The sequence below is a fragment of the Acidiphilium sp. MT5 genome, from assembly GCF_054767495.1.
Window position 1 is genome coordinate 170938 of record NZ_BAABMR010000002.1, and the last position, 56379, is coordinate 227316.

At 59.9% G+C, this 56379-nt stretch carries 54 protein-coding genes and 1 tRNA gene (2 of these 55 cut by a window edge); 31 read left to right on the top strand and 24 right to left on the bottom strand.

Annotated features, from left to right (window positions below; translation table 11 throughout):
• Together ACYUCQ_RS02880 and acnA are read right to left on the bottom strand one after the other, a co-directional pair.
• Positions 1–238, bottom strand: partial view of a hydroxymethylglutaryl-CoA lyase gene (locus ACYUCQ_RS02880; RefSeq protein WP_460252995.1) — the start only. The gene continues 683 nt to the left of window position 1, outside the view; 238 of the gene's 921 nt are visible here — the first part of the coding sequence; it begins with the start codon at positions 236–238; its stop codon lies beyond the left edge, outside the window.
• A 182-nt stretch (positions 239–420) separates the two neighbouring features.
• On the bottom strand, positions 421–3108 hold the full coding sequence (acnA, locus tag ACYUCQ_RS02885; RefSeq protein ID WP_460252996.1) for an aconitate hydratase AcnA: 2688 nt from the start codon (positions 3106–3108) through the stop codon (positions 421–423).
• A gap of 112 nt (positions 3109–3220) precedes the next feature.
• Here acnA and ccmA point away from each other — a divergent pair, with 112 nt between their 5' ends.
• Together ccmA and ccmB are read left to right on the top strand one after the other, a co-directional pair.
• A complete protein-coding gene (gene ccmA, locus ACYUCQ_RS02890) occupies positions 3221–3868 on the top strand; it encodes a cytochrome c biogenesis heme-transporting ATPase CcmA (RefSeq protein WP_460252997.1) in 648 nt (215 codons plus the stop codon).
• On the top strand, positions 3865–4518 hold the full coding sequence (gene ccmB, locus ACYUCQ_RS02895) for a heme exporter protein CcmB (RefSeq protein WP_460252998.1): 654 nt from the start codon (positions 3865–3867) through the stop codon (positions 4516–4518). The genes ccmA and ccmB overlap by 4 nt, the downstream gene beginning before the upstream one ends.
• A gap of 78 nt (positions 4519–4596) precedes the next feature.
• Here the strand turns inward: ccmB and ACYUCQ_RS02900 are convergent, their stop codons facing one another.
• Positions 4597–4980 (bottom strand): VOC family protein, encoded by a 384-nt coding sequence (locus ACYUCQ_RS02900; protein WP_460252999.1) that lies wholly within the window; start codon positions 4978–4980, stop codon positions 4597–4599.
• A gap of 157 nt (positions 4981–5137) precedes the next feature.
• On the opposite strand from ACYUCQ_RS02900, the gene ACYUCQ_RS02905 reads away from it, so the two are divergent.
• From ACYUCQ_RS02905 to ACYUCQ_RS02920, 4 genes are all read left to right on the top strand, one after another.
• Positions 5138–5779 carry a hypothetical protein gene (locus ACYUCQ_RS02905; protein ID WP_460253000.1) on the top strand — a complete coding sequence of 214 codons (642 nt, stop codon included), beginning with the start codon at positions 5138–5140 and terminating at the stop codon, positions 5777–5779.
• The gene (locus tag ACYUCQ_RS02910) at positions 5697–7202 is read left to right on the top strand and encodes a Y-family DNA polymerase (RefSeq protein ID WP_460253001.1); all 1506 of its coding nucleotides are present in this window, start codon (positions 5697–5699) and stop codon (positions 7200–7202) included. The genes ACYUCQ_RS02905 and ACYUCQ_RS02910 overlap by 83 nt, the downstream gene beginning before the upstream one ends.
• Positions 7199–10381 carry an error-prone DNA polymerase gene (locus ACYUCQ_RS02915; RefSeq protein WP_460253002.1) on the top strand — a complete coding sequence of 1061 codons (3183 nt, stop codon included), beginning with the start codon at positions 7199–7201 and terminating at the stop codon, positions 10379–10381. The genes ACYUCQ_RS02910 and ACYUCQ_RS02915 overlap by 4 nt, the downstream gene beginning before the upstream one ends.
• A 127-nt stretch (positions 10382–10508) precedes the next feature.
• Positions 10509–11120 (top strand): YcxB family protein, encoded by a 612-nt coding sequence (locus ACYUCQ_RS02920; RefSeq protein ID WP_460253003.1) that lies wholly within the window; start codon positions 10509–10511, stop codon positions 11118–11120.
• Positions 11121–11251: 131 nt separating this feature from the next.
• Here the strand turns inward: ACYUCQ_RS02920 and ACYUCQ_RS02925 are convergent, their stop codons facing one another.
• Positions 11252–12409, bottom strand: coding sequence for a GNAT family N-acetyltransferase (locus tag ACYUCQ_RS02925; RefSeq protein WP_460253004.1), 1158 nt, complete (start codon positions 12407–12409; stop codon positions 11252–11254).
• A gap of 193 nt (positions 12410–12602) precedes the next feature.
• Between ACYUCQ_RS02925 and pepN the strand changes: the two genes are divergently transcribed.
• A complete protein-coding gene (pepN, locus tag ACYUCQ_RS02930) occupies positions 12603–15260 on the top strand; it encodes an aminopeptidase N (RefSeq protein WP_460253005.1) in 2658 nt (885 codons plus the stop codon).
• A gap of 115 nt (positions 15261–15375) precedes the next feature.
• Here pepN and ACYUCQ_RS02935 read toward each other — a convergent pair whose 3' ends face one another.
• Both ACYUCQ_RS02935 and ACYUCQ_RS02940 read right to left on the bottom strand, forming a co-directional pair.
• Positions 15376–17643, bottom strand: coding sequence for an NADP-dependent malic enzyme (locus ACYUCQ_RS02935; RefSeq protein ID WP_460253006.1), 2268 nt, complete (start codon positions 17641–17643; stop codon positions 15376–15378).
• Between the two features lie 206 nt (positions 17644–17849).
• Positions 17850–17932 (bottom strand) — tRNA-Leu (locus ACYUCQ_RS02940).
• A gap of 24 nt (positions 17933–17956) precedes the next feature.
• Here ACYUCQ_RS02940 and lipB point away from each other — a divergent pair.
• From lipB to ACYUCQ_RS02965, 5 genes are all read left to right on the top strand, one after another.
• A complete protein-coding gene (gene lipB, locus ACYUCQ_RS02945) occupies positions 17957–18646 on the top strand; it encodes a lipoyl(octanoyl) transferase LipB (protein ID WP_460253007.1) in 690 nt (229 codons plus the stop codon).
• 96 nt (positions 18647–18742) lie between these two features.
• Positions 18743–19363, top strand: coding sequence for a MarR family winged helix-turn-helix transcriptional regulator (locus ACYUCQ_RS02950; RefSeq protein WP_460253008.1), 621 nt, complete (start codon positions 18743–18745; stop codon positions 19361–19363).
• Positions 19342–20439 (top strand): HlyD family secretion protein, encoded by a 1098-nt coding sequence (locus ACYUCQ_RS02955; RefSeq protein ID WP_460253009.1) that lies wholly within the window; start codon positions 19342–19344, stop codon positions 20437–20439. The genes ACYUCQ_RS02950 and ACYUCQ_RS02955 overlap by 22 nt, the downstream gene beginning before the upstream one ends.
• Before the next feature lie 9 nt (positions 20440–20448).
• Entirely contained in the window at positions 20449–22026 is a 1578-nt protein-coding gene (locus ACYUCQ_RS02960) for a DHA2 family efflux MFS transporter permease subunit (RefSeq protein WP_460253010.1), read from the top strand.
• On the top strand, positions 22023–22520 hold the full coding sequence (locus ACYUCQ_RS02965; RefSeq protein WP_460253011.1) for a MaoC family dehydratase: 498 nt from the start codon (positions 22023–22025) through the stop codon (positions 22518–22520). The genes ACYUCQ_RS02960 and ACYUCQ_RS02965 overlap by 4 nt, the downstream gene beginning before the upstream one ends.
• Before the next feature lie 50 nt (positions 22521–22570).
• Here the strand turns inward: ACYUCQ_RS02965 and ACYUCQ_RS02970 are convergent, their stop codons facing one another.
• Positions 22571–23557, bottom strand: a complete 987-nt coding sequence (locus ACYUCQ_RS02970; protein WP_460253012.1) for a FliM/FliN family flagellar motor switch protein — start codon at positions 23555–23557, stop codon at positions 22571–22573.
• Positions 23554–24045 carry a flagellar basal body-associated FliL family protein gene (locus ACYUCQ_RS02975; protein WP_460253013.1) on the bottom strand — a complete coding sequence of 164 codons (492 nt, stop codon included), beginning with the start codon at positions 24043–24045 and terminating at the stop codon, positions 23554–23556. The genes ACYUCQ_RS02970 and ACYUCQ_RS02975 overlap by 4 nt, the downstream gene beginning before the upstream one ends.
• A 222-nt stretch (positions 24046–24267) precedes the next feature.
• Between ACYUCQ_RS02975 and ACYUCQ_RS02980 the strand changes: the two genes are divergently transcribed.
• From ACYUCQ_RS02980 to flgH, 4 genes are all read left to right on the top strand, one after another.
• Positions 24268–25011 carry a flagellar hook-basal body complex protein gene (locus ACYUCQ_RS02980; RefSeq protein ID WP_460253014.1) on the top strand — a complete coding sequence of 248 codons (744 nt, stop codon included), beginning with the start codon at positions 24268–24270 and terminating at the stop codon, positions 25009–25011.
• 20 nt (positions 25012–25031) lie between these two features.
• Complete coding sequence (gene flgG, locus ACYUCQ_RS02985) at positions 25032–25814, top strand: flagellar basal-body rod protein FlgG (RefSeq protein WP_460253015.1); 783 nt, start codon at positions 25032–25034, stop codon at positions 25812–25814.
• Between the two features lie 121 nt (positions 25815–25935).
• Positions 25936–26808 (top strand): flagellar basal body P-ring formation chaperone FlgA, encoded by an 873-nt coding sequence (gene flgA / locus ACYUCQ_RS02990; protein ID WP_460253016.1) that lies wholly within the window; start codon positions 25936–25938, stop codon positions 26806–26808.
• The gene (flgH, locus tag ACYUCQ_RS02995; RefSeq protein ID WP_460253017.1) at positions 26808–27563 is read left to right on the top strand and encodes a flagellar basal body L-ring protein FlgH; all 756 of its coding nucleotides are present in this window, start codon (positions 26808–26810) and stop codon (positions 27561–27563) included. The genes flgA and flgH overlap by 1 nt, the downstream gene beginning before the upstream one ends.
• Before the next feature lie 19 nt (positions 27564–27582).
• Here the strand turns inward: flgH and ACYUCQ_RS03000 are convergent, their stop codons facing one another.
• Positions 27583–27813, bottom strand: coding sequence for a hypothetical protein (locus tag ACYUCQ_RS03000; protein WP_460253018.1), 231 nt, complete (start codon positions 27811–27813; stop codon positions 27583–27585).
• 299 nt (positions 27814–28112) lie between these two features.
• On the opposite strand from ACYUCQ_RS03000, the gene ACYUCQ_RS03005 reads away from it, so the two are divergent.
• The 6 genes from ACYUCQ_RS03005 to topA all read left to right on the top strand — a co-directional run bounded on the left by ACYUCQ_RS03005 (position 28113) and on the right by topA (position 35437).
• On the top strand, positions 28113–28760 hold the full coding sequence (locus tag ACYUCQ_RS03005; protein WP_460253019.1) for a S24 family peptidase: 648 nt from the start codon (positions 28113–28115) through the stop codon (positions 28758–28760).
• Between the two features lie 39 nt (positions 28761–28799).
• A complete protein-coding gene (locus ACYUCQ_RS03010; RefSeq protein WP_460253020.1) occupies positions 28800–29750 on the top strand; it encodes an aspartate carbamoyltransferase catalytic subunit in 951 nt (316 codons plus the stop codon).
• Positions 29743–31032 carry a dihydroorotase gene (locus ACYUCQ_RS03015; RefSeq protein WP_460253021.1) on the top strand — a complete coding sequence of 430 codons (1290 nt, stop codon included), beginning with the start codon at positions 29743–29745 and terminating at the stop codon, positions 31030–31032. Before ACYUCQ_RS03010 ends, ACYUCQ_RS03015 begins: the two co-directional genes overlap by 8 nt.
• Entirely contained in the window at positions 31029–31616 is a 588-nt protein-coding gene (gene plsY / locus ACYUCQ_RS03020; RefSeq protein ID WP_460253022.1) for a glycerol-3-phosphate 1-O-acyltransferase PlsY, read from the top strand. Before ACYUCQ_RS03015 ends, plsY begins: the two co-directional genes overlap by 4 nt.
• A complete protein-coding gene (dprA, locus tag ACYUCQ_RS03025; protein WP_460253023.1) occupies positions 31616–32716 on the top strand; it encodes a DNA-processing protein DprA in 1101 nt (366 codons plus the stop codon). Before plsY ends, dprA begins: the two co-directional genes overlap by 1 nt.
• Positions 32717–32785: 69 nt before the next feature.
• Entirely contained in the window at positions 32786–35437 is a 2652-nt protein-coding gene (topA, locus tag ACYUCQ_RS03030) for a type I DNA topoisomerase (RefSeq protein WP_460253024.1), read from the top strand.
• 6 nt (positions 35438–35443) lie between these two features.
• Here topA and folK read toward each other — a convergent pair whose 3' ends face one another.
• The gene (gene folK, locus ACYUCQ_RS03035; RefSeq protein ID WP_460253025.1) at positions 35444–35953 is read right to left on the bottom strand and encodes a 2-amino-4-hydroxy-6-hydroxymethyldihydropteridine diphosphokinase; all 510 of its coding nucleotides are present in this window, start codon (positions 35951–35953) and stop codon (positions 35444–35446) included.
• A gap of 100 nt (positions 35954–36053) precedes the next feature.
• Here folK and ACYUCQ_RS03040 point away from each other — a divergent pair, with 100 nt between their 5' ends.
• On the top strand, positions 36054–36626 hold the full coding sequence (locus ACYUCQ_RS03040; protein ID WP_460253026.1) for a LabA-like NYN domain-containing protein: 573 nt from the start codon (positions 36054–36056) through the stop codon (positions 36624–36626).
• Positions 36627–36644: 18 nt separating this feature from the next.
• The gene (locus tag ACYUCQ_RS03045) at positions 36645–37322 is read left to right on the top strand and encodes a uracil-DNA glycosylase (protein ID WP_460253027.1); all 678 of its coding nucleotides are present in this window, start codon (positions 36645–36647) and stop codon (positions 37320–37322) included.
• A 97-nt stretch (positions 37323–37419) separates the two neighbouring features.
• Here the strand turns inward: ACYUCQ_RS03045 and ACYUCQ_RS03050 are convergent, their stop codons facing one another.
• Genes ACYUCQ_RS03050 through dapA form a run of 3 tightly spaced genes read right to left on the bottom strand, consistent with a single transcriptional unit; the run spans position 37420 to position 39487 of the window.
• Complete coding sequence (locus ACYUCQ_RS03050) at positions 37420–38088, bottom strand: sulfite oxidase-like oxidoreductase (protein ID WP_460253028.1); 669 nt, start codon at positions 38086–38088, stop codon at positions 37420–37422.
• Positions 38089–38094: 6 nt separating this feature from the next.
• The gene (gene smpB, locus ACYUCQ_RS03055; RefSeq protein ID WP_460253029.1) at positions 38095–38592 is read right to left on the bottom strand and encodes an SsrA-binding protein SmpB; all 498 of its coding nucleotides are present in this window, start codon (positions 38590–38592) and stop codon (positions 38095–38097) included.
• Between the two features lie 4 nt (positions 38593–38596).
• Complete coding sequence (gene dapA / locus ACYUCQ_RS03060; RefSeq protein ID WP_460253030.1) at positions 38597–39487, bottom strand: 4-hydroxy-tetrahydrodipicolinate synthase; 891 nt, start codon at positions 39485–39487, stop codon at positions 38597–38599.
• Between the two features lie 157 nt (positions 39488–39644).
• Between dapA and ACYUCQ_RS03065 the strand changes: the two genes are divergently transcribed.
• From ACYUCQ_RS03065 to ACYUCQ_RS03075, 3 genes are read left to right on the top strand one after another with little or no spacing between them, the layout of a single operon-like run.
• Positions 39645–41606 (top strand): transglycosylase SLT domain-containing protein, encoded by a 1962-nt coding sequence (locus ACYUCQ_RS03065; RefSeq protein WP_460253031.1) that lies wholly within the window; start codon positions 39645–39647, stop codon positions 41604–41606.
• Positions 41603–42049: a phosphatidylglycerophosphatase A family protein gene (locus ACYUCQ_RS03070; RefSeq protein ID WP_460253032.1), complete on the top strand. Its 447-nt coding sequence runs from the start codon at positions 41603–41605 to the stop codon at positions 42047–42049. Before ACYUCQ_RS03065 ends, ACYUCQ_RS03070 begins: the two co-directional genes overlap by 4 nt.
• A complete protein-coding gene (locus ACYUCQ_RS03075; RefSeq protein ID WP_460253033.1) occupies positions 42037–42516 on the top strand; it encodes a CinA family protein in 480 nt (159 codons plus the stop codon). The genes ACYUCQ_RS03070 and ACYUCQ_RS03075 overlap by 13 nt, the downstream gene beginning before the upstream one ends.
• A gap of 24 nt (positions 42517–42540) precedes the next feature.
• Here ACYUCQ_RS03075 and ACYUCQ_RS03080 read toward each other — a convergent pair whose 3' ends face one another.
• Both ACYUCQ_RS03080 and ACYUCQ_RS03085 read right to left on the bottom strand, forming a co-directional pair.
• Positions 42541–43059 (bottom strand): chromate transporter, encoded by a 519-nt coding sequence (locus ACYUCQ_RS03080; RefSeq protein WP_460253034.1) that lies wholly within the window; start codon positions 43057–43059, stop codon positions 42541–42543.
• A 43-nt stretch (positions 43060–43102) separates the two neighbouring features.
• Positions 43103–43717, bottom strand: a complete 615-nt coding sequence (locus ACYUCQ_RS03085; protein ID WP_460253035.1) for a chromate transporter — start codon at positions 43715–43717, stop codon at positions 43103–43105.
• On the opposite strand from ACYUCQ_RS03085, the gene ACYUCQ_RS03090 reads away from it, so the two are divergent.
• Positions 43716–44228, top strand: a complete 513-nt coding sequence (locus tag ACYUCQ_RS03090; RefSeq protein WP_460253036.1) for a hypothetical protein — start codon at positions 43716–43718, stop codon at positions 44226–44228. The two genes, ACYUCQ_RS03085 and ACYUCQ_RS03090, sit on opposite strands and share 2 nt — an antisense overlap.
• Before the next feature lie 82 nt (positions 44229–44310).
• On the opposite strand, the gene pstA is transcribed toward ACYUCQ_RS03090, so the two are convergent.
• The 9 genes from pstA to ACYUCQ_RS03135 all read right to left on the bottom strand — a co-directional run bounded on the left by pstA (position 44311) and on the right by ACYUCQ_RS03135 (position 53692).
• Positions 44311–45222, bottom strand: a complete 912-nt coding sequence (pstA, locus tag ACYUCQ_RS03095) for a phosphate ABC transporter permease PstA (protein WP_460253037.1) — start codon at positions 45220–45222, stop codon at positions 44311–44313.
• Positions 45167–46015 (bottom strand): phosphate ABC transporter permease subunit PstC, encoded by an 849-nt coding sequence (gene pstC, locus ACYUCQ_RS03100; RefSeq protein WP_460253038.1) that lies wholly within the window; start codon positions 46013–46015, stop codon positions 45167–45169. The genes pstA and pstC overlap by 56 nt, the downstream gene beginning before the upstream one ends.
• Positions 46016–46197: 182 nt before the next feature.
• Positions 46198–47244 (bottom strand): phosphate ABC transporter substrate-binding protein PstS, encoded by a 1047-nt coding sequence (gene pstS / locus ACYUCQ_RS03105; protein WP_460253039.1) that lies wholly within the window; start codon positions 47242–47244, stop codon positions 46198–46200.
• A 180-nt stretch (positions 47245–47424) separates the two neighbouring features.
• Positions 47425–48342 carry an energy transducer TonB gene (locus ACYUCQ_RS03110; protein WP_460253040.1) on the bottom strand — a complete coding sequence of 306 codons (918 nt, stop codon included), beginning with the start codon at positions 48340–48342 and terminating at the stop codon, positions 47425–47427.
• A 15-nt stretch (positions 48343–48357) separates the two neighbouring features.
• A complete protein-coding gene (locus ACYUCQ_RS03115) occupies positions 48358–48867 on the bottom strand; it encodes a glycine zipper family protein (protein ID WP_460253041.1) in 510 nt (169 codons plus the stop codon).
• Between the two features lie 127 nt (positions 48868–48994).
• Entirely contained in the window at positions 48995–50143 is a 1149-nt protein-coding gene (gene dnaJ, locus ACYUCQ_RS03120; RefSeq protein WP_460253042.1) for a molecular chaperone DnaJ, read from the bottom strand.
• A 94-nt stretch (positions 50144–50237) separates the two neighbouring features.
• On the bottom strand, positions 50238–52145 hold the full coding sequence (dnaK, locus tag ACYUCQ_RS03125) for a molecular chaperone DnaK (RefSeq protein WP_460253043.1): 1908 nt from the start codon (positions 52143–52145) through the stop codon (positions 50238–50240).
• 135 nt (positions 52146–52280) lie between these two features.
• Positions 52281–52862, bottom strand: a complete 582-nt coding sequence (locus tag ACYUCQ_RS03130; RefSeq protein ID WP_460253044.1) for a nucleotide exchange factor GrpE — start codon at positions 52860–52862, stop codon at positions 52281–52283.
• Positions 52859–53692, bottom strand: a complete 834-nt coding sequence (locus ACYUCQ_RS03135; RefSeq protein WP_460253045.1) for an alpha/beta fold hydrolase — start codon at positions 53690–53692, stop codon at positions 52859–52861. Before ACYUCQ_RS03135 ends, ACYUCQ_RS03130 begins: the two co-directional genes overlap by 4 nt.
• Positions 53693–53740: 48 nt before the next feature.
• Here ACYUCQ_RS03135 and ACYUCQ_RS03140 point away from each other — a divergent pair, with 48 nt between their 5' ends.
• The 3 genes in view from ACYUCQ_RS03140 to ACYUCQ_RS03150 are tightly spaced (at most 41 nt apart) and all read left to right on the top strand, a layout consistent with a single transcriptional unit that may run on beyond the window.
• Positions 53741–54322 carry a class I SAM-dependent methyltransferase gene (locus ACYUCQ_RS03140; RefSeq protein ID WP_460253046.1) on the top strand — a complete coding sequence of 194 codons (582 nt, stop codon included), beginning with the start codon at positions 53741–53743 and terminating at the stop codon, positions 54320–54322.
• A 41-nt stretch (positions 54323–54363) separates the two neighbouring features.
• Positions 54364–55677 (top strand): O-antigen ligase family protein, encoded by a 1314-nt coding sequence (locus ACYUCQ_RS03145; protein WP_460253047.1) that lies wholly within the window; start codon positions 54364–54366, stop codon positions 55675–55677.
• 18 nt (positions 55678–55695) lie between these two features.
• Positions 55696–56379: the 5' portion of a YncE family protein gene (locus tag ACYUCQ_RS03150; RefSeq protein WP_460253048.1), read on the top strand. 366 nt of this gene lie beyond the right edge of the window; 684 of the gene's 1050 nt are visible here — the first part of the coding sequence; it begins with the start codon at positions 55696–55698; its stop codon lies beyond the right edge, outside the window.

The window sequence follows — 56379 nt, forward strand, 5'->3', positions numbered from 1 at the left end:
GCGCGAGGGCGACGATGGTGAGATTGGGGATGGTGACCGTGGCGCGGACGACGGCGTCGGTATCGGCCATTTGCGGGAGGAGTTTGGCGGGCACAAAGCTACCGACCTCGATTTCGCGTAGACCCGATGCGGCGAGGGCTTCGATCCATGCGATTTTGGTCGGGGTGGCCATGACGGTTTTGGCCATTTGCAGCCCATCGCGAGGGCCGACTTCGCAAATCGTGACGAATTCAGTCATGGCGCATCTCCCTGAGATCAATATTGGTTTAACTCAAATCGACAGATTTGCGCTAAACCAATAAAATTGATCGGCAAACAAAGGCTAAACCGTGATGGATGATCAGCAATCACGCTTTAGGAAGAAATTTGCGACCGGACCTTGCTTGAGGCAAGGCCCGGTGGCGCAATTCCGATGATTAATCAGGCGGCTTTGGCCATATGGCGGAGCACATACTGCAAAATCCCGCCATTTTCGTAATAGGCGACTTCGTCCTGGGTATCGATCCGGCAGAGGAGCGAAACCTTGTCGGTGCTGCCGTTGGCGCGATGGATCAGCATCTCGAGATCCATGCGCGGGGTGATGTTGTCGAGACCAAGAATATCGATGGTCTCATCGCCCCGGAGCGAGAGGGTTTTGCGGCTCATGCCGTCTTTGAACAGCAAGGGCAGCACGCCCATGCCGACCAGGTTCGAGCGGTGGATGCGCTCGAAGCTTTCGGCGATGACGGCTTTGATGCCGAGCAGCATGGTGCCTTTGGCCGCCCAATCGCGCGAGGAGCCGGTGCCGTATTCGCGGCCGGCGAAGGCGACCAAGGGCACGCCCTCGCGCTGATAGCGCATCGCCGCGTCATAGATCGAGAGTTGATCGCCGGAGGGGAAATGCTTGGTGTAGCCGCCTTCGACATTCTCCAGCATTTCGTTTTTGATGCGGATATTGGCGAAGGTGCCGCGCATCATGATTTCATGATTGCCACGCCGCGAGCCGTAGGAGTTGAAATCCTTGGGCAGAATTTGCCGCTCGCCGAGATATTCGCCGGCGGGGGTGGTTTTTTTGAAGCTGCCCGCAGGGGAGATATGGTCGGTGGTGATCGAGTCACCGAGCAGGGCCAGGATGCGGGCGCCCTTGATGTCGGTGACCGGGGCCGGGTCCATGGTCATACCCTCGAAATAAGGCGGGTTTTTAACGTAGGTGGAGCTGTCCGACCAGCGATAGGTTTCCTGCTCACCTTCGACCGCGATGGCCTGCCATTGGGCGGGGCCTTTGAACACATCGGCATAGCGTTCGCGGAACATGGCGCGGGTGAGGGTTTTGCCGACGATTTCGGCGATTTCGGCGGTGCTCGGCCAGATATCCTTGAGATAGACCTTCTTGCCATCCGGACTGGTGCCGAGGGCCACGGTGGTGATGTCGGCGCGCATGGTGCCGAGCAAGGCATAGGCCACCACCAGCGGTGGTGAGGCGAGATAATTGGCGCGCACATTCGGATGCACGCGGCCTTCGAAATTGCGGTTGCCGGACAGCACCGAGACGGCGACCAGCTTGTTGCTTTCGATGGCATCGACGATGGCGTCATCGAGCGGGCCGGAATTGCCGATGCAGGTTGTGCAGCCATAGCCCACAGTTTCAAAGCCGAGGGCGTCGAGATCAGCGCTGAGGCCGGATTTGTCGAGATATTCGGTGACCACTTGCGAGCCGGGGGCGAGCGAGGTTTTCACCCAGGGTTTCGGGGTCAGGCCCAGGGCGCGGGCTTTGCGGGCCACCAGACCCGCCGCGATCAGCACCGAGGGGTTGGAGGTATTGGTGCAGGAGGTGATGGCCGCGATCACCACGTCGCCATGGGTGATTTCGTAATTCGTATCGGCAACCGGGGCTTTTTTATGGATCTCGGTGGGGGCGACGCCGAGGCTCTTGGTCAGTTCGACCTCGAAGGCCGGGGCGGCACCAGACAGGGCCACCCGGTCTTGCGGGCGCTTGGGCCCGGCGAGCGAGGGTTCGACCGTGGAGAGATCGAGTTCCAGCGTGTCGGAGAAGACCGGGTCGGTTCCATCGCGCCAGAGGCCTTGGGCTTTGGCGTAGGCTTCGGTCAAGGCGATGCGATGTTCATCGCGCCCGGAGAGATGCAAGTAATCGATGGCGATTTGATCGAGCGGGAAGAAGCCGCAGGTGGCGCCGTATTCTGGGGCCATGTTGGCGATGGTGGCGCGATCGGCGAGCGGCAGATGATCGAGGCCGGCACCGTAAAATTCGACGAATTTGCCGACCACGCCGCGCTTGCGCAGCATTTGGGTGACGGTGAGCACCAGATCGGTCGCGGTGATGCCTTCGCGCAGGCTGCCGGTGAGTTTGAAGCCGATCACATCGGGGATCAGCATGGCGATTGGCTGGCCGAGCATCGCGGCTTCGGCTTCGATGCCGCCGACGCCCCAGCCGAGCACGCCCAGGCCATTGACCATGGTGGTGTGGCTATCGGTGCCGAACAGCGTATCGGGGTAGGCGTAGGTTTCGCCTTTGGCTTTGCCGGTCCAGACCGCTTGGGCGAGATATTCGAGATTGACCTGATGGCAAATGCCGGTGCCGGGCGGAACCACACGGAAATTATCGAACGCTTCCTGGCCCCAGCGCAGGAAGGCATAGCGCTCGCCATTGCGCTCAAACTCAATGGCGACATTGCGCTCTAGCGCGTCGGCGCGACCGGCGACATCGACCATCACCGAGTGATCGATCACCAGATCGACCGGCACCAGCGGGTTGACCCGTTCTGCGTTGCCGCCGAGCTTGACGATGCCATCGCGCATCGCCGCCAGATCGACCACGGCGGGGACGCCGGTGAAATCCTGCATCAGGATGCGTGCGGGGCGGAATGGTACATCGGTTTCGGAATGTTTTTCGCCGACCCAATCGACGATGGCTTTGGCGTGCTCGATGGTGGTGCTTTTGCCGTCTTCAAAGCGCAACACGTTTTCCAGCAAAATTTTCAGGGTGCGCGGCAAGCGGCTAATATCGCCGAGCTTGGCAGCCGCCTCGGGGAGCGAAAAATAACGGTAGGTGCTCGACCCTACCTGCAAATTCCGTTCTGTTTTCAAACTATCCTGACCGATCATGCTCATTCTGGTAATCCTTTTTCGCGTGGATCGACGCAGCATCCCGACGGCTGCACTTGACGGCGCGGTTTAATCACGCGAACGCGGAGACGTCCATGCACAATTTTCTCTCCTAGCCATGCGTAATATTGCACCGCACCAGCCGATATCGGGCGTTCCGTTGCTACAAGCACGCGGTTTGGCCGCCATCAGGGGCGAGCGCGTGGTGTTTCGCGATGTGTCCTTTACCCTGGATGCGGGCGGGGCGCTGTTGTTGGTGGGGCCGAACGGGGCGGGAAAATCATCCTTGATCCGGCTGTTGGCGGGGCTGACCGCACCAGCGGCCGGGCAATTATTGTGGCGGAGCGAGAATGCGCTGGACGACCCGCCGCTGCATGCGACCCGGCTCTGTTTTGTTGGCCATCATGATGCGATCAAGCCGGGATTGAGTGTGGCTGAGAATTTGGGATTATCCGGGCGGGTTGGCGCTGATGCGATCATGGCGGCGTTGACGCGGGTGGATTTGCAGCGATTCGCGGAATTGCCGGCGCGGCTGCTTTCCTCAGGGCAGCGGCGGCGATTGGCCTTGGCGCGGTTGGCCTTGTCGGACGCGCCGCTTTGGCTGCTCGATGAGCCGACGACCGGGCTGGATGCGGCCTCGGTCGCGCGCTTGGAGCAGTTTTTTGCCGACCATCGCAAGGCCGGGGGGATGATTATCGCGGCGACGCATTTGCCGCTGGATATGCCCGGATCGGTGCCGTTTGATTTGAGCCGAGGCGTGCGATGAGTCGGTTTTGGGCGCTGATCCGGCGGGAATTGGTGCTGGCTTTGCATCAGGCCGGCGATAGTGTGGCGGCTTTGCTGTTTTTTGTGATCGCGGCGAGCTTGTTTCCGTTCGCGCTCGGGCCAAGTGGCACGATTTTGGCGCGGATTGCGCCGGGGATTGTTTGGGTGGTGGCGCTGCTCGCGGCTTTATTGCCGCTGAACCGGCTGTTCGGCGCGGATTTTGAGGATGGTTCGCTCGATCAATTAATGGTGTCGGGGCTGCCGGCGAGTGCGGTGGCGCTGGGCAAGATTATCGGACATTGGCTAACCACCGGGCTGCCGCTGCTGCTGATTGCCGGGCCGGTGGCGATTATGCTGCGAATGGATGCGGCTTCGGTGCCGCAGCTTCTGGCAAGCCTGGTGCCGGGGACGATGCTGTTTTCGCTGGTGGGCGGCATGGCGGCGGCGATTACGCTGGGGGCGCGCGGCGGGACGGTGCTGTTGCCGTTGATTGCGCTGCCTTTGATGATCCCGGCGGTGATTTTTGGCGCTGCGGGGGCGGTTTCGGCGCATCCGGTGGGCGAATTTGCGATGTTATTTGGCTTGCTGTCGTTATTTTTGCCGCTGGCGCCGCTGGCGGCGGCGGGAGCGTTGCGGGCGGCAGTGTCGTAAGGGCAAAAAAAGCTTCATCAACCCCGGAGGGATTGATGAAGCTGGCCGGGTTGTTTCGGCATTATTATCGTGGCGTTATTACTTCGGCATGCGGTGCAGCGCGCAGAGCTTGTTGCCGTCAGGATCGCGCAGATAGGCCAGATAGAGGCCGCCAAAGCTGGTCTCGCGCAGGCCGGGCGGATTTTCAATGGCGGTGCCGCCATGGGTGACGCCGGCCTGATGCCAGGCCTCGGCCTGTTCGGGGCTGTCCATGGCAAAGCCGATTGTGCCGCCATTGGCATGGGTGGCCGGCTCGCCATTGATCGGCGGGGTGATCAGAAAACGCCCGCCATTATGGACGTAGATCAGGCGGCCTTTATCATCTTGAATGCAGGGGCTGGCACCCATGGCCGCGAAAATAGCGTCGTAAAATTTTTTTGAGCGTTCGATATCGTTGCTGCCGATCATGATGTGGCTGAACATAGAGATTGCTTCCTTGATGCGTTGAAGAGAGAACGAACGCTTTATGTTACAGAAATCGGCGGGAAATCCAAGCTTACGGGGTGGCGATCGGCGCTTGACGGTGGGCGCTTGACGGTGGGCGCTTGACGGTGGGGAAAAACTAGAACAAAATAAGAACATGTCATCCCAGCCCCTGCTTGCGCCCGCCCAGCGCGCTGCTTTTCCGCCGCCGGTTTTAGGGCCGGGGGCGGTGCATGAGCTGGGCTGTGGGGAGGATCATGGGTTGGATGCGGCGGGGCTGATCGGGTTTGCCGCTTTGCTGCTCGGGGTGATCGCGCCGCAGGGCCCGGTTGTTTGGGTGGCGGAGCGGAGCGATTTATATCCGCCGGGACTGATGCGCCTTGGGCTTGATCCGGCGCGGATCATTCTGGCCCATGCTAAAGACGCGCCTGCACGCCTCGCTTCGATGGAGACCGCCTTGCGCGGCGGACTGCATGCGATCGGTCAGGAGCGGCTGAACCGGCTCGCCGCACGGCGTTTGGCGCTGGCGGCCCGGCAGGGTGGCGGTGTTGGGTTGATTTTGGCGGGTGCAATTCTGAGCGATTCCACTGCCTGCGCCAGCCGCTGGCGGATCACCCCTGCCCTATCGCGACAGCCAGACACGCCGCGCTGGCATGCTGAGCTGGTTTATGCCCGCAATACCCCGCCCACCTCGTTCCTGCTTGAAGCCGATTATCATGGATCGTCGCCTGCTTTCACTGTGGTTGCCGGAATGGTCGATCTTGCGCCAATCCCGGTTTTGCGCCGCCAAGCCGGGTGACGGCGCGGATCAGCCGATTGCCGTGATCGCCACGGAACGCGGCGTGCGGCGGGTTCATACTGTGAACGCCGCCGCCCGGGCGCGCGGGGTGCGGGTGGATTTATCGCTCGCGGATGCCAAAGCGATCTGCCCGGATTTGCTGACAAGACCACATGATCCGCAAGGCGATCAGGAAGCCTTGGAGCGGCTGGCTTTATGGGCGCAGGCTTTTACCCCGCTCACCGCCGCCGATCCGCCCGATGGGTTATGGCTCGATATTACCGGCTGCGCGCTTTTATGGGGCGGCGAAGACAGGCTAACAGCGCGCTTGCAGGCACGCTTGCCCGGTGCGCGCATTGCCATTGCGAATAATGCTTCAGCCGCCTGGGCGTTTGCCCGCTATGGTGAGCCCCGCTATGGTGAGTCCCGCTATGGTGAGCCAGGCGCGCATGATTTGGCGGCGCTACCGATAGCGGCGTTAGGGATTGATGCCGCCACCCAGCGCCGGTTACGCCGGTTAGGGCTGCGCCGGATTGGTGATTTGGCGGCGCTCTCGCGGGGTGAATTATTAGCAGGCTGTGGTGCGGAAACCCTCGCCCGCTATGATCGCGTCCGGGGCATTGCCCCCGACATCGTGCATTTTTTGCCGACACCGAGCGATCAAACCGTGCGTGAGCAGCATGCCGAGCCTTTGTTGACCGCTGCCCAGCTTGGCGGCGCGCTGAGCCGCTTATGCCACAAATTATGCGCCCAACTTGCCGTTGCGCGCGCCGGCATGACCGCCCTCACCGCGCAATTTTACCGGGTTGATCGGCGGCTTGAAACGATGCGGCTGGGCTTTTCGCACCCGACGCGTGATGAGGCGCATATCAGAAAATTGCTGCAGAATGGGCTGAACCAAATCGATCCAGGATTTGGTATCGAGGCTATTTTGTTAGAACCGGTGCTCGCCGATATGCCGGATTCCCAGCATGATTGGCTGGACCCTGCGGCGATTGACGAAGCCCATACGCTTGACCTGCTGCTCGCCCGCGCTGACCTGCAGCGTTTTGTGCCGCGCGATAGCCATATTCCCGAACGCAGCGCGCAGCGCACGGGAATTTCGGTTTCGCCCTCGGCATTTCCGCAAACCGCACAGCCACGCCCGGCAGTGTTGTTTGCACGCCCGATCCCGATCCAGGTGATTGCCGAATGGCCGGATGATCCACCACGGATGATCCTGTGGCGGCATCAGCGTTATCGGGTGTTTTATGCGAATGGCCCTGAGCGCATCGCCCGGGATTGGTGGCGTTTTGCGCCTGACCCTTCAGAAAATGAAACTGAGCGGATTCGTGATTATTATTATATAGAAACGACTGAAGGGCTGCGTTTATGGGTGTTCCGGGCTGGGATTTATGCGGCTGAACGAAAGGCTGGTTGGTTTATTCACGGAATTTTTGCATGAGCTACGCCGAATTTGCCGCGATCAGCGCGTTCAGCTTTCTGGAAGGCGCCTCGCTGCCTGAAGAGTTAGTGGCGCAGGCGGCAAGCTTGGGCTATTCGGCCCTCGGGATTGCCGATCATAACAGCCTCGCCGGGGTGGTGCGCGCGCATGTGGCGGCGAAGGCGGCGGGATTGCGCTTGTTGGTTGGGGCGCGCTTAGGTTTTGCCGATGCGCCGGAGGTGATTTGCTATCCGACCGACCGTGCCGCTTGGGGCCGTCTTTGCCGCCTGCTCAGCCTGGGCAAGACGCGGGCCGCCAAAGGGGCGTGCGATTTGCGCATCGCCGATCTGGCGGATCAGGCGGCGGGGCAAATTCTGATCATCATGCCGCCTGCCAGGGTGGATGAGGCTTTCAGTGATTTTTTGGATCAGGCGCAGCACTGGCGCTGTGATCGGCTTTATCTTGCCGCGGCACGGCGGTTTGCGCCTGATGATGCGCACCGTCTCGCCGCACTTGAGCGGCTTGGCGGTCAATATCGGCTGAAACTGATCGCGGTGAATGATGTGCTCTATCATGAGCCGGAGCGGCGCATGCTCCAGGATGTGCTGCGCTGTATTCGTATCGGGTCCACGCTTGAGCAGGCCGGCACCGCGCTTGAGCCCCATGGCGAGCGTTATTTGAAACCCCCTGCAGAAATGGCGCGCTTATTGGCCGCCCATCCTGATGCGCTGTGCCATCAGGATGAGATTTTGCGGCGCGTGACATTTTCGCTTGATGAGCTGCGCTATGAATATCCGCATGAGCCGGTGCCTGAGGGCACCACACCGGATGAGCATCTTGCGGCACTCACCTGGCAGGGTGCGATGCGGCGCTATCCCAAAGCGATTCCTGCGGCGGTGCGTGCGACTATTGAACGTGAGCTGGCATTGATCGCGGAACTTGAGTATGCGCGTTATTTTCTAACCGTGAATGATATTGTGTGCCATGCGCGCCACCTTGGGATTCTCTGCCAGGGCCGTGGTTCGGCGGCGAATTCGGCGGTATGTTATGCGCTGGGGATTACGGCGGTTGATCCGGCGGAAATTGATTTGTTATTTGCTCGCTTTATTTCGGCCGAGCGGCGTGAACCCCCGGATATTGATGTTGATTTCGAGCATGAGCGGCGCGAAGAGATTATTCAGTATTTGTACCAGCGCTATGGGCGCACCCGGGCGGCGCTGGCGGCCACGGTAATTCATTTTCGTCCGCGCAGCGCCATTCGCGCGGTTGGCAGCGTGCTGGGGCTGGCTCAAGACGCCACGGCGGCATTGGCCGCGCAAAGCTGGAATCCCGGCGATGCGCTTTGGTCCGATGCGCAATTGCGCGAAGCAGGATTAGACCCGAGCGCGCCGGTGATCAGACGGGTTGTTGATTTGGCGCGCCTTTTAATTGGCCTGCCCCGGCATTTGTCGCAGCATGTGGGCGGTTTTGTGCTCACCAGCGGGCGCCTCGATGAAACCGTGCCGATTGGCCCGGCTGCCATGGCCGGGCGCAGCTTCATTGAATGGGACAAGGACGATATCAACGCGCTGGGGATGATGAAGGTTGATATTCTTGCCCTTGGGATGCTCACCGCTATTCGCAAATGTTTTGCGCTGCTCGGCATTGATGATTTGGCTTCAGTTCCACGCGAAGACAAGCATGTTTATGCGATGCTGACCCGTGGTGATTCGATTGGGGTGTTTCAGGTGGAAAGCCGCGCGCAAATGAATATGCTGCCGCGCTTAGCACCGCGCTGTTTTTATGATCTGGTGATTGAAGTGGCGATTGTGCGGCCGGGGCCGATCCAGGGTGATATGGTGCATCCTTATTTGCGCCGCCGCCAGGGTCATGAACCAATCGAATTTCCTGCACCCGATCCGGCGCATGGCCCGCCTGATGAATTGCGGCGCGTGTTAGGACGCACGCTGGGTGTGCCGTTATTTCAAGAGCAGGCCATGCGCATTGCCATTGAGGCGGCGCAATTCACCCCTGATGAAGCCAACGCGCTGCGCCGGGCGATGGCGACGTTTCGCAATATCGGCACGATCCAGCATTTTCGCACCAAGCTGGTTGGCGGCATGGTGCAGCGTGGCTATCCGGCTGATTTTGCCGAGGCCTGTTTCCGGCAGATCGAAGGGTTTGGCACTTATGGTTTTCCTGAGAGCCATGCAGCAAGTTTTGCGCATTTGGTTTATGTGTCGGCTTGGTTGAAATGCCATCATCCGGCAGCTTTTACTGCCGCTTTGCTCAATGCTCAGCCGATGGGGTTTTATGCGCCGGCGCAACTGATCAGCGATGCGCGCAGTCATGGGGTTCGTGTCCACCCGATCGATGTCACGCGCAGTGACTGGGATTGCACGGTGGTAAATGGGGCGTTGCAATTAGGGCTGCGCCTAGTTGCGGGTTTTCGCGAGGCCTGGGCCGTGCGGATTATGCAGGCGCACCGAGCGCATGATCTGGCCAGCCTTGCCGCACTCGCCCTGCCGCGCAGTGCGCTGATGCTGCTCGCAGAGGCAGATGCGTTGCGCGGGATCGGCCTTGATCGGCGGCGCGCCCTTTGGCAAATCGGCCAGCTCGACATGGCACCGAGCTTGCCGCTGTTTGGCCCGATAGAGCCTTCGGCGAAAAGCCCGGCTCTGCCGGTGATGCGGACTGGTGAGCAGGTATTGAGCGATTATCAAACCACCGGATTTTCGCTCCGCGCCCACCCGCTTGCATTGCTGCGGGGCGCTTCGGCGCTGGCGGGAACCAGGCCTTGTGCGTCCCTTGCCACCGTGCGGGACGGCTCACGCATCAGCCTTGCCGGGCTGGTGACCGTGCGGCAGCGCCCGGGCAGTGCGAAGGGCACTATGTTTATCACCATCGAGGATGAAACCGGCATTGCCAATCTGATTTTGTGGCCGGCCAATGTTGCGGCGTTTCGCGCGGTTATCATTGCCGCGACGCTGCTGCGCGCGACCGGGCAGGTGCAGCGCAGCGCCGAGGGGGTGGTTCATGTGATCATTGAGGATTTGCAGGATTGTTCGGCATTGATCAGCACTCTTGATGTGCCGATGGCGCGGGCGGATGAAGGCCCAACGCCGCACCGCTCTTCACCCCGCAATCCCTCGCCCCATCACCCCTCGCCCCGTCACCCCCGGAATGAGCGACCTTTGCCGCGCAGCCGGGATTTTCGTTAGAGCGTGATGAGTGATCGGCCATCATGCTCTAACCCTTGCTTGCCGATCCATTTCATTGGGGTCGGTTGAGGCTGTTGATTGAACCGGGTAGGCACGCCTCATTCCAAACAGCTATTTAATTGCGCCCATGAATATGATCGAGGTAAAGAACGTGAACATGCTCGAGGACACCATGATGAAACGCGAGATTGCCTACAAAAACACACAGCGGGACACGATCCTCGCCAACCGGCTGCATTTGCGCGGGAGGCTTTTGAAATTGATCTTCATATTGCCGCTCGCAATCATCGGCTTAGAAGAGATATTCGCGTATATCTTTCTGACAAAGCCAATGATCCATCAAGTGCGTTCGATGATCTCAGGACCGATCCAGGCCGGATGGGCAATCGGCTTTAGCTTGGTTTGGGTCGCGATGATCTCTTATGTCTTCATCCCCATACAGGCTTGGCGGGATTGGCAGCGCACTAAAAACCTCATGAAAGATGTCACGATGCGGTGGGATAAGGACTTTTTGACGATCCAAACCGCAAATGGGACATACCCGAAACCGACCAAAGAGTTCTTAGATATCAAAGTTTCAAAGGATATGATTTTGCTTTATAGTATGCCGAGACTATATTTTGTTGTTCCAACCAGAGCATTTGAAAGCGCAGATCAGAGAATGGATCTTGTTAGAATGATAAGGGCAGCCATTCTGAGCGCGGAGAGCGTACCGACGACGGCTGACGAGAAAACCTAATATCTTCGCACTAAAAAATGTCTATCGCCGCCTTAATACGAATCGCCCGCCCCAATTATCGAGCGATACTAATTTTATTGAGGGTCTGGCCTACGCGGATAGGCACGGATTGAACCGAACCCAATATTGATCTAATCGGCTGCGGATTCTGCGCGATAGGGCGATTGTTCGCCGAGCATGGCCATTTCATCGGCGATGGCTGGGCGTTCTTGCTCCAAAAACGCAGCCACCGCGCGCGCCAAGCCGTGATGGGCAATCCAGTGCGCCGAATAGGTCTGGCTGGGCAGGTAGCCGCGTTGGATTTTATGCTGACCCTGCGCGCCGGCTTCGACGCGTGACAGGCCATGAGCGATGGCAAACTCGATGGCTTGGTAATAGCATAATTCAAAATGCAAAAATGGCACATCCTCGGTGGCGCCCCAATTGCGGCCATAGAGCGCATCGCCGCCGAGCAAATTGAGCGCCCCGGCAATTGGCTTGCCAGCACGATAGGCCAGCATCATCACCACCTGCTCGCCCAAATACGCGCCGAGCAGCGGGAAAAATTTATCGGTCAAATACGCACCACCCCATTTACGATCGACGGTGGAGAGATAAAATTGGTAAAAAGCCTGCCAATCGCGCTTGGTTAGTTCGGGACCGCGCAAGGTGCGAATTTCAAGACCCGCCGCCGCTTCGCGCCGTTCGCGCCGGACTGATTTACGCTTGCGCGACGCGAGGGCGGCGAGAAACCCTTCGAAATCGGCATAGCCGCGATTATGCCAGTGATATTGCACGCCGACGCGCTGCATCCAACCTGCTTCCCCTAATGCGCGCCACTCGGCCTCGGTGCAGAAGGTGATATGCGCGGAGGAACAATGCATGCGCGTGGCCGCCTGCCGCAGCGCATCGGCCAAGGCGCTGAGTGGCACACCCGGTGCGCACAGCAAACGCGGGCCGGGAACCGGGCTGAACGGGGCCGCGATTTGCAGCTTTGGGTAATAGCGCCCGCCTGCCCGCTCTAACGCTTGGGCCCAGCCATGATCGAACACATACTCGCCATAGGAATGCGCCTTGGCATAGCACGGTGCAGCCGCGAGCAACGCCCCTGCCCCATCGCGCAGTGCGGCATGATACGGATACCAACCGCTATCGCCGCCCACCGAGCCGCTCTCTTCCAGGGCGGCAAGAAACCCATGGCTGATGAACGGGTTTTTCGCTCCCGCCGCCAACCGGCCCCAATCGGCGGCATCGATCTCGTGGATGTCCTGGTGCAGACGCAAGGTCAGGTCGGGTGCGGATTGATCCATGGCCCTAATATGCGGCGGATGGCCGCACTGCAAAGCCTGATTGCGTGGATGCTCATAAAATAATCGCGCTGAGCGCTATGGCGCATGATAAAACCATAATAATCCATTGATTTGGCATAATTTTATTCTCGCCGCCGGATATTGCATGCGACCGACCCGTGCGCCACAAACACTGATCGTCAGGAGATAAACAATGCAGCATGATTTGGTCAGCGCCCCCGTCGCGATCACCGAGCAACGCCTTGCCGATTATCGGCCACCCGCCTTTCTGATCGATAATGTCGATCTGATTTTCGATCTGGACCCTGATGCTACGCGGGTTCGCGCGACCTTGTCGTTGCGGCGCAATCCTGCGCATGGCGATGATCGTGCGCCTTTGGTGCTTGATGGTGAACAGCTCCATCTGGAGGCGCTGCGGATTGATGGTGAAGCGCTCGGCGGCAATCAATATAGCTGCACCGAACATCATTTAACCGTGTTTGATCCGCCGGATGCCTTCACCCTTGATACGGAAGTGACCATCGCGCCGGCGCGCAACACCGAACTGGCCGGGCTCTATGTGTCGGGCGGTGATTTTTTTACCCAATGCGAGGCTGAGGGCTTTCGCCGGATTACTTTTTTCCCGGATCGGCCCGATGTGATGGCGCGGTTTAGCGCCACGCTGATCGGCGATCCGGCGCGCTGCAACGTGATGCTCTCCAATGGCAATCCGGTGGATCGCGGCACCACGGCGGACGGACGCGCTTGGGTTAAATGGGTCGATCCGCATCCCAAGCCGAGCTATTTGTTCGCGTTGGTGGCGGGTAATCTGGTGAGCGTGCATGATCAGTTCATCACGGCGTCAGGCCGCGTGGTCACGCTGGGGATTTATGTTCGCCCCGGTGATGAGGACAAAATTGACCATGCGATGGCGTGCGTCAAGAAATCGATGCGCTGGGACGAGATAAGGTTCGGCCTTGAATATGATCTTGATATTTTCAATATCGCCGCCGTTAGTGATTTCAATATGGGGGCGATGGAAAATAAGGGCCTCAATATTTTCAATACCAGCCTAGTGCTCGCTCGGCCAGAAACGGCGACCGATCTTGATTACGAGCGGATTGATCGGGTGATCGGCCATGAATATTTTCATAATTGGACCGGCGATCGGGTCACGTGCCGCGACTGGTTTCAGCTTTCGCTGAAAGAGGGGCTGACGGTGTTCCGCGATCAGGAATATGGCAGCGACACTAATGATGCGAGCCTGTCGCGGATTGCCGATGTTGAAGATTTGCGCGCCCGGCAATTTCGTGAAGATGGCGGGCCGCTCGCACATCCGGTGCGCCCGGCCACCTATCGCAAGATTGATAATTTCTATACCGCAACCATTTATAATAAGGGCGCGGAAGTGGTGCGAATGATCCAGACCTTGATCGGCTGGCCGGCCTTTCGCCGTGGGTTTGACCTCTATATTGCCAAAAACGATAACAAGGCCGCGACGATTGAGGATTTCGTCGGCGCCATGCAGGAGGCCTCCGGCTATGATTTTACCCAATTCATGCGCTGGTATGAGCAGGCGGGCACACCGGAGGTCCGGTTTTCCCAGCGTTATGATAAAAAAACGCAGCGTTATGAATTGACCTTGCAGCAAACGACCCGGGCGACCCCTGGCCAGGCGGATAAGGCGCCGTTCGTGATCCCGGTGGCGTTCGGCTTGATCGGGCCGGATGGCGGGGCGCTGATGATCCAGCGCGCGGGAGAGATTGCGCCGCAAAGTGGCACCGCGCTGCTGGTGCTCAATGCGCCTGAGCAAACATTTGTCTTTGAAAATGTCCCCGCTGAGCCTGTGCCTTCGCTGTTTCGGAATTTTTCCGCCCCGATCAAACTGAGCGGCTATACAAGCGATCAACTCCGGCATCTCGCATCCCACGACCCCGATGGGTTCAACCGGTGGGATGCTGGTCATCGGTACGCCGCTGATATTTTGCTTGACGCGATCGCGGCAGGAACCCCGCAGCATATTGAGGATGCCGGATTGCTGGCCGCGATGGCCGCCTCACTCGATCACGCCGCCACATCGCCCGGTCTTTCGGCGAAATTGCTGGAATTACCATCCATGGTGACGTTGGCTGACCGGATGGCGGTGATCGATCCGGTGGCAGTCCACACCGCACGCGAGGCGGCGCGCCGGGTGATTGGGCAGCATTTGCAATCCAAGCTGCTCACCACCTATCACGCAATGGCGGATCATGGCGATTTCAACACCGATCCGGTCAGCGTTGGCCGGCGTGCGTTGCGCAATGCCTGTCTTTCACTGCTGATCGCAGCAGACAAGGCGCAGGGGCTAGCGCTGGCCGAGGCGCAACTGGCCGAGGGCAAAACGATGACCGCGACGCTTGCGGCCTTATGGTTGCTGGCGAATAACCCTGGTCCGGCGCGCGACCAGGCGCTTGCCGCGTTCTATCATCAATGGCGGCATGATCCGCTGGTCTTGAATAAATGGTTCTCGCTCCAAGCGCGCAGCACCGCAGCTGATACGTTGGAGCGGGTAATTGCCCTCACGCTTCATGCTGATTTCGACATGAAAAATCCCAACCGGTTCCGCGCGCTGGTGGGCGCGTTTGGCTCGGGCAATATGCTGCATTTCCATGCGGCTGATGGCGCGGGCTATCAATTTTTCGCCCGCATGACCCTCGCACTTGATCCGATCAATCGCAGCATCGCGGCGCGCGGCATTGAGGTATTTGCCGATTGGCGCCGCTATGATCTGGCGCGCCAGGAAAAAATCGGCGCAGCACTCGATATGATCCTCGCAGAGCCAACGCTTTCGGCAAATACGCGAGAAATGGCTGAGCGCGCCCGCGCCGGATAGGCGCGGGTTGGTTAGATCAATATTGGTTGAGGTCAAACCGACAGATTTGATCTAAACGAATGAAATTGATCGGCAAACAAATGTTAGAGCGTGATTGATCATCAGCCATCACGCTCTAACGCGAGGCCGCCTCCATGGCGGCCACCGCACTCATATTGACCAAGCCGCGCGCGGTAACACTCGGCACCGCGATATGCAGGGGCTTGGCCAAGCCTAACAAGAGCGGCCCCACGGTAACCGCTTCACCGGCGGCTTTCAGCAGGTTGAAGGAGATATTGGCCGAATCGATATTGGGCATGATCAGCAAATTGGCCGAGCCGGTGAGGCTGCTATCGCATACCGAACGATCGCGGATCGGCTCGAACAAGGCGGCATCGGCGTGCATTTCACCATCAACCTCCAAATCCGGGTCTTGCGCGCGGATCATCGCGAGGGCGCTGCGCATTTTACGCGCCGAGGGCAGGTTTGAGGCGCCAAAATTCGAATGCGACAGCAGAGCGACTTTGGGGGCAATGCCGAATTTGCTGACCATTGATGCGGCCAGATGGGTCATTTCGGCAATTTCTTCGGCGCTGGGGTCTGGATTGACGTGGGTATCGCAAAAAAACAGATTGCCGCTTTGCAAAATCAGCGCGGTCAGGGCGGAGACCCGCTTGATGCCGGGCCGGCGCTGGATGATCGGCATGGCGTAGCGGAATTGCCGTTGCCAATCGCCCAAGCCACCACAAATCGCGGCATCGACCTCGCCAGCGGCGAGCAACATGCCGGCGGCAACGGTTGGCCGGCGCATTAATTGCCGCGCCGCCGCATCCGGTGGCACGCCGCGCCGACCGACGAGGCGCTGATAATCATCGAGGAGGCGACGAAACAGGCCGGATTCGCGCTCGAAATCGATGATCCGAAAATCCTGCTCCGGCTTCATCCGCAAGCCAAGCGCGGCAACCCGTTGCAAGATGCGCTCCGTGCGCCCTACCAGATGCGGCACGCCGAGCCGGTCATCGATCACGCTTTGCACCGCCCGCAAGGTGCGCTCATCCTCCCCCTCGCTATAAACGATGCGGGTTTTAGCGGCGCGCGCCACTTCAATCACGGGGCGGAGCAACTGGCCGGAGCGAAACACGAAACGCTCCAGATCGGTCATATAGGCGTCGAAATCAGCGATCGGCCGACGGGCCACGCCTTCGGCCATCGCGGCACGCGCGACCGCCGGGGCGATGTGCAGGATCAGGCGCGAATCGAAGGGTTTGGGGATGATATAGTCGCGCCCAAACATCGGCGCGTGGCCGCCATAGGCGGCGGAAACCGTGTCCGACGCCTCGATTTGCGCAAGATTGGCAATCGCGTGGACTGCGGCGAGTTTCATCCCCTCGGTGATCGCGCTCGCGCCGACATCAAGGGCGCCGCGAAAAATGAACGGGAAGCAGAGGACATTATTAACTTGGTTGGGAAAATCGCTGCGCCCCGTACACATGATCGCATCGGGGCGATGGGTGGCCACCAGATTGGGCAGAATTTCAGGCTCTGGGTTGGCCAGAGCGAGAATCAACGGATTGGGCGCGAATTTACCGAGCCATTCGGGCTTCAGCACACCGGGGGCGGACAGGCCGAGGAAAATATCAGCACCATCCAGCACATCGACCAGATGGCGCGCCTCGGTATCGCGGGCGACGCTGGCCAGTGTTGGGTCGAGCTTGGGGCGACCTTGATAAATCACCCCCTCAATATCAGTCATGGTGATCCGTTCCGGCGCGGCCCCCAAGGCAATCAGGGTTCGCACGCATGACAGAGCCGCGGCACCGGCGCCGGAGGTGACAATATTGACCTCACAAATCGATTTTCCCTGCACTTTCAACGCATTGAGCACAGCGGCGCCGACGATGATGGCGGTGCCGTGCTGATCGTCATGAAAGACCGGGATCGTCATCCGATCGCGCAAGGTCTGCTCAATGCGAAAACATTCCGGTGCTTTGATGTCTTCGAGATTGATCCCGCCGAAGCTTGGTTCCAAGGAGGCGACGATGTCGATGAATTTATCGGGGTCAGGCTCATTGACTTCGATATCGAACGTATCGATGCCGGCGAATTTTTTGAATAAAACCGCCTTGCCTTCCATCACCGGTTTGGAGGCGAGCGCGCCGATATTGCCAAGGCCGAGCACGGCGGTGCCATTGGTGATGACGGCGACCAGATTGCCGCGAATGGTGTAATCATAAGAGGTGTCGGGATCGTCCTTGATCGCAAGGCATGCTGCGGCGACGCCGGGGGAATAGGCCAGCGAGAGATCGCGCGAGGTTTCCATGCGCTTGGTCGGGGTGATGGTGAGTTTGCCGGGCCGGGGGTACCGATGATACTCTAAGGCCGCCTTACGGAGCGCGTCATCCATGTTTGTTACTCCCTTAAACCAGGCACCATCAGCCGGACCAGCCGATAGGCTATCTCGATCGGGCGATTATGCGCAATTATGGTGCGCCGCGCCATCGCGCCCATGCGGTGCTGCTGCGCTAATTCGCCAGGGTTCGATCAAAAATGACGGTTCGATCAAAAATTACGGATTATCGGCACTGGGGCCAAGCTCGCGAGGAGCAAATATGCGGTCGAGAAGACTCGAACTTCCACAGGGTTTCCCCCACAAGCACCTCAAGCTTGCGCGTCTACCATTTCGCCACGACCGCATCGTGTCCGACGCCCTATAGCCGATGGATCAGCGCGCATCAATCAGGGGGGCATCCATCGGTGATATCGGGTGGGAGGTGACGTCCGGCCTCACCGATTACGCGATGGCGGTTGAGGTGATGCAAGCACGCGCCGCCGCGATTCGGGCTGGCAGCGCGGGCGAGCAAGTGTGGCTGGTTGAGCATCCGCCGATCTATACTGGGGGCACATCGGCGCGCGAGAGCGATGTGCTGGGGAGCGGGACCATCCCAACGCTGCGCACCGGACGCGGCGGGCAATGGACCTATCACGGGCCTGGCCAACGGATTGCTTATATCATGCTCGACCTGACCAGGGCGCATGGCATGGTGCCGGCGCGCGATGTGCGCGGCTTCGTCGCTTCGTTGGAACGCTGGCTGATCCTTACCCTGGCGGTGTTTGGCATTCATGGCGAAACCCGCGATGGACGGGTTGGGATTTGGGTGGTTGATCCCATGACGCAGCGCGAGTCAAAGATTGCGGCCATTGGTGTTCGGGTTTCGCGCTGGGTCAGCTTCCATGGTGTGGCGCTGAATGTCGCGCCTAATCTTGATCATTATCAAGGCATTATCCCCTGCGGGATCCGCCAGCATGGGGTGACCTCGATGGCAGCGCTCGGCGTGCGGGCCGACATGGCGGAGATTGACGCGGCGTTGCGCACGCAATTTGATCACGTCTTCGGGTCAGACATCTAAAAATCAAGCCACGCGCTGCGGCGTGCGACCCTTGCGAAAAACGCAGAACTAGGACAGTGGCACTTACTCGTAACGCTGCTTATTATCTCGCGTGCTATGAGTGTTTCAAACCGATCACACACCAATATTCAAGATACCGAGCGCGGCGGTGACGCGGATCGTGCCGATTTGCTGCTGTTGCTGCATGATGTGGCGCGGCTGACCCGGATCGAGACGGACCGCCGGGCGCGGGCGCAGGGCATGACGCGAGCGCAATGGGTGATGGTGCTCAAATTGGCTCGGCATCCTGGCCTGTCGCAAAAAGATTTGGCGGAGTTGCTGGAGGTCGAGCCGATGACGGTAGCGCGCCTGACCGATCGCTTGGCCGAGCGCGGGCTGGTTGAGCGGCGGGCCGACCCGGCGGACCGGCGGATTTGGCGGCTTCATTTGCGCGATCAAGCGGCGCCGCTGATCCAGCAAATCCAAACCGAGCGAGCGGCGATTGCGGCTTTAATCACCCGCGATTTGCCCGCGCCGATGCGCGAGACAACCGAGCAGGCCTTGCTCACCATCAAACGCAGCCTCGCCGAGACGATGCAGTCCGACGAGCATCGCCAGGGCGAGACGCCGGACGCCGCAAACGATCCATCAGACCGATTCGGTAACAACTCTTTTCCAGCACGACCGCTTCATTCAGCTTCATCGGAGATTGACGAATGTCACAATCATCGCCCCTGAGCACCGCCGCCGCCCGCGAAGCGTCCGTCGATACGTCGAAAACTCAGCGCAGCGCCCGTAGCCTGCGCCCGGCGCTGATGATTGGCGGGGTTGCAGTTATTCTGCTCGCCGTGCTGCTCTATTGGTTGTTCAGCGGCGGCTCGGTTTCGGTGACTGATAGCTACGTCAAAGCCCGGCGTGTGGCGCTTTCGACCGACGTCTCTGGCCTGGTGACCAAGGTGGCGGTGCGTGACCACCAGCAGGTGAGCAAGGGGCAGGAGTTGTTTGAGCTTGATCCCGCGCAATTTGCCATCGCGGTGGCGCAAGCGCGGGCGAATTTGGCGGAAGCGGTGCAGAAGATTGACGGGGCAAAACAGAGTTATGCCGCGCAGATAGCCAAAATTAACGCGCAAAAGGCTGTTGTTGCGAATGACCGGATCAATTTTCGCAGCTATCAAGCGTTGATCGGCAATGGTGGGGTGACCCGCACCGCCTATAACAATGCTAAATATAAGTTAGAGATGGATGAAGCCTCGCTCGAAGCGATGACGGCGCAGGCCGGTGTTGATCTGGCGCAGCTTTCGGGCGACCCGCACATTGCGGTCGCCAAAACGCCGCAATATCAACGCGCCCGGGCGGCGCTTGATCTCGCGGAGCTGAATGCTCGCCACGCCATTGTGCGCGCCCCGTTCGCTGGTGTTGTCACTGAAACGGCGAAGCTTCAGCCGGGCATGTTTTTGCCCGCCGGCACCGCTGCCTTCGCGTTGGTTTCCAGCACCGATATTTGGGTGCGCACGCAACCCAAGGAAACCCAACTGACCTGGGTTCGACCGGGCGATAAGGTGCGCATCCATGTCGATACCTATCCGGGCCGAGTGTGGCACGGTGTGGTTGGCAGCATTTCGCCGGCCAGCGGCTCGAGCTTTTCGATCCTGCCGGCACAAAATTCTTCGGGCAATTGGGTGAAAGTGGTGCAGCGCATCCCGGTGCATATCAAAATCATCAGCGGGCCGAAAAACCTGCCGTTGCGCAATGGGATGAGTGCGGAAATTACCATTCTGACCGGGCATCAGCGCTCGCTCAGCCAGCTTTTTTGAGCCCGATCCATGGCGGGTGAACAAGCCGGGTCGGGGCCCGAAGTCATGCGGGTCGAGGGGCTGCCGCGCGTCGTCATTACTATTGGCTGCATGATCGGCACGCTGATGCAGGCGCTTGACGCAACAATCGCCAACGTCTCGCTGCCCTATATGCAAGGGTCGCTCTCAGCCTCCTATGATGAAATAACCTGGGTGCTCACCTCCTACGTGATTGCCGCTGCAATTATGACGGCACCGGTTGGCTGGCTTGCGGCGCGGTTCGGGCGCAAGAATATTTTTCTGGTGTCGCTGATTGGCTTCACGATCTCCTCCATGATGTGCGGGATCGCGACGTCTTTGGGCGAAATGGTCGCTGATCGGCTGTTGCAGGGCGTGTTCGGCGCGGCCTTGGTGCCGCTCAGCCAATCGACCATGTTGGATATTTATCCGATTGAAAGACGCGGTTCGGCGATGGCGATTTGGGGTATCGGCGTGATGATCGGCCCGATCCTCGGCCCCACATTGGGTGGTTATCTGACCTATTTTTACAATTGGCGCTACGTGTTTTTTGTTAATCTGCCCTTTGGCATCGCGGCGACATTGGCACTGGCGTTTTTCATGCCCAAGCGCGCCAAGCGCCCGGCTTCCGGCAATTTTGACTGGATTGGCTTTGCAGTGCTGTCGCTGTTTCTGGCCGGGCTGCAGATTATGCTGGATCGCGGCCAAGAGAAGGATTGGTTTGCGTCGCCGGAAATAATTGCCTACGCGGTGTTGGCCACCATTGGGCTGTATTTGTTCATTGTGCACATGTTTACTGCGAAAAATCCGTTCATTCCACGGGCGATTTTTCGTGATCGCAATTTGAACGCGTCGCTGATCACCATGTTTGCGGTCGGCTCGGTGCTGCTGTCCTCGGCCACCTTGATGCCACCGTTCCTGGAGCAGCTTGGTAATTATCCGGTTGAGGCGGCTGGATTGGTGATGGCGCCGCGCGGTCTTGGCACCATGGCCGCGATGATGATCGCGGGCCGGCTGTCTAACCGGGTCGATCCGCGCTGGCTGATGTTTTTGGGGTTCATGATGTTGCTGGTCTCGTTCGATATGATGACCAACTGGTTGCCCAGTTCGCCACGATCCTACATTTTGGAAACCATTATTGTGCAAGGTGCGGGGCTTGGCTTTGTGTTTACGCCGCTGCAAGTGGTGGCATTCTACACGCTCGATCCGGCGCTGCGCACGCAAGGCACGTCGATCCTGAGCCTGATGCGCAATGTCGGGATGGCGGTGGGCATTGCGATTACCGAGGCATTTCAGGTGCAAATGGCGCAAATATCGCACGCCAGCCTGTCCAGCTTGATCACGCCGTTCAACCGGGCGCTGCAAGTCGGCGGTGCGGTCCAGCGTTATCTTGACCCAACCACGCCGCACGGCGCCGCGTTGCTCGGCGCGATGATCAATCAGCAATCGCAAATCATCTCTTATATCGACGCGTTCAAATTCATGATGTTCATCAGCGTGCCGGCAGCCTTCTGCCTGCTCTTGATGCGCCGCCCGCCACGGTATAACGCAATACCGGCAGAAAAACATGAGATGGCGGTGATGGAATGACGATTCATAATCACAAAAATGACGACGCATCAGGGTTATTGCCCGTTTTCTATTTCGAGGATTTCCAGCCGGGCCAAATTGCGACGAGTGGCTCGATTACCGTTACGGAAGCTGACATCATTCGTTTTGCCGCCGAGTTCGACCCGCAACCGATGCATACGGACCCAAAAGCCGCAGAAGCGATCACCGGCGGGCTGATCGCGAGCGGGTGGCATACCGCGAGCTTGACGATGCGCTTGCTGATCTCCGGCCGCGGTTATCGCCCGGCACCTGGCACACTCGGCCTCGGTTTTGAAAATCTGCGCTGGCATAAGCCAGTGCGGCCTGGTGATACGTTGCATTTACAAATCGAACTCCTATCGACACGCGCGAGCGAAAGCCGGCCAGATCGTGGTATCATTTCTTCCCGCTTCACCACCTTCAATCAGCATAACGAGGTGGTGCAATCGATGACGAGCAGTGCCATCGTTCCGCGTCGCCCGGTATCGTCTTAGGCAAGCTCGGCACCTTTGTGGTTCTTGGTGCGTTTTTTGACGAGCATGACTTAGATTGCGTCGATGGGGCCATCGGCCAAACGGCCAAGGCCCGCATCAATCACCGCCGCCATTTGTCCTCCGGTTAATCGCGGCGTTGCCGAAAACAAGGATACATCGCCACTCCGCAACACGATGCGCGCATCCGGCCCGCGACTAATTTCCAGCGTATCGCCAACGCTGAGGTGCAAAATTCGATCGAGTTGCACCACCTGCTCATCGAGCACCGCTTCAATATTCATCTCGGTTTGGCGTAATTCTTCCGCGAGATGGGTCTCCCAAATGCGGTCACGGCCAAATTTCTCGCCCATGAATTGCTGCAAGAGCAAATCACGGATTGGCTCCAGCGTGGCAAAGGGCAAAATTATTCGCACGTGACCAACCCGTTCTTCAATGCGAACCTGCATAACGATATTGAGTCCAGAGCCGGTCACCGGCCCGATTGTTGCGAACCGAGGATCGTTTTCGATCCGATCCACCTTAAACCGCGCTTCGGCCAACGGCGCAAAACTCGAAGTCAAATCTCGTAAAATCAGCTTCGCGATACGATCTGCGATATTGGATTCGATTGAGGTGAAGCCGCCTGCTTTCGGCACCCTATTCGCGCCCGCATGCCGGCCGCCCAGCATCACCTCGACCAGATGCTGCACGAACGCCGCGTCAAATGCGATCAAGCCGAGATTATCCCAATCCAACGCCCGGAACACAATCAATAAATGCTGCCGTGCCACCTGCTCCAAGCACACAGAGAGACGCACTGATTGCAGCGCCACCAATTCGACATCGGCAGTCACCTGCATCAAATTCCGTAAATCATTGGCAAAAATTCGCGTCAGCCGATCAAACACAATTTCCGCCATCGGCAGGCGCTCATACGAAACCTTGTTTTGATCCGCGAGCGCCTCGATCGTGATCGGCACCGGCGCGGTGTGCGCCGGGTCTTGCGCCGATATAGTGGCTGCGCCGGACTCGTAATCTGATTGGAGTTCGTCGCTCATTGGACAATCAGCTCCTCAAACAGAACCTTATGCAGCTTCGTCGGCATAAACAAAACGTCGAGCCGCTTCTCGATTCCAGCGCGCAACGCGGCGGTGCCCGCCTTGCCGCGCAATGTCTCACGCGTTTGTGCCCGCAAATAGGTTTGCACCACGTCCACCACTTCGGGCATCCGCGCTTTAATCGGCTTGAGGGGGGTATGGGCGGGAAAAGCGAGACTGATTTTCAGCTTGATATATGAGGTTGAACCGCCATTGCTATCCAGATTGGCAACAATCTGTGGAACACTCACAAAAATATCCATCTGTGGCGCGACCTTATGGACAATCTTGGTGGATCGATGCAGCACGCCTGCATAAATCAATCCCGCACCGGCGAGAGCGCCGATGATCAGAACCGCCCCCACGATCATAATCAGCTTTTTGCCACGCCCGGTTTTGCTCGGTGGCACCAGGGAAGCTGCCGCATCCGCCGTTGGAGATTTCGCCATATCCTGTCCTAACGCTTGATGATCATATCAGTACTCGGCGATCAGATCGTGAGCGCTTTGATCGCGATAGCGGAGCATGCCGGAGATATCTAAATATTCTCTTACCAATCACTCCAAAAAAATTTTTGTATTTCGCTGAAAATATTCGGCTGATAGAAATCAAATATTAAGAATTGCTGTTGATATTGTCCGGACGATCACTCCAAGGGCGCTCGGAATTTTATGCAAAACACCACATCGATAATTCTGTCCCGGATGACGACTGCATCGCGTCAGATTGATGTGATCGCCAATAATATCGCGAATGTTTCAACACCAGGCTATCAGGCGTTGCACGTGCAATCGGCGAGTTGGACTGATCAAATGCGCCGGGTTAGTGCGCCTCCGGGTGCCAGCTCACTCGCTTATACCTATTCACCGGGCACCTGGCGAAGCACCCAAGCGGGTGCCCTTAAAGTGACGGGCAACCCTCTTGATCTGGCAGTCACGGGCGACGGCTATTTCACGGTGCAAACGAGCCAAGGGGGCCGACTAACCCGCGATGGGTCTTTTACCCTGTTGGCCGATGGCACAATCGGCACGATGTCGGGTGACCCGGTTTTAGACACGAGCGGTTCGCCGATTCAGGTGCCGCCGTCCGGCGGCCCATTGACGGTTGCAGCGGATGGCACGATCAGCGATCGGACCGGCATTCTGGGGCAAATTGGCGTGGTGAAAGTTTCTCAACCATCCAATTTGGTTTCGGCTGGAGGTGGATTGTTGCAGGCGACCGCACCGACGCAAAGCGTGACCAATCCAGCAATTGTACAAGGCGCAATCGAAGGTTCAAACGTACAACCCGTTGTTGAAATTACTAAAATGATGCGCGCGAGCCAAAATTTTCAAATGCTTGCGCAATTTATCAGCGCCGAGCAATCGCGCAGCCAAACCGCTATCAGCCAGTTGCTCGGCCCCGCCAACAGTTAACAGCCTAAGGATCATTCATCATGCGCGCTCTCGACGTTGCGGCCACCGGCATGCAGGCTCAGCAAACCAATGTGCAAGTGATTGCCAATAACATCGCCAATATGACGACCACGGGCTTTAAGCGCAGCCGCGTGGAATTTCAGGATTTGCTCTACCAGGATTTATCGCGCCCCGGTTCAAACAGTTCAGCCTCGGGCACGATCATCCCCACGGGCACGCAAATTGGCCTTGGTGTTCGCACGGCGGGGGTCTATCGGATCGATCAGCAGGGCAATTTGCAACAAACCTCTAATTCGCTCGATCTGGCGATATCGGGCAATGGGTGGTTTCAGGTGACATTGCCCTCCGGCCAGACGGCCTATACCCGCGATGGCACGTTTGCGTTGGCGCCCGATGGCACCATTGTTACCAGCGATGGCTATGTCGTGCAGCCTGGCATTCAAATTCCGACCAATGCGACGAATGTTACCATCAATAGCGCGGGTCAGGTGCAAGTTTCGATTTCTGGGCAAACCGCGCCACAAACCGTCGGCCAATTGCAGCTCGCGACTTTCCCCAATGATGCCGGACTTGCGGCCCAAGGGGGCAATTTATTTGTGCAAACCGCAGCCTCTGGCGATCCGGTAACGGGGGTGCCGAGCGCGCCTGGATTTGGCCAAGTCATGCAAGGATTCGTTGAAAATTCGAACGTCAATGTTGTGAGCGAAATTACGGATCTGATCACAGCGCAGCGCGCCTATGAAATGAACAGCCAAGTGATCACCACGGCTAATCAAATGATGTCTACGCTCACTCATTTGTAATATTATGATACGCTCCTTATTCAAATTTGGGCTGCTTTGCGTGGTCATTTTGGGCCAAATACCTTGCCACGCGGAGGCTGGCACGGCGCCTGTTGGTTTTGTGCTGATTAATCGGGCCAACGTGAAGCTTAGCGATTTGTTTCGCCATCTCGGTCCAGCGGGGGATCAGTCGGTTGGTCCGGCACCGTTACCCGGCCAGCAAATCATCGTGCCTGCGGCACAGCGCGCCGTTATTGCCGCGCGGTTCCATCTTACACTCAAAAATCCGCCGCATAATGCCGTGGTGATCAGGCGCTCAGGGCAGGCGGTGCCGATTGCGCGGCTGCAGGCCGCTCTCGCCCCGGCCCTGGCCGCCGCTGGTGCGCCCAGCCGCCCCGTGGTCAGTTTGATTAACACGCAAAGCCCGATGATCCCGCCAGACACCCAACCGACGATCACCACGACCGACCTGCAATTTAACCCGAGCAATGATCATTTCTCGGCAACCCTGGTCATCACCGCGCCCGGCATGGGCCTTGAGCCGATCTCGGTCGATGGGTCAGCGCTGCCAGGCATTGCAGTGGTCATCGCAACGCATACGCTGCAGCCTGGCGAAATTATTAACGGCGCTGACATTGCCGATGCCTTGGTGCCCCGTGCAAGCGTTCCAGCCCGCCCGGTGCGCAGCATCGCCTCCGTGCTCGGGATGCAGGTGCAACGGGCAATCAATGCCCATGAACCATTATCAAGCCGTGCGCTCGCCAGTCCTTTGCTGGTGCGAAAAGGCGCCTTGGTCGAATTGGTATTGCACATGCCCGGCATTACCATCTCTGCGCATGGCATAGCACTCGCGTCTGGCAGTGCCGGTGATGTGATCGAAATTCTGAACCCCAACTCGCAGGCGGTGCTGCAGGCGATTATCCGTGGTCCGGATCGGGCTGATGTGGTGCCGGGGAGTGTTGCGACACACCAACAGCACCCCACCCCCTATTATCGCGCTGCGGAGGTTCAGTGATGAACCGGTTGGCGCGCTGGCTCAAATGGGTTGCTGTTCTGCTGATCAGCGCACCGCTCGGCGGGTGCGGGATGTTTGCCAATCTTGCGGATGTTGGGCACCCGCCGCCCATGACCCGGATTACCAACCCGACGACGCTGCCGAGTTGGCGCCCGGTGAGCATGCCTATGCCGCCGAGTTATCCGGTGCCGGCTGCACCCGATAGCCTCTGGCGGCGCGGCGCTCGTGCGTTTTTCAAGGATCAGCGGGCGTCGCGCGTCGGTGATATTATCACGGTTCTGGTCAATATTAATGATGGTGCCACGCTCAAAGATCAAACCACCTTGGCGCGGACCGGCTCGGAGTCTCTCGGCGTGCCGAATTTGTTTGGCTTGGAGGCGATGATACCGCGTGTGCTGGGCAAGGCGGTGAGCCCATCAAGCCTCGTTTCGGTTTCTGGTGCTGGCAATTCAACGGGCAATGGGCAAATCCAGCGCAATGAATCGGTCACGCTGTCATTGGCTGGCGAGATTACCCAAGTGCTGCCCAATGGCAATCTGGTCGTGGTCGCCCGCCAAGAAATGCGGGTGAATAGCGAGTTGCAAGTGCTCACTGTGCAGGGCATTTGCCGCCCGCAAGACATTGCGAGCGGCAATACAATTGCCGCCGATCAGTTGGCCGAAGCCCGCATTTCGTACGGCGGACGCGGCCAACTGATTAATGAACAATCGCCACGAGTGGGTCAGCAGGTGCTTGATGACATCATCCCGTTCTGATCGTGGCGCAGCGCACGGCTTAAAGTGCCGCGAGCGAGAGGCCGGTCTCGGACCGCGATATTGTCGCGATCCGCGCGCCACCCGCGCTCGAGGCCATGACGATGTCGCCGGGGGCCATCAAATCGCCCGCGTCGGCAAAATATCCGGCTTGATCGAGCGTATCGAGTGCGTCGGTCTCGACCCGATAATGCCAGAGGGTGAAGCCGTTGGCATACGCCAAGACCGAAAGGTTGCGCAGAGTAAAAGCCATGACGAAACTCCTGTTAGAAAACAATTATTTAAGGTTGCGCCCAATGCGTATCTTTTATAGGATTATTATCCTATTTATAGCGAAATTAAAAGGCGGTCCGGTGCTCTGCGCCGACGAGGCTCCCCCGATCATTGCCTTACGATTTGGTTCTGGTTTCATCGCCGCGTCTCCGTCAAAAGGAACATAACAAGAACATTTATACCAGAGGTTGTGCGTTTGGCAAGCGAAATCGGAACATTTTCCTATATTTTTTTATGCCAACCCTAGAAAACATTCAAAATTACTGTAGAAACAAAACCATGCGGCACGAAGAACTCTGGCGGGCGATCGACACTCTGGCCGCTGAGCGCGGTTTATCGACGTCCGGGCTTGCCCGTGCGGCGGGGCTTGATCCCACGAGTTTCAATCCATCCAAACGGCGGGCGCGCAATGGCTTGCCGCGCTGGCCATCCACCGAAAGCATCGCCAAAATCCTGGCTGCGACCTCGATCTCCCTCGATAATTTTGCCGCTTTGGTTGCGGGTGCGCGCGCGCTTGGCCCGCGCATGGCAGAGGCGCGACCTCGCAAAATCCCGGTGATCGGCGTCGCCCAGGCCGGGCAAGACGGGTATTTTGATGATGCCGGTTACCCGGTGGGTGGCAGTTGGGAGCAGGTCGATTTGCCGCAAAACACCGATGCGAACGCCTATGGGCTGCGCATCAGCGGCAATTCGATGGAACCGGTGTATCGCGCCGGGGATATTGTGATCGTTGCGCCGCATGCCACGGCGCGCATTGGTGATCGGGTGATCGCGCGCACCCGCGCGGGCGAGGTGATGGCCAAAATCCTCACCCGCCGCACAGCGACTGACATTGACCTCGCCAGCTTCAATCCTGAGCATCCAACCCGGCGCATCGCTCTGGCCGATCTCGCGGCCTTGCACCGGATTATGTGGGCAAGCCAATAGCCCCTTCCACCCGGACGCGAGCCAAGCTAAGACGCCTGCATGCAACTGCCCGGACGGCATCTTCTTGGAATCGAAGGGCTTCATCCGGCCATTATTTCCAATTTGCTCGACCTCGCCGAAAGCTATGCTTTGCTCAATCGCTCCGGCAAAACCCGGCGCGATGTGTTGCGCGGGCGCACCCTGATTAATCTGTTTTTCGAGGACAGCACCCGCACCCGCACGAGTTTTGAATTGGCCGGCAAGCGCCTCGGCGCCGACGTGATCAATATGTCCGTCTCCAGCTCGTCGGTCAGTAAGGGCGAGACCCTGCTCGATACGGCGGCAACCCTCAATGCGATGAATTGCGACCTGCTGGTGGTGCGCCATAAATCCTCCGGCGCCCCTGCCCTGCTCGCCCAGAAGGTCGATGCGGCGGTGATCAATGCCGGCGATGGCATGCATGAGCACCCGACCCAGGCCCTGCTCGATGCCTTGACCATCCGCCGCCATAAAGGCCGCCTCGAGGGCCTAACCATCGCGATTTGCGGCGACATTGCGCATTCGCGCGTGGCCCGCTCCAATATTTTGCTGCTCACCACCATGGGCTGCACCGTCCGGCTGGTCGGCCCACCGGTGCTGATCCCCACCGGCATCGAACAATTCGGCGTCACCATCCATCATAGTCTGGAAACTGGCCTGCGCGATGCGGACATTGTGATGGCGCTGCGGCTGCAAACCGAGCGCATGAACGGCACCGGCCCCGGCGGCGGGTTGATCCCCAGCGCCCGCGAGTTTTTCACGTTTTATGGTCTGGATGCCGACAAGCTGGCCCTGGCCAAACCGGACGCGCTGGTGATGCATCCCGGCCCGATGAATCGTGGCGTCGAGATCGCGAGCCAACTCGCGGATGACCCGGCCCGCTCGGTGATTCGCGAACAGGTTGAAATGGGCGTCGCGGTTCGGATGGCCGTGCTCGATACGCTTTCGCGCAGGGCGATTCGCAATGTCTGACACCACCCTAATCGCCAACGCCCGCATCATCGATCCTGCCAGCAATTATGACGCGATTGGTAATTTGCTGATCCAAGGCCAAAACATCACCGATTTTGGTGCCGATATTACCGCACCGGACGGGGCAGCCCGGATTGACGCGACCGGCCTGATCCTTTGCCCGGGCTTGGTTGATATTCGCGCATCATTCGGCGAGCCGGGCTTTGAATATCGGGAAACCATCGCCTCCGCCGCACTTGCCGCCTCAGCCAGTGGCATCACCACCATCGCCGCCCTGCCCGACAATACCCCGCCCAGCGATGATGCTACCATTGTTCGCGCCCTCGCTGGCGCTGGCGCGGCGACCCAGCGTATCACCATTCACCCGTACGGCGCAGCGACCCGGGGCTGCCGTGGCGAGACCATCGCTGAATATGGGCTGCTCGCTCGGGCCGGTGCCATCGCCTTTACCGATGGCGCACGCGCCATCGGGCCAGCGGCCTTGATGCGCCGGGCTTTGGCCTACGCCCACGGGTTTGACATGATCATCGTTCAACATCCTGAAGAGCCTTCGCTCGCCGGTGGTGCCGCAACCGAGGGCGCACGCGCGACCTTGATGGGGCTGCCGGGGATTCCGGCCTGCGCCGAATCGCTGATGGTGGCGCGTGATCTGCGCCTGGTTGAACTCACCGGCGGTGCGATCCATTTCGCCCATATTTCGACGGCGGAATCGCTCGATTTGATCCGTCGCGCCAAGCAAGCGGGGCTGCGCGTGACCTGCGATACCGCACCGCCTTATTTCGATTTGAACGAAACCGCGATTGGCGATTTTCGCACCTACGCCAAACTCTCGCCGCCGCTCCGCCCGGAGGCAGACCGGCGCGCCGTGTGCGATGCCTTAGCCGACGGCACGATTGATGCCATCGCCTCCGACCATCAACCGCGTGACGCCGATGATAAGCGCCTGCCCTTCGCCGAAGCCGCACCGGGCGGGGCCGGGCTTGCAACCTTGCTCGCGATTACGCTGGCGCAGGTCCATAATCAGTCGCTCCCGCTGATGGCCGCGTTGTCGCTGCTCACCAACCGGCCAGCGGCACTGTTTGGCCTTGATCGGGGTGCGGACGGTGCCGGACGGATTGCGCGCGGGCGGCGTGCTGATCTCTGCCTGTTCGCGCTGGACCGCTCATGGCGCATCGAAGCCGGGCGTTTGCCTGGTAAGGCGCAAAATACGCCGTTCGATGGCCGCGCGGTCGAAGGGGTGGTGGTTGGCACCTGGAAAGCCGGGCTCAGGGTGTTCGGATGAGCTTTCTCGCCGCCGCTGTGCTAGGCTACGCGCTGGGTTCGGTCCCGTTTGGGCTTTTGCTCACACGCTGGGCGGGTCTTGGTGATATTCGGGCGATTGGCTCAGGGAATATCGGCGCGACCAATGTGCTACGCACCGGCAAAAAAGGTCTCGCCGCGCTAACCTTACTGCTCGATGGTGGCAAAGGTGCCGCCGCCGTTTTGATCATGACATTCGCCGCCCACGGCCCGACGCCTGCGGCGATTGCCGGGCTGTTCGCCGTGCTTGGCCATTTATTCCCGGTTTGGCTGCGCTTTAAAGGCGGCAAAGGGGTCGCGACTGGCCTAGCGGTGCTGCTCGCTTTTTCATTCCCGGTGGGCCTCGCCGCCTGCGCGCTGTGGCTGATTTATGCGGTGTGGAAAAAAATTTCCTCGCTCGCCGCGTTGATGGCCTTCGCGATGGCGCCGATTTTGGCCCTGATTATCGGCATCGCGCCCAGCAAAACACTGGTTATCCTGCTGATATCGGCGCTGATTTTTTTCAAACATCGCGCAAATATTGCCCGGTTGCGCGCCGGCACGGAACCGCGCATAAACCTCAGGTAGTGTCCGATCCGATTGCACAACTGCGCTTAATCCGCACCGATGGCGTGGGCCCGCAAACCTATCGCCGATTGATCGCACGGTTTCGCACTGCGGCCGCGGCTTTGGATGCGCTGCCCGGCATCGCCCGCAACGCGGGGCGCGCGGCAGCGCCGGTGATCCCGAGCGCAGCACAGGCACGGGCCGAGCTGGATCGTCATGCCGAATTGGGCGCCACGCCGATTTTCCTGGGTGATACGCTCTATCCGCCGCTGCTCGCCGAATTGCCGGATGCGCCGCCGATGATCGCGGTGCGTGGGGATGCCGCGTTGCTCACCCGCCCGACCGTCGCAATTGTCGGCGCGCGCAATGCCTCGGTCAATGGGCAACGGATTGCGGAAACGCTGGCTGAGGATTTGGCGCGTGCGGGCTATGGCGTTGTGTCCGGCTTGGCGCGCGGCATTGATGGTGCCGCCCATCGCGGCGCCCTGCGCGCTGGCGTGACGTTCGCGGCAATCCCCGGCGGGTTGGATAAAATCTATCCGCCCGAACATGCCAATTTGCAGGCGCGGATCGCCGAGGCCGGCGCGGTGATCGCGGAATCGCCCCCCGGCACCGCGCCGATGGCCCGGCATTTTCCCAAGCGCAACCGGATTATCGCGGGTTTGGCGCTCGGGGTGGTGGTGATTGAGGCGGCGCACCGCTCCGGCAGCCTGATCACCGCCCGCATGGCGCTCGATTATCACCGGGAATTGTTCGCCGTGCCCGGCTCGCCGCTCGATGCGCGTTGCCAGGGCAGCAATGATCTGCTCCGCCAAGGCGCGCATTTCACCGAAAATCTTGCGGATATTTTGAATAATCTGCCCCATTACCGCGTCAGGCCGGGCCTCGCGGCGCCCGCGCCATCGCCCATTTCGGCGCCGGATGTGCCCGAAACCGACCCGCAAGCCGCGCGCAGCCAATTGACCGAGCTGCTCAGCGCCAGCCCGATGCCGGTTGACGAGATCGCTCGGCGCTGTCACTTGTCCCCCGCCGCCCTGTCAGCCGCGCTGATGGAGTTGGAACTCATCGGCCGGATCGAAGCCCTGCCAGGCAATCGTGTCGGTCTGATTGCCCCGGTCTGACAGTTTCTGACCACGGCGACCGGACCCGCATTTGACCCGGACGGGAAGAGCGCAGAACATACAGGTCTCATGAACGCCATCGTTGTCGTCGAATCTCCCGCGAAAGCGAAGACCATCAACAAATATCTGGGTGCCGGTTATACGGTTCTGGCCTCGTTCGGCCATGTCCGTGATTTACCGGCCAAGGATGGCTCGGTGGTGCCCGAACAGGATTTCGCGATGTCTTGGGAGGCCGATGATCGCGGCGAAAAACAGGTCTCGGCCATCGCTAAGGCGCTCAAAGGTGCCGATACGCTGTATCTCGCGACCGACCCGGATCGCGAGGGCGAAGCGATCTCTTGGCATGTGCGCGCCATGCTCGATCAGCGCCACGCCCTGAAGGGCGTCAATGTTCGGCGCATCACCTTCAATGAGATCACCAAATCCGCGATCCAGGCGGCGCTCAAAGCCCCGCGCGACCTCGACACGCCGCTGATCGAAGCCTATCTGGCGCGCCGTGCGCTCGATTATTTGGTCGGTTTTACCCTCTCGCCGGTGCTGTGGCGCAAATTGCCGGGCAGCCGCAGTGCCGGGCGGGTGCAATCGGTAGCGCTGCGCTTGATTTGCGAGCGCGAGGCGGAAATCGAGATTTTCCGAGCCCGCGAATATTGGACCGTCGGGGCTGAATTTCTGACCCCGACCGGTGCGACATTTGCCGCACGACTGACCCATCTGGCCGGCAAAAAGCTCGATCAGTTCGATCTGCCCAACGCCCAAGCCGCGCATGAGGCGGAAGCGGCGGTGGCACGGGGCCAATTTTCGGTCGCCAATGTCGAGAAAAAACGCACCCGCCGCCACCCCAACCCCCCTTTTACCACCTCGACGCTGCAACAGGACGCATCACGCAAGCTCGGCCTGTCCGCCCAGCAAATCATGCGCCTCGCCCAGCAGCTCTATGAGGGGGTGGAAATTGGCGGCGAAAATGTTGGCTTGATCACCTATATGCGCACCGATGGCGTGCAAATGGCGGGCGAAGCCATCGCCGCCGCCCGCAACCAGGTTAAATCCGCGTTCGGCCCGGATTACCTGCCCGCCGCACCGCGCCTCTATCAAACCAAAGCCAAAAACGCCCAGGAAGCCCACGAGGCGATCCGCCCGACCGATTTTTCCCGCACGCCCGAGCAGGTGGCCCGTACGCTCAGCAGCGAGCAGGCACGGCTCTATGAGCTGATTTACAAGCGCGCCCTCGCCTCGCAGATGCAATCGGCGGAGCTTGATCAAACCAGCGTCGATCTCACCGATGGCGCCGGCACCACGCTGCGCGCAACCGGCTCGATTCTCGCTTTTGATGGATTTTTGAAATTATACCGCGAAGGCATCGATGATGGTGCCGAGGATGATGAGAGCAAATTGCTGCCGCCGATGGCCAAGGGCGATCCGCTGCGCACTGGTGCTGTAACCGCTGAGCAGCATTTCACCCAGCCGCCGCCGCGCTATTCGGAAGCGACTTTGGTGAAAAAAATGGAAGAGCTGGGCATTGGCCGGCCTTCCACCTATGCTTCGATTTTGTCGGTGCTGCGTGATCGCAATTATGTGCGCATGGATGCGCGGCGCTTCATCCCCGAAGATCGCGGCCGACTGGTCACAGCCTTTCTCACCTCGTTTTTTGGCCGCTATGTCGATACCGGCTTCACCGCCGGGCTTGAGCAAAAACTCGACGAAATTTCGGCGGGCTCTGCGGATTGGCGCGCGGTGATGCGCGATTTTTGGACCGATTTTTCCGGCGCGGTGGAGCAAACCCGCGAACTCAAAGTGTCCGACGTGATCGATGCGTTGGATGAGGATTTGGGCCCGCATTTCTTTCCGCCCCGCGCCGACGGCACCGATCCGCGCGCCTGCCAGGCCTGTGGCCATGGGCGGCTGGGGCTGAAACTGGGCCGGCATGGCGCGTTTATCGGCTGCTCGAATTATCCCGAATGCCGCTATACCGCGCGTCTCGCGATAGATGGCGGCGGCGATGAGGGTGACACGCTGCGCGATGGGATGCGGGTGCTCGGCGAAGACCCGAATGGCATTCCGGTTACGTTGCGGCGCGGGCCGTACGGGCTTTATGTGCAGCTCGGCGAGCCTGATCCTGAGGATAAAAAATCCAAGCCCCGGCGCACCTCGCTGCCCAAAGGGCTGGACGGCGAAACCTTATCGCTCGAACAGGCGCTGGGCTTGCTCTCGCTGCCGCGTGTGGTTGGGCTGCACCCGGTGACCGGCCAGGAAATCGAGGCCGGGATTGGCCGGTTCGGACCTTTTGTCAAAATGGGGCCGCTATTCGCCTCGCTCGATAAAGATGATGACGTGCTGACCATCGGCATTAATCGTGCGGTCGATGCGATAGCGAAAAAGCAGGAAGGCATTCGCGATCTAGGGCCTCACCCCAAGGATCAGACGCCGGTGTTGATCCGCAAGGGCCGGTTCGGCCCTTACGCGCAGCACGGCAAGCTGATTGCGAATTTGCCACGCGGGGCGACGTTGGAGACTTTTTCGCTCGACGAGGCGGTTTCGCTCCTCGCTGAAAAGGGCAAGCCGCTCGCACCGCGTGGCGGCAAGGGCAAGGCGGGAGGCAAGGCAGCAGGTAAAGCAGCAGCCAAGCCGAAAGTGGCCAGCAAGCCCAAGGCAGCGGCCAAACCAAAAGCAGCGGCAAAACCCAAAGCCACCGCCAAAAAACCGCTCAAGGCGGCGCGCGGATAATCCAGCTTACCAGAGCGTGATGCGCTGCGGATCGGTCGCGATCAGCCGTGCGCGCAGCGCGGACGCGGGCGCGTGCAACAGCGGATGGACCCAATCGGGCGCAATGTCGCAAATCGGATCGAGCACGAATCGTCGCAAATGAGCGCGTGGATGCGGCAGGATCGGCGCGCTGCTGCGAATATGCTGATCGATGGCGATCAAATCCAAATCAAGCGGCCGGGCCGCGTTGGCGATGGTGCGGTGGCGGCCAAATCGCGCCTCGATCGCGTGCAGCGACGCCAGCAGATTTTCCGGGTCGAGATCGGGGCCGCCCTGCATTAAGAGTGCGCCATTGCAAAAATCAGGCTGGTCCGGCGCACGAGGGATCGGCTCGGTTCGGTACCAGCGAGAAATCAATCTTAAGTTGAGGTGCGGTAGATCGCGCAAGGCCGTCACCGAGGCCAAGCACGTCGCATAGGGGTCAGTCAAGCCGGGACTTGGCAGGTTTGCACCAATTGCAATAAGGATTGCAGTCATGTCTGAATTCCTGGCCTGTTCATCGCGATTGGTTTAGCGTATCTGGATGGCGGTCGAGTTTCACTATATTTGTCCATTTTCCGCGACGAGGATCATTACTATGCGGCTTCTGCCCCAAGACAAAACGGCCCTTTTCATCGATGGCGCTAACCTTTATGCCGCGTCCCGAGCGATGGGATTTGATGTTGATTACCGACGATTGCTGGAGTTTTTTGGACGGGTCAATCTGATCCGCGCCTATTACTACTCCGCGCTGTTGGAGACTGAGGAATACTCACCGCTCAAGCCGCTGACCGATTGGCTAGCCTATAATGGCTATACCTTGGTCACCAAGCCGGCCAAGGAATTTACCGATGCGACGGGACGGCGGCGCGTTAAGGGCAATATGGATATCGAGTTGGCCATCGATATGCTGGAAATGGCCGATCATCTGGATCACGTCGTGCTGTTTTCAGGTGATTCCGATTTCCGCCGGCTGGTCGAGGCCGTGCAGCGCCGTGGTGTGCGCGTGACCGTGGTTTCCACTGTGAAAAGCACGCCGCCGATGATCGCTGATGAATTGCGCCGCCAGGCCGATCATTTCGTCGATCTCGCGGATATTGCCGGTGAATTCACCCGCCGGATCGCCGAGCCGCGCAATCGTCCGGGGCGCGATGAGGACGAGCTGGAATAATTGCCGCAGCCGCGCAGGGTGACCCCGGATCAGCCCACTCCCATGGCGCTGTCCGGTTCAACACCAACGCCTGATTGCCCGCTCTGCCCGCGACTCGCGGCGTTCCGTGCTGCGAATCGGCTGGCGTTCAGCGATTGGCATAATGCGCCGGTGCCGTGCTTTGGACCGCTTGATGCTTCGTTGCTGATCGTTGGATTGGCACCCGGATTGCGGGGGGCGAATCGCACAGGGCGGCCCTTTACCGGCGATTATGCCGGGCAACTTCTTTATGAAACATTATTAAAATTTGAGTTTGCCACCGGAAAATACGCCGAACGGGCCGATGATGGGCTGGTTTTGCGCAATTGCCGAATCGTCAACGCGGTGCGCTGCGTGCCACCGCAGAACCGCCCCCTGCCCGCAGAGATTGTATCCTGCAATCATTTTTTAGCCGCCGAACGCGCGGCGATGCCGCAGGTGCGTGCGATCGTGGCGTTGGGCGGCATTGCCCATCAAGCCGTGCTGCGCGCTTACGGATTGCGGCAAAATTTCGCCAAATTCGGCCATGGCCGGATAACGATTTTGCCCGATGGCGTGGTGATGACCGATAGTTTTCACGTGTCGCGCTATAATACCAGCACCAAACGTCTGACCACCGCCATGTTCGAGGCGATCATCGCCGCCCAAGCCGAGCGATTAGGCCAACCTAGAGCGTGATTGATTATCATCAATCTCGCTCTAGCCTCTGTTTGTCGATCAATTTCATTGGTTTATCTCAAATCTGGCGATTCAATCTAAACCCATATTGATCTAATCAGCTATAGCGTTCTTCCAGCCACGGATCAGCGTTGTTGTTATAGCCTCGGGTTTCCCAAAAGCCGCGCTGATCGGCGCTGGCGAAACGGATGCGCCGCACCCATTTCGCGGATTTCCATAAATAATAGCGCGGCACCATCACCCGCACCGGCCCGCCATGCTGGCGGGTAATCGGCGCGCCGTTCCAATGATGCACCAGCAGGCAATCCGCACCGGCAAACTGCTCCAGCTGCAAATTGGTGGTGTAATCATCATGGGCCTCGAACAGCACATGGCTGACCGAGAGGGTGGGTTTGACCAGATCGATCAAAGTTTGGATCGAAACGCCTTGCCAATGATTATCGAAGCGCGACCATTGGGTCACGCAATGCATATCGGCAACCAATTCGGTCTGCGGCAACGCCATCAAGCTGGCCCAATCAAGGGTAACCGGGTTGGCCACCAACCCATCGAGCGTCAGGCGGAACGCCTCGCGCGGGATTTCCGGCTGGACGCCCAAATCCAGAATCGGCCAATCGGTCACTTCGCGCTGACCCGGCGGCAGGCGCTGGCCCGGTTCGGCACTCTTGCCGGTGAGCAAGCGACCCTCGCGCGCCCATTCTTGTTTGGTGCCGATCAGCTTATCCTTGATCGCGCCGAGAATTGTGATCGGAGGTTTTTCAGTCATGTTGCGTCATCCACGGTTGCGCATCAATCGCGCTTTATCACGATCCCAGTCACGCTTGGCGATGGCCGCGCGCTTGTCATGCAGCTTGCGCCCCTCCGCGATGCCGAGTGTCACTTTGGCCACGCCGCGTGGATTGAAATGCACATCGAGCGGCACCACCGTCGAGCCTTGTCGCGCAATCGCGCCGAGCAGCGTGTTGATCTCTTTGCGCTTGAGCAGCAATTTGCGCGGCCCCTTGGTGTCAAAACGCGACAGCACGCCGCCTTGATATTCAGGGATATACATATTGAACAAAAACATCTCGCCCTCGCGCTCACCGGCAAACGCCTCGGTGAGCGTCGCACGGCCCATGCGCAGCGATTTCACCTCCGCGCCGCGCAGCACAATGCCCGCCTCAACGGTGGAGAGAATGGTATAATTAAACCGCGCCTTGCGGTTCTGCGCCGCAATGCCGTGCGAGATCAGGCCGGATTTGCGGGCATCAGCCTTGCCGGGACTGGCCATCGGGTCAGGTCTTTGCGGGGAGTGCGAGACCAACGCTGGCCAAGGCGTCGCGCATGCGCGCACGGGCCGCTTCGGTCAGCGGGGCGAGCGGCAAGCGGCAATGATCGGTGCCAAAGCCAAGCAAAGAGGCGGCGAATTTGGCGGGCGCCGGATTGGTCTCAAAAAACATCGCATCATGCAGCGGTAAGAGCTGCGCCTGGATCGCCATAGCGGTAGCGACATCGCCGGCGCGCCAGGCCCGATGCATATCCGCACAAAGCTTCGGCGCGATATTGGCGGTCACCGAGATGCAGCCATGGCCGCCAGCGGCGAGAAACGCCAAAGCGGTATGATCCTCGCCCGAAAGTTGGCAGAAATCCGCACCGCACGCGGCGGCAGTATGCAGCGGGCGGGTGAGATTGGCGGTGGCGTCTTTCACCCCGGCGATATTGCGATGTTGAGCCAGCTTGGCCATGGTCGCGACCGACATATCGATCACCGAGCGCGAAGGTATATTATAAATAATCAGGGGGATATCAATCGCATCGGCAATCGCAGTGTAGTGCAAAACCAAGCCGTCTTGCGTGGGCTTATTGTAATAAGGCGTCACCACCAACACGCCATCCGCCCCGACCTGCTGGGCGTGGCGCGCCAAGCCAACGGCCTCGGCGGTCGCATTCGAGCCGGCTCCGGCAATCACCGGCACACGCTTGCGCGCAACCCGCACTGTCAATTCCACCACGCGCTTATGTTCCTCATGGCTCAGCGTTGGCGACTCGCCGGTGGTGCCCACCGGCACCAAACCGTCGGTGCCTTGCGCGATCTGCCATTCGATGAAACGCTCAAGGGCGGGTTCATCAACCCGGCCATCGTGCTGCATCGGGGTGATCAAGGCTACCAGTGATCCGTGGAACATTTTCTTCTCCATAAGATCGTGATTGTAGGCGCAGCGCCCCACGCTGGGCAAGGCGATGGGCTGCACAGGCGGCCTGCATCCGCGCGATGCGGGGATGGCGGCGCGGGTCGCCAGTTGCTATGCGTAAGCGATGCAGCGCTGGATAATGCGATGGGTGATGGCAATCGGCGCTGTTGGCGGTATTGCGCACGCAGCACCACCGTCCCTGCCCCCACCCAACAGCCCCGCCGCCTTGACCCAAATCATGAGCGATGTGCGCGCGAGCGATTGGGCGGACGCGACGATGCTGGCTTCGATGCAGCGCGATCGGCTGGTGGCAAAGCTGGTCACCTATTATCGGCTGCTCGATCCCGGTGTGGCGCGTGCTGCCGAAATTGCAGCGTTCCAGGCGCGCAATCCCGATTGGCCGCAGCAAACCCTGCTCAATCGGCGCTGGAGCGAGGCGGTGCAGGCCGATCCTAATGACGCCACCGTGCGGGCCGCTTGCCGGCAACGCGCGGCCATGACCAGCAAAATCACACCGAGGGCGAATGCGCGCTGTGCCTCGGCCTTGGCGAGCGATCCGGCACAGGCCAAATTATTTGCCCGCCGCGCCTGGATCGATGGATTTTCCGAACCACAGGACGCCGCCCGGTTTCAGGCGCAGTTCGGTCCCCTGCTCGGCCCGCAAGCCAATTGGGCGCGGTTTCAACGCTTGGCCGGCGCGGGCGATGATCAAGCCGCCCTTACGCTCCTGCCCGGATTGACCCCAGCACAGCGCGCGGTGGGCGGCGCGTGGCTTGCCCTGGTGCGCCAGCGGCAAGACGCCACGACCCGCTTGGCAGCGCTCAGTGTCGCGCAGCAAGAAACGCCGTTTTTATTCCTCGCCCGCGCGCGATTGGCCGCGACCATGGCTGAACGGGTGGCTCTCTGGGAACATCAGGGCGCGGCTGCGGCTCGGCGGGCAGAGCAGCCCGGATCGGGCAGTTATCGGCTGCGCGGCTTGTTTTGGAGCCGCGCCGATGGGCTGGTGCGTGACTTGCTGGAGCAAAATGACGCGACGGATGCCTATCGCATCGCCGCCGCCATTCCGCCCGCCTCAACGGTGCAGCAAGCGAGCCGAGATTTTCTCGCCGGATTCGTCGCCTTGCGGTTCCTGCACCAACCCCAGCAGGCAGCACCTTGGTTTTTGCGCTTGGCCCACCGCGATAAAGCGGTCATCACCCAGGCGCGCGGCTGGTACTGGCTGGCACAAACCGCGAGCGGGCCGACGCAGAAGGCCGATTTGGCCCGAGCGGCGGCGTTTCCCGATAGTTTTTATGGCCAATTAGCCGCGCTGCAGGCAGGCGATACCGCCGCACAGCTCGCCGCACGGATCAGGGCTGCGGAACGGATCAAGCGCAATGCGGTTGTCGATGTGGAATTTGCCGAGCGCGAATTGCCACAGGCGGCCTTTGTGCTGAGCCAGATGGGTGCGCCGCGCCGTGCATCAGCGTTTTTGCTGCGCGCCGGCGAAGCCTCTGCCACGCCAGCCGATTGGGATTTGGCGGCCCAACTGGCGCAGCGCCTTGGCCAAACGCCCATTGCCGTCGCGATTGCCCGGCAAGCCGGTGTGCATGGGGTGATGCTGATCCGCCAAGGCTGGCCGATCCCGCCCAGCTTTAGCGGCGCGACGAGCTTGACCCTGGCCATCTCCCGCGAGGAAAGCAGTTTTGATCCGAACGCGGTGAGCGGCGCTGGTGCCATTGGGCTGATGCAATTATTACCCGGTACGGCGGCGCAAATCGCCCGGCGCGACGGGCTGGCGGCTGGCGGCGCGGGCCTGCGCGATCCGGGACAGAATATCGCGCTCGGCACCGCCTATCTGGCGCTACTCCGGCATCGATTTGGTGATTGCACCCCGCTGGCGATTGCGGCCTATAATGCCGGGCCGGGCAATGTCGCGGCGTGGCTGTCGCGCTTTGGCGATCCGCGCTTGCCGGTGGCAGCGGGCGGCGTGGATTTGGTGACCTGGCTGGAGGAGATACCGTTTGGCGAGACACGTAATTATGTGCAGCGGGTGACCGAGGCGATGGTGGTGTATCGGGCCTTACAGGGCAAATCAGCGCGTGATCCGGTGCAGCGTTGGGTGCATCCATGACAGGCGGGGCGTGGTGGCTCGCCTCGGGATTGGGGGTGGGTTCGGTGCCACGCGCGCCGGGAACCGCAGGCTCGGCGCTCGGCCTGTTGCTCGGGCTGATACTCCTGGCTTGGTTTGGCTGGTTTGGATTGTTGTTCGGCGTGGTGTTGGTGAGTGCCGCCGGACTTTGGGCGATCCCACGCACCGGGGCAGACGCCGATGATCCGGGTTGGGTGGTGATCGATGAGGTGGCCGGGCAAATGATCGCGCTGCTTGGCTTGGGCAGCGGCGGGTGGTTTGCGGTAATCATGGCTTTTGGCTTGTTCCGGCTGTTCGATATTTGGAAACCCGGCCCGGTTGGTTGGGCGGATGCGCGCCATGATGCGCTCGGGATCATGGCGGATGATTGGATCGCCGGGCTGCTGGCGGGCTTTTCGCTCCTGGTGCTCCAATGGGTGTTTTGAGCGAACGGGCGTCCGCTTTGGTGGCGCGCGCGCGGGCGGCGGAGCAAAAAATCGCGACGGCGGAGAGCTGCACCGGCGGGATGATCGCGGCGGCGATTACCGATATTGCCGGCGCATCGTCGGTGTTTGGCTTTGGCTTTGTGACCTACGCCAATGCCGCGAAAACCGCCATGCTGGGCGTCCCTGCCCCGATGATCGCTGCTGAGGGCGCGGTGAGTGAGGCAGTGGCACGGGCGATGGCAAGCGGGGCGCGCACCCGTGCTGACGCGGATATCGCCATCGCGGTGACCGGCATTGCCGGGCCGGAGGGTGGTTCACCGGAAAAGCCGGTCGGCACGGTTTGGTTTGGCCTCGCCACGCGCGACGAGGTGCGCGCCGAACGCAGGGTGTTCGCCGGTGACCGCGCCGCCGTGCGCGCCCAAACGGTTGAGCATGCACTAGCGCTCCTGCACGCTGCCATCGGCTAAACGCTAAGCACCACGCAGCGATCATCAGGCGAAACCGAGGACGCCCAGGATTGTGGCGGCGGCCAGCAGCCAGAGCGGGTGGAGTTTGGGCCGCAGAGTCGCTGCGAGAAACACCGCCATCGAGATCAGCGCTTCGCGCCAATCATGATCGGCGGCGCGCAGCAATACCGAGGCGGCAGCGAGCAACAGGCCGCCAGTGACCGGCGTGATCGCGTTTTGCAAAATGCGTCGCCAGCGCGCCTCCCGAAACCGATGCCACCAACCAGCGACCGCATAAGTCAGCGTGCTGGACGGGCCGATCATCGCAATCGTGGCGACCGCCGCACCGGGCAGCCCCGCCACATGCAAGCCAATCAGCGTCGCGATCAGCATATTCGGGCCGGGGCTTGATTGCGCAACACCGAACAAGGCGGCGAATTGCGGCGCGGTCATCCAATGATGGGCAATCACCGCGCGCGCCATGGCCGGCAGCGTGCTGGCAACACCGCCGATGGCGAGCAGCGATAATTCGGCGAACAGCAATGCCAAGGTGAGCAGGATCATCGCCTGGGGACCATCAAGGCGGGGACCATCAAGGGGGGCACCATCACGGCGTGCGCCCGCGCGCGACCAGGATCGAGACGGGAAAAGCGATTAATATCACCACCGGCAGGGCAAAATGCAAAATGGCGAACAGGGTAAAAGCAAGTGCGACCACCGCGATGGTGGCAATATGGCGCAAAGAGGGTGTGGCGATTTTGACCGCCGTGGCCAGGATCAGCCCGGACGCCCCGGCGGCAAGACCTTCGAGACCATGATGGACCAGGGGTAATTTGCCATAGCGCTCGAATAGCAAGCCGAGCGTGACCACAATAGTGATCGGGGCGGCGAGCAGGCCGGTGAGCGCGGCGAAGGCACCGGGAATCCCCCGATGGCGCGCCCCGAACGCCACCGATAGATTAACAATGTTGGGGCCGGGTAGAAATTGGCAAAGGGCGAATAAATCCGCGAACTCCGCATCAGTCAGCCAGCGCCGTTGATCGACCATGATCCGGCGGGCGAACGGCAACACCCCACCAAAGCCAGAAATGCCGGCAGCAAAAAATCCAGAGAACAAATCGCGGAGCGAGAGCGTTGGGGGGGCTTGCGACTCCATGTTCATACTGTCGGGGATAATCGGGTGATCGACAAGATAAGGGCGGCTGCGATAGGAGCGGCCCATGGATGAGCATGAAGCAGAGCTGGAGGCACAGCGCGCCGGTGACACGGGCCTAGCGGTGCTGGAAGTCTGGGCAGGCGCGCCAGCCCCATCACCGCCTTACCTTGTTGTCGCGCTGATGGTGCTGATCGCTCTCGGCGGGCCGATCATGTTTGTGCATATCGGCGCGAAAAGCCTGTTTCTGACCGCCATGGCACTGTTACTGCCGATTGCCGCCGCCCTGGTGGTGGCCGGGGCCATCGGCGATTGGCGGCGCTATCATCAGGATCGCGCGGTGCGGATCAGGGCACTTCTCACCCCGGATGGCGTGTCGTTGCGCGGTTTGCGCGATCAGAACGACCATTATCGCTGGGATGAGATTGCCGATGCACGGGTCACGTTGAGCGTTCTGATCCTGCATCTGCACGGCGAAGGCGGCCAGCGCACCCGGCGCGCGATGCGATTCTCACGCCTGCAAACCCCGGTCGAAATGATCACCGCCCGACTCAAGACGGCAATTTCAATCAAAAAATAGTTTTTTCGCCAAAAACATAAACTCGATACCGCGTCATCGAGGGTGCGCCGCGACTTGGCCGCATCGCCGCCGTCTTAAGCTATCAAGCGCGCCTCCGAAACAACAGTCGCGACAAAACGCTCAGAGTAAGAACCGTGAAGATCAGCACGAGAGCACCACCCCAAGCTTGATTATGCCAAATCTGATAGGGAGAAATCGCGTAAGTAAAAACCTGGAGCGACAGTTCACCCATTGGCTTGGTCGGATTAAATTCCCAAAACTGACTACCGAAGGCCGTGAACAACAGCGGTGCCGTCTCGCCGGTGACCCGCGCGATGGAGAGAATAACCCCTGTCATGATGCCAGGACGGGCAGCGACCAAAATGCAGCGAAACAATGCTTGCACCTCATTTGCGCCCAAGGCCATGGCCGCCTCGCGCATCTCGCGCGGCACGGTCTGCAACGACGATTCTGTGGTGCGAATCACGATTGGCATCATCAGCACGGCGAATGCGAATGACGCAGAAAATGCCGAGAAATGGTGAAACGGTGCCACAAACACAACATAGGCAAAGATACCAATCGTAATACTCGGCACACTGGCCAAAACGTCGGACGAGAATCGGATCGCCTCGTTTAACTTTGATGAGCCAAAGAAGCTTATATGTATCCCAATCAAAAAGCCCATGGGGATCGCGATGATTGCGGCGATCGCGACGATAATCAGGGTGCCAACGATACCATTACCGACACCACCGCCCGGCACACCAATCGGGTGCGGCACTTCGGTCAGGAACGGAATATTAATCGAGCCAATCCCCTGATAAACAACATAGCCAACAATGAATATCAGCGCGCCGGCCACAATAATACTCGCGACCGCTGAAAGTCCGGTCCAGAAACCGCTGATGATTTTGCGCTGTTGCTCGATTGATCCGCTATTTATCAACGACATTCCTTTAGGCTTCCCCTGTCCGGCGCTTGATCGAGCGAAGGAACAAACGACCGACAGCATTCACCGCCACGCTGAGAATCAACAGCATCAGGCCAAGCTCCACCAATGCACTTAGATAAATCTGCGATGTGGCTTCGGTAAACTCATTAGCGATGCCAGCAGCGATTGTGTAACCCGGTGCGAATAAAGACGCAGAAATCGCCGGACGGTTGCCGATGACCATGGTCGTTGCAATCGTCTCGCCCAATGCGCGGCCAAGGGCCAGCATGAACGCGCCGAAAATACCGCTCTGCAAGTTGGGCAGCACCACCTTCGTCACCGCCTCCCAGCGCGTCGAGCCAAGCGCGAGTGCGGATTCGCGAACCGAACTCGGCGTTGAGATGATCAAATCTCGCGTGATTGCCATGATTGTTGGGACGATCATCAAAGCGAGGATCAGCGCCGCAGTAAAATAATTGACTCCGTAAATTGTGCCCTGGAAAAGCGGCAAAAATCCGAGCGTGTCCTGGAAAACCGGCCCGATGTAATTTTGCACAAGTGGCGCGAGCACGAACAAACCCCAGAGACCGAACACAACGCTTGGCACCGCCGCCAGCATTTCAATCAACACGCCCAGCAGACCTGACAGGCGCTGGGGTGCAAATTCGGCCAGAAATATTGCGCTAATCACCCCGATGGTTCCCGCAAAGAGCAGCGCCATGAGTGAGGTGACGAAAGTCCCGTACATAAATGCAGCGGCACCAAATTTACCGGTGACCGGATTCCACACTGTGGTCCATAAAAACCGAAAACCAAAAGTTAAAATGGAGTCCCAAGATCCTTCGATCAGGGTGAACACCAAACCAGTCAACATGATGCCAAATAACGCGCATGCTGCCCAAAGCAGCAATCGAAACACTCCCTGACCGATATCCCGCGACTGATGGGCAATCAGCACGGGCGGGGTTGACTCTGGCAACGTCACTATATCCGACATCTTATCTTTTTACCCTAAAGCCGGGGAAGGCAGACCCCTCCCCGGCATGGATCAATTAATCAGTTGATCTCCTTGACCTTCCTGACCGCCATCTGTTGAACATTTGCGGGCAGCGGCACATAGTCAATCGTCTTAGCGATCGGCTGGGCCTTGGTCGACAACCACGTAAACAGCGTCTTGATTTCATTGGCAGTTTTCGCGTCAGCATAATGCTTACGCAGCAAACCCCACGAATAGCCGCTGATCGGATAGCATTCCGCGCAGGACGAGTCGACAATTGAGAAGTTGGTGGAGGACACGTTCGGCTTGGTCGCCGCAGCGGCGGCTACGGTCTTGATCGACGGATAAAGGTAATGACCCGCACGATTCTCAAGCAGGGCGTAAGGCATATTGTTCTGCAAAAGATAGGCGAGCTCGATATAACCGATCGAACCGGGCGTGTTCTTGACCAGCCCGGCCACACCCTCGTTACCCTTGCCGCCAATGCTGCTCGGCGCTGGCCAGGAGACAGCCTTGCCCGCACCCACTTTGGTCTTCCATTCAGACGACACATGACTGAGATAGTCGGTGAAGATGTAGGTTGTGCCCGAGCCGTCCGACCGATGGACTACGGTGATCGCCATGTTCGGCAATTTCACGCCGGGGTTGAGCTTCTCAATTGCTGGATCGTTCCACTTAGTGATTTTACCAAGATAAATATCCGACAGAACGGCAGCATCCATATGCAGCCCCTTGCCGATACCTGGCAAATTATAGCCAATGCCCTCGCCACCCAGCGCAACCGGCACCTGGACGATCGGGAAACCGGCCTTCTTCAGCTCACCCGCATTCATCGGCACGTCGCTGGCACCGAACGAGACAGTTCCGGCCGAGAATTGCTGAATTCCGCCACCACTACCAATCGACTGGTAATTCACCGTGATGTCGTGATGCAGCGCCGAGTATTTGTAAAAGGCCGCCGAGAAGAACGGATAGTCGAAGGTCGAACCTGCACCCGTCAATTGGGTGGCAGCCTGGGCGACGCCAGCGCCAATGCCAGCGATCAGAAGCGCCGCTGCGCCAACGCGAAGAAGGATTGAACTCTTCAATTTTAAATCAGATCGCATGATCTATCTCCCTAGTGATAGCAGGTTACATCTCCACATTACGAAAAGTTTCGTAATGCCGCGCTCGCAGCATCTAGGCCACCGCTCCACACAAAGCGAGGTCAATCAGATGAAGATTTGATGACATCCATACTGCTGATCTTAAGTCAGCATCACGCGACCCGATGCTCGCCACGTGACCTAATAGATCAATTTGAAATGCATGGTTGCGATCACTTGTTCCTGCTTCGCGGGGCTACCCGGCGGAAATGGTGGCACGTGAACGCCGCCCTGAAATAAGCCGAGCCAAGCCATATCGAGTAGCGGCGCGCCCGAGCTGCTGAGCAAGCGCAAATTGCGCACGCTGCCATCCGGCATGATCGTCATCGCGATGGTGACCTTGCCCTGCTCCTGATTATCAGCCGCCGCTTGCGGATAATATTTATGCGCGTTGACCCATTTGTTGAACGCGCTCTCCCAATCCGGCCCCGCCTTGCCCTTGAAGGTAATCGCAGGCGATTGATGGTCCATATAAGATTGAGATAATTGCAACGCCAAATGGCCCGGCATCCGGTGAAATGGCGATGGCGCAGCTTCACTATGGCCAAAGGACATGCCAGGCATGATCCGATACGGGGGCGCCGCGTGGCGCAATGTGGCCCGATTCGTTGGGTTCGGCGGCGCGATGCGGGGCATCGGGGTTGGCAAATGATCGAGCGCGGGCGGAACACTGGGCGCGGGCTTGGGCGGGGTTAGGCTCACATGCGGCGCTTTGGGCGCCGCCGCTGCCGGTGGCGGCGCTGCGGGCGGTGCGGTATCAAGGGCGCGTTGCGGCGGGCCTTCACGCGAGGATCGTGGCGCGGTGGTTTTGGTCGCGGATTTGGTCAGGCCCGTGCCCTCAAACACCACGGCGATGGCCGGTTGCGCGGGCGGCGGCTTGAGTGCGCGATGCGCCGCGAAAAGCAGCACGGCAAGGATCAGCGCATGCAGCACCATCGAAACGGGCAGCGGGATCAGCTTATGCTTTGGGCGCGGGCGGCGAATGCCAAGCGTCGCATCCGCCGCACCGAGGCTTAGAATTGCTCGCGGGATCGGCCCGTTATGCCTGATCGCGCGCAAGGCGGTTCCGTTAGATCAATAACCCGGCGGCGGATAAGCGGGCGACGGATAGGTATAGGAATTATAAGATGGCGGTGGTGCCGCCATCTGCTCGCCATTGCCGACCATGCATTGGCTATAGGCGATGTTATATTGCGCCTGGATATTGCTCGCGGCGTTCTGCGCAACCGCACCGCCATTCGCCGCACCGAGCAGCAAGCCAGAGCCACCCCCAATCGCCGCACCCGCGCCGGCATTACCGCCCGCCGCACCGATCAACGCGCCAACCGCCGCACCGAGCAACGCGCCGCCTGCCGCACTATTATTAGCCGCCTGCGTCGCGCCCTGCCCTTGCCCGGCGACCTGTTGCTGCGCGTAATAGCGGCACGCCTGATCATTATGCTGGAAACTGCTAAAAGGTTGGCCGGGAGCGGGCATCGCAACGACGGTAGGCCCCATCGGCGGCGGCACCGCACAGCCCGCGAGCACACTGAGCAATGCAAAAGCGGAGAGAGATTGCAGCCAAGGCGATGTGCGCAACGACATGTTTTGCTCCGTCAGAGAAATTTCGCTCAATCAGACCCATCCGATCATCATGCGATGGCCGAATATATCGTCATTGCCGCTACCATGCCAGCGCCCGCCACGGCGATGCACAAAATGTAACCAACCGCTAAAAACCCTCGAAAAACTCACGAACCTTGGAGAAAAACCCTTCATTCTCCGGGCTGCCCGCTGCATTGCTCGCGGCTTCGCGGTCAAACTCCTCAAGCAATTCGCGCTGGCGCCGGGTCAAGTTTTGCGGGGTTTCCACCGCGACCTGGATATACATATCGCCACGGCTGGTGCTGCGCAGCACCGAGAACCCCTTGTTGCGCAGCCTGAATTGATCGCCAGTTTGGGTGCCGGGTGGAATTTTCACCCGCGCCCGTGTGCCATCGATGGCCGGAACCTCGATCTCCGCCCCCAACGCCGCCTGGCTCATGCGCAGCGGCACGCGGCAGAAAATATTGCTGCCATCACGCTGGAAAATCGGATGCGGACGGATCGCCACATGCACATATAAATCACCCGGCGGCGCCCCGCGCCCGCCGGCCTCGCCTTCGCCGGACAGGCGAATCCGCGTGCCATCCTCAACGCCGGGCGGAATATTGACCGAAATAGTGCGCTCGCGCGGCACCGTCCCCGCCCCGCCGCACACGCGGCAAGGATTGCGCAGCGCCCGGCCAGAGCCACCGCAAGTGGGGCAGGTTCGCTCCACCATGAAAAAACCCTGCTGGGCGCGCACCCGCCCGGAGCCGTTACAACTCGGGCAGCTATCGGCGCTGGTCTGCTTATCGGCCGAGCCGGTTCCATTACAGGCGTCGCAATTCATCCGGGTCGGCACCCGCACTTCGGCCTTGGTACCGGTGAAGGCGTGGGTCAGCTCAATTTCAACGCCGGCACGAATATCATTGCCGGTGCGCTGCGCACGCCCACCACCACGGCGATTACCGCCGCCCATGGCCTCGCCGAACATTTGCTCGAAAATATCGCCAATGCCACCCTCAAAGCCGAACCCGCCAAAGCCGCCGCCAGCGCCCGGCCCGCCACCGCCTTCAAAAGCCGCATGGCCGAACCGATCATAGGCGCCACGCTTTTGATCATCCTTCAGGACGTCATAGGCTTCGTTGACTTCCTTGAAATTATGTTCGGCGGTTTTGTCACCGGCGTTGCGGTCGGGGTGAAATTGCATCGCCAATTTGCGATAGGCTTTTTTCAACTCATCGGCAGAAGCGGTGCGCGATACGCCGAGCACTTCATAATAATCACGTTTCGCCATGGCGCGGCTCAGTCCTGGGTCACGGAAACAGAGAAAATCCCCGGACCATCGCTGATCCGGGGGGTTTGTCGGTGCAGTGTCGTGAAATCAGCGATCAAGCTGACTTCTTGGTGTGGTCGTCAACATCTTCAAAATCGGCATCGACGATCTTTTCACCATTCGGACCGGCCTCGCCGGGGGCAGCGGCACCCGCTTCGGCCTGCGCCTTATACATCGCTTCACCAATCCGCATCGCGACTTGGGTTAGGCGATCAGTGGCCGATTTGATCGCCTCCAGCTCATTCGCCTCGATCGCGGAACGGGCGGCATTGATCGCGGCTTCAGCTTCGCCCCGATCCTGCGCGCTCACGCCATCGCCCGCATCCTTCAGCGTCTTCTCGGTCTGATGGATCAGGCCATCGGCCTGGTTGCGGGCATCGACCAGCTCGCGCTTGGCCTTGTCATTCGCCGCATTCGCCTCGGCATCCTTGACCATCCGTTCGATATCGGCGTCTGACAAGCCACCAGACGCTTGAATGCGGATCTGCTGCTCCTTGCCGGTCGCCTTATCCTTGGCCGACACCGAAACGATGCCGTTCGCATCGATATCGAATGTCACCTCGATTTGCGGCACACCACGCGGCGCCGCCGGCAAGCCCATCAGATCGAACTGACCAAGCAGCTTATTATCCGCCGCCATCTCGCGCTCGCCCTGGAACACTTTGATGGTCACCGCCGTCTGGTTGTCATCCGCCGTCGAGAAGGTCTGGCTCTTTTTAGTCGGGATCGTGGTGTTACGATCAATCAACCGGGTGAACACACCGCCCAACGTCTCAATGCCGAGCGAAAGCGGCGTGACATCGAGCAGCAGCACATCCTTCACATCGCCCTTGAGCACGCCACCCTGGATCGCCGCACCAATGGCGACCACTTCATCAGGGTTGACGTTGCGCGCGGGTTCACGGCCAAAGAACTGCTTCACCGCGTCGATCACCTTGGGCATGCGGGTCATACCGCCGACCAAAATGACTTCGCTAATCTCACCCGCCGTAACGCCGGCATCCTTCAACGCCGCCCGGCACGGCCCCAATGTCCGCTCGATCAAATCATCGACCAGCGATTCCAGCTTCGCCCGGGTCAGCTTCATCACCATATGCTTCGGCCCGGAGGCATCGGCGGTGATAAAGGGCAGGTTGATCTCGGTTTCCTTGGACGAGGACAATTCGATCTTGGCCTTTTCTGCCGCTTCCTTCAGCCGCTGCAGCGCCAATTTATCCTTGCGCAAATCAATGCCTTGCTCGCGCTTGAACTCATCCGCCAGATAATCGATCACCCGCTGGTCGAAATCCTCACCACCCAGGAACGTATCGCCATTGGTGGATTTGACTTCGAACACGCCATCGCCCAGCTCAAGCACCGAAATATCGAAGGTGCCACCGCCGAGATCATACACCGCGATGGTGCCGGTGTGTTTTTTATCCATGCCGTAAGCGAGCGCCGCCGCCGTCGGCTCATTGATGATGCGCAGCACCTCAAGCCCGGCAATCTTGCCGGCATCCTTGGTTGCCTGACGTTGCGCGTCATTGAAATAGGCCGGAACCGTGATAACCGCCTGGGTGACGGTCTCGCCGAGATAGGCTTCGGCGGTTTCCTTCATTTTGGTCAGAATATACGAGCTGATCTGGCTCGGCGCATAACGCTGCCCGCGCGCCTCAACCCACGCATCGCCATTATCACCGCGAACGATTTCGTAGGGAACTAGGCCTTTATCCTTCTCCACCGTCGGGTCTTCAAACCGGCGCCCGATCAGGCGCTTGACCGCATACAGCGTGTTGGTCGGGTTGGTGACCGCTTGGCGCTTGGCGGACTGACCGACCAATCGTTCATTACTGTCGGAAAACGCGACCATTGACGGGGTGGTGCGTGCGCCCTCGCTATTTTCGATCACGCGGACATCCTTGCCCTCCATGATCGCGACGCAGGAATTGGTGGTGCCGAGGTCGATACCGATGACCTTACTCATGTTTACTCTCCTTGCAGCGGACGATTCTGACCCGAAGCATCAGGATCGACCCTTGTTGAATGATACAGATGTATTGACACTTCACGTGTCCGACAAGGTGCCGGACGCACAGCGCAGAAAATTATTTGGACGCGATCAACCAGAGTTGGCCGCCGCTTCACCGCCATGCGCCGCGACCGCCGGCTGCTTTGCAACCACCACCATGGCGGGTTTGAGCAAGCGGCCATTCAGCAGCCAAGTGCGGCTCCAGGCTTGCAGAATGGTGCCCGGCGGCGTGCCGGCCTCATCCTGCTCACCCATCGCCTGATGCAAATTCGGATCGAACAGCGCGCCAACCGGGTCTTGTGCGGTGACGCCATGGCGCTCCAGCGTCGCGATCAGGCTGCGTTCGACGCCCGCGAAGCCATCGCGCATTTTGGTGATAATGGCCGGCTCGTCGGGCTGCGGCGCGGGCAGCGAATCCAGGCCCCGGCGCAGATTTTCAGCGGATTCGACAATGTCGGTGGCAAAGCGCTGCACCGCATATTGCCTTGCATCATCCACCTCGCGGCGGGTGCGGGCGCGCAGATTGGCCATATCGGCCTCGGCGCGCAGCCATTTATCGCGCAGCGCATCACGTTCAGCCTCGGGGCCGAGTTGCTCGCCCGGCGCTGCCGCGTGATCAGCATGGGCGGTGTCGGACGTCATATTTTCGGTGGTATCAGGATCGTTACTCATGAGGAGGGATTTAATCGCGCAGCGGGTTGGGCACAAGGGTATCCGGCGCTGGCCAGAAAGCGGTGCAGAGCCTGATTGACCGCATGGGGTTGCTCGGCATGCAACCAATGTCCCGCCTGCGGGATCGTCTCGATCACCGCCCCAGGAAACCGCCGATGGATCGCCATCATCGCATCAGGCGGCGCATCAAGCGGCACATAAGCCGAATTTGCCCCCCGCAAAAACAAACTCGGCCCGGCAAAGGGCGCCAGAGGCACCGGATCGACCCAGCCGGTCAGCGTTGGCAAAGCGGCGCGGATTGCCGCGAGATCAAGCCGCCAGCTTGGCGTGTCGGCGTGGCTGAGACGCAAATTATTGAGCAAAAAGCTCCGCAGCGCCGCATCCGGTATCGCCGCCGCCAAATCCGCATTGGCTTGCTGGCGGGTCAGGCCAGGGGTGAGCTTGAGCGTCGCCATCGCATCGATCAGCTCAGCGCGGGTTTCGGCGTGATCATAAATCAACGGTGCAATGTCAAGCACCGCAAGGGCGCGCACCCGTGCCGGCGCCAAGAGCGAAACCATCATCGCAGTTTTACCGCCCATCGAGTGCCCGATCAAAGCCGCCGCGCCGATATGAAGCGCATCCATGGTTTCAAGGACATCGCGGGCCAGCGTGTCATAACCCATATCCGGCGCATGCGGGCTGGCACCATGATTGCGCGCATCAAGCGCAATCACCCGGCAATCGGGCAAAGCACGGGCGATCATGCCGAGATTCTGCGCCGCCCCATACAGCCCATGCAAAAGCAAAATCGGCGCGCCGGCGCCATGTTCGGTCGCATGCAGGATCATCCGATCAACAACCTATGAAGTTTCACACGCGAGCGATAAACAGTGTCGATGAATGACGCAATTCACAGCGATGCCGCACGATTAGCCCGCCTGATCACCCGCCAAGGGCAAAAACGCCATTTGGCGCCGATATGGGCCGCCCATGCCGGGATCGGCCCCGGCATGGTGGTGCTTGATATTGGCGCGGGGATCGGCGCGCTGACCTTGCACTATGCGGAGATCGTCGGCCCGGACGGGCTGGTTTTCGCGCTGGAGCCGGATGAGCAAAGCCGCACCCATCTGCTCGTCGAGGCCAAACAGGCAAAGCTGCCGGTGCTGGGCTTGGCCTACCCAGCCGCCGCGCTCGATCATCTGGCGCGCGCGCCGAACCGGGTGATGCTGACCGACACGCTGCATCACGCCGATGATCCCGCCGCGATGCTGGCGGCGATCCGGCGGGTGATGCCCGCGCGGAGCAGCTTGTTCGTCGCCGAGTATGATCCGACCGGACCCGGCTTGCTTGGCGCCAAAATGCCGCAACGCATGGCCACAGCGCGCGTGCTGGCGCTGCTCGACCAAGCCGGTTTCAGGCCGGGACCCATACTTGCGGCTCCCGATGAACATTACGTCCTGACCGCGACCTGCGCATGACCGGTTGGGTATGGGCGGGGTGGGTATGAGATGGATCGGGTATGAGCCGTCGGCGTGATCCGGTCTGGATCGCGCTGATCGTGCTCGGCGCAGGCTTGGGCCTGCTTGCCCTGATGCTGCCGGGTTGGATCGCACAAGCCGAATTGCTCTCCGCCCTCTTGGTGCTCATCGTCATCGCCTATGCCAAGCCGGTTTGGGCGATGGGCGTTTGGCTGATCGCCGTGCAAAGCAGCCCGGAAATGTGGCTGTCTGACCTGATTGGCCATCACGAGTTGATCATCGCGGTGCTGAAGGCCGCCGGGCTGGTGGTGATGGCGCTCGCCGCCTGGCGCGAGGGCGCGCGGTTTGACCGGTTTAATCCTGGCTTTGCCTTCGGTGCCATGTTCGTGGGCGGCGTGGTGCATGGGTTTTGGCCGGGGCTGACGCTGCTCGCCTCGGTGCGCTCGCTCATCGGCTCGGCAGCGCCGTTTGGTGCCGGATTTATCAAATTATCCATCGCAATGCGCCGGGTGATCATCGGCGTGACCATCGCTGGGCCGGTCCTGACCGTGCTGTTCGGCGCGGTGCTCGATGGGCTTGGCCTGCGCGCCATGGTCGGGTTTCAGCAAGGCGCGCTGCGACTGGCGGCGGCGAGTTCACCCGCGTTTCTCGGCGGGTTCGCGATGATCGGGGTCTATGCCGGCGTTCTCGCTTACTTGCGCCACCAAAACCCGTGGCTGCTCGGCTGGATCGGCGTCGATTTGATCATCCTGGTTGCCACCGGCGCGCGCGCGCCGCTCGGCCTCGCCGCATTCGTGCTGATCGCAACATTAATCGCCGTGCCGTCCGCCCGATTGAGCCTGCATCGGCGCTTGGTGCTGCTGAGCCTGCTGGTGGGCGCGGCTGGCTTCATGCTGCTGGCCCTGCCCGATCTCCGCTTTATCCGGGTGATCGATTTATGGCGGCTCGGCGAAGCGGGCGATTTGTCCAACCGCACGCTGATCTGGCCGGCGTTCGAACGCGCCATAGCCGCCTCGCCTTGGCTGGGCTGGGGCGTCGGCGCGGGCAAGGTGGTGGTGAATTTACACACCACACTCGGCGAATTGCTCGGCACCAACGCCGCGCATTGCGAATATTTAAGAATACCCACCGAAGGCGGTTTGATCGGCGCGACATTGCTGGTCGCCTTGCTGGTGCTGTGGGTTTGGCGTGGCAGTGCAAAGCTGCCACGCGATCAACGGATTGTGATCCGGCTTGTTTTTTTCGCCTTCGCAGTGCAGTCTGTGACTGACAATACTTTGATCGCAACGACTAGTCTGGCGTTCTTCACCTGGGCACGGGCGGTGTTGGTGTTTGCTGACGAAAGCGTTTCCTGACCGCAATATCGAGGGTTCATGAGCTTGCTCCTGTCGCGTCGTGTCCTGTTGGCCGGATCGGTTTTAGCCGCACCTGGCGCCTCTTTGGTGTCAGCGCCCTTGGCTTTAGCCGCCCCACCGATCGGCACCCCACCGATCGGCACCCCACCGATCGCCCACCCACCTATCGCAATCGTGATGAATTCCGGTGCCGCAAATATCGCGATCATCGACATGACCACCAAACAAGTTTTGCGGCGCGCGCCGACCTATCGCGAGCCCAGCCATTGGGCGTTGACGCCGGACCATCGGCGGCTGGTGGTGGCGGACGCCTCCGGCAATGCCTTGTTTTTTTTCGACCCAGCCACCGGTGCCGCGATGGGGCATCGGCGATTTGCTGATCCGTACCAGCTCTGGTTCAGCCCGGATGGCCAGTTTCTGGTGGTCAACGCGCTGCGGCTAAACCATGTCGATGTCTATCGGGCCGCCGATTTCAGCCTGATCAAGCGCTTCAAACCCGGCTCGATGCCGAGCCATCTGAGCTATACCCCGGATAGCAAAATCGTCTTTAATTCGCTGCAAGGCTCCAACGCCCTCGCCTCGTTCGATCTCTCCCGGATGACCGAGCGGTGGGTGATGCCGGTCGGCAAAACCCCCGCCGGCGTGATGTGGCATCGCGGCAAGGTGCTGGTCGCGATCATGGGCAGCAATCACGTCGCCGTG

Bases quoted from the DNA above. Each gene is read 5' to 3' on its own strand.
- ACYUCQ_RS03075 (WP_460253033.1), top strand. From the start codon at position 42,037: ATGGGTGTTTTGAGCGAACGGGCGTCCGCTTTGGTGGCGCGCGCGCGG.
- ACYUCQ_RS03040 (WP_460253026.1), top strand. From the start codon at position 36,054: ATGCGGCTTCTGCCCCAAGACAAAACGGCCCTTTTCATCGATGGCGCT.
- ccmA (WP_460252997.1), top strand. From the start codon at position 3,221: ATGCGTAATATTGCACCGCACCAGCCGATATCGGGCGTTCCGTTGCTA.
- ACYUCQ_RS02905 (WP_460253000.1), top strand. From the start codon at position 5,138: ATGTCATCCCAGCCCCTGCTTGCGCCCGCCCAGCGCGCTGCTTTTCCG.
- ACYUCQ_RS03005 (WP_460253019.1), top strand. From the start codon at position 28,113: ATGCGGCACGAAGAACTCTGGCGGGCGATCGACACTCTGGCCGCTGAG.
- lipB (WP_460253007.1), top strand. From the start codon at position 17,957: ATGGATCAGCGCGCATCAATCAGGGGGGCATCCATCGGTGATATCGGG.
- acnA (WP_460252996.1), bottom strand. From the start codon at position 3,108: ATGAGCATGATCGGTCAGGATAGTTTGAAAACAGAACGGAATTTGCAG.
- ACYUCQ_RS03090 (WP_460253036.1), top strand. From the start codon at position 43,716: ATGGATGAGCATGAAGCAGAGCTGGAGGCACAGCGCGCCGGTGACACG.
- ACYUCQ_RS02920 (WP_460253003.1), top strand. From the start codon at position 10,509: ATGAATATGATCGAGGTAAAGAACGTGAACATGCTCGAGGACACCATG.
- smpB (WP_460253029.1), bottom strand. From the start codon at position 38,592: ATGGCCAGTCCCGGCAAGGCTGATGCCCGCAAATCCGGCCTGATCTCG.
- ACYUCQ_RS02935 (WP_460253006.1), bottom strand. From the start codon at position 17,643: ATGGATGACGCGCTCCGTAAGGCGGCCTTAGAGTATCATCGGTACCCC.
- ACYUCQ_RS02910 (WP_460253001.1), top strand. From the start codon at position 5,697: ATGGATCGTCGCCTGCTTTCACTGTGGTTGCCGGAATGGTCGATCTTG.
- dnaJ (WP_460253042.1), bottom strand. From the start codon at position 50,143: ATGGCGAAACGTGATTATTATGAAGTGCTCGGCGTATCGCGCACCGCT.
- ACYUCQ_RS02955 (WP_460253009.1), top strand. From the start codon at position 19,342: ATGTCACAATCATCGCCCCTGAGCACCGCCGCCGCCCGCGAAGCGTCC.
- pepN (WP_460253005.1), top strand. From the start codon at position 12,603: ATGCAGCATGATTTGGTCAGCGCCCCCGTCGCGATCACCGAGCAACGC.
- ACYUCQ_RS03115 (WP_460253041.1), bottom strand. From the start codon at position 48,867: ATGTCGTTGCGCACATCGCCTTGGCTGCAATCTCTCTCCGCTTTTGCA.
- flgH (WP_460253017.1), top strand. From the start codon at position 26,808: ATGAACCGGTTGGCGCGCTGGCTCAAATGGGTTGCTGTTCTGCTGATC.
- ACYUCQ_RS03135 (WP_460253045.1), bottom strand. From the start codon at position 53,692: ATGATCCTGCATGCGACCGAACATGGCGCCGGCGCGCCGATTTTGCTT.
- ACYUCQ_RS02925 (WP_460253004.1), bottom strand. From the start codon at position 12,409: ATGGATCAATCCGCACCCGACCTGACCTTGCGTCTGCACCAGGACATC.
- ACYUCQ_RS03080 (WP_460253034.1), bottom strand. From the start codon at position 43,059: ATGATCCTGCTCACCTTGGCATTGCTGTTCGCCGAATTATCGCTGCTC.
- ACYUCQ_RS03015 (WP_460253021.1), top strand. From the start codon at position 29,743: ATGTCTGACACCACCCTAATCGCCAACGCCCGCATCATCGATCCTGCC.
- flgG (WP_460253015.1), top strand. From the start codon at position 25,032: ATGCGCGCTCTCGACGTTGCGGCCACCGGCATGCAGGCTCAGCAAACC.
- ACYUCQ_RS02970 (WP_460253012.1), bottom strand. From the start codon at position 23,557: ATGAGCGACGAACTCCAATCAGATTACGAGTCCGGCGCAGCCACTATA.
- ACYUCQ_RS03145 (WP_460253047.1), top strand. From the start codon at position 54,364: ATGAGCCGTCGGCGTGATCCGGTCTGGATCGCGCTGATCGTGCTCGGC.
- ACYUCQ_RS02915 (WP_460253002.1), top strand. From the start codon at position 7,199: ATGAGCTACGCCGAATTTGCCGCGATCAGCGCGTTCAGCTTTCTGGAA.
- ACYUCQ_RS02950 (WP_460253008.1), top strand. From the start codon at position 18,743: ATGAGTGTTTCAAACCGATCACACACCAATATTCAAGATACCGAGCGC.
- ACYUCQ_RS02965 (WP_460253011.1), top strand. From the start codon at position 22,023: ATGACGATTCATAATCACAAAAATGACGACGCATCAGGGTTATTGCCC.
- ACYUCQ_RS03050 (WP_460253028.1), bottom strand. From the start codon at position 38,088: ATGACTGAAAAACCTCCGATCACAATTCTCGGCGCGATCAAGGATAAG.
- ACYUCQ_RS03065 (WP_460253031.1), top strand. From the start codon at position 39,645: ATGGCAATCGGCGCTGTTGGCGGTATTGCGCACGCAGCACCACCGTCC.
- ACYUCQ_RS03140 (WP_460253046.1), top strand. From the start codon at position 53,741: ATGAATGACGCAATTCACAGCGATGCCGCACGATTAGCCCGCCTGATC.
- ACYUCQ_RS03000 (WP_460253018.1), bottom strand. From the start codon at position 27,813: ATGGCTTTTACTCTGCGCAACCTTTCGGTCTTGGCGTATGCCAACGGC.
- dapA (WP_460253030.1), bottom strand. From the start codon at position 39,487: ATGTTCCACGGATCACTGGTAGCCTTGATCACCCCGATGCAGCACGAT.
- ACYUCQ_RS02960 (WP_460253010.1), top strand. From the start codon at position 20,449: ATGGCGGGTGAACAAGCCGGGTCGGGGCCCGAAGTCATGCGGGTCGAG.
- pstS (WP_460253039.1), bottom strand. From the start codon at position 47,244: ATGCGATCTGATTTAAAATTGAAGAGTTCAATCCTTCTTCGCGTTGGC.
- ACYUCQ_RS03070 (WP_460253032.1), top strand. From the start codon at position 41,603: ATGACAGGCGGGGCGTGGTGGCTCGCCTCGGGATTGGGGGTGGGTTCG.
- topA (WP_460253024.1), top strand. From the start codon at position 32,786: ATGAACGCCATCGTTGTCGTCGAATCTCCCGCGAAAGCGAAGACCATC.
- ACYUCQ_RS03130 (WP_460253044.1), bottom strand. From the start codon at position 52,862: ATGAGTAACGATCCTGATACCACCGAAAATATGACGTCCGACACCGCC.
- pstC (WP_460253038.1), bottom strand. From the start codon at position 46,015: ATGTTGACTGGTTTGGTGTTCACCCTGATCGAAGGATCTTGGGACTCC.
- pstA (WP_460253037.1), bottom strand. From the start codon at position 45,222: ATGCTGTCGGTCGTTTGTTCCTTCGCTCGATCAAGCGCCGGACAGGGG.
- ACYUCQ_RS02975 (WP_460253013.1), bottom strand. From the start codon at position 24,045: ATGGCGAAATCTCCAACGGCGGATGCGGCAGCTTCCCTGGTGCCACCG.
- ACYUCQ_RS02900 (WP_460252999.1), bottom strand. From the start codon at position 4,980: ATGTTCAGCCACATCATGATCGGCAGCAACGATATCGAACGCTCAAAA.
- ACYUCQ_RS03085 (WP_460253035.1), bottom strand. From the start codon at position 43,717: ATGGGCCGCTCCTATCGCAGCCGCCCTTATCTTGTCGATCACCCGATT.
- dnaK (WP_460253043.1), bottom strand. From the start codon at position 52,145: ATGAGTAAGGTCATCGGTATCGACCTCGGCACCACCAATTCCTGCGTC.
- ACYUCQ_RS02980 (WP_460253014.1), top strand. From the start codon at position 24,268: ATGCAAAACACCACATCGATAATTCTGTCCCGGATGACGACTGCATCG.
- ccmB (WP_460252998.1), top strand. From the start codon at position 3,865: ATGAGTCGGTTTTGGGCGCTGATCCGGCGGGAATTGGTGCTGGCTTTG.
- plsY (WP_460253022.1), top strand. From the start codon at position 31,029: ATGAGCTTTCTCGCCGCCGCTGTGCTAGGCTACGCGCTGGGTTCGGTC.
- ACYUCQ_RS03010 (WP_460253020.1), top strand. From the start codon at position 28,800: ATGCAACTGCCCGGACGGCATCTTCTTGGAATCGAAGGGCTTCATCCG.
- folK (WP_460253025.1), bottom strand. From the start codon at position 35,953: ATGACTGCAATCCTTATTGCAATTGGTGCAAACCTGCCAAGTCCCGGC.